Source organism: Janthinobacterium sp. MP5059B (assembly GCF_001758645.1).
GTDB classification, from domain to species: domain Bacteria; phylum Pseudomonadota; class Gammaproteobacteria; order Burkholderiales; family Burkholderiaceae_D; genus Janthinobacterium; species Janthinobacterium lividum.
Map to the genome: position 1 here is coordinate 1 of NZ_LRHX01000006.1, position 56,973 is coordinate 56,973.

At 63.1% G+C, this 56,973-nt stretch carries 51 protein-coding genes and 1 tRNA gene (1 of these 52 only partly in view); 33 read left to right on the plus strand and 19 right to left on the minus strand.

The window, feature by feature from the left end; translation table 11 throughout:
• The 4 genes from JAB1_RS04745 to JAB1_RS04760 form a co-directional block, all read right to left on the minus strand.
• On the minus strand, positions 1-793 hold a 793-nt coding region (locus JAB1_RS04745), incomplete at its 3' end, for a hypothetical protein (protein WP_217494264.1).
• A 758-nt stretch (positions 794-1,551) separates the two neighbouring features.
• Positions 1,552-2,553: a hypothetical protein gene (locus JAB1_RS04750; protein ID WP_070279019.1), complete on the minus strand. Its 1,002-nt coding sequence runs from the start codon at positions 2,551-2,553 to the stop codon at positions 1,552-1,554.
• On the minus strand, positions 2,550-3,422 hold the full coding sequence (locus tag JAB1_RS04755) for an ABC transporter ATP-binding protein (protein ID WP_070279020.1): 873 nt from the start codon (positions 3,420-3,422) through the stop codon (positions 2,550-2,552). Before JAB1_RS04755 ends, JAB1_RS04750 begins: the two co-directional genes overlap by 4 nt.
• The gene (locus tag JAB1_RS04760; protein WP_034784016.1) at positions 3,419-3,799 is read right to left on the minus strand and encodes a GntR family transcriptional regulator; all 381 of its coding nucleotides are present in this window, start codon (positions 3,797-3,799) and stop codon (positions 3,419-3,421) included. The genes JAB1_RS04755 and JAB1_RS04760 overlap by 4 nt, the downstream gene beginning before the upstream one ends.
• A 213-nt stretch (positions 3,800-4,012) precedes the next feature.
• Here JAB1_RS04760 and JAB1_RS04765 point away from each other — a divergent pair, with 213 nt between their 5' ends.
• Positions 4,013-6,274 (plus strand): hypothetical protein, encoded by a 2,262-nt coding sequence (locus JAB1_RS04765; protein WP_139144431.1) that lies wholly within the window; start codon positions 4,013-4,015, stop codon positions 6,272-6,274.
• Here JAB1_RS04765 and JAB1_RS04770 read toward each other — a convergent pair.
• From JAB1_RS04770 to JAB1_RS04785, 4 genes are all read right to left on the minus strand, one after another.
• Positions 6,271-7,020 carry a DUF72 domain-containing protein gene (locus JAB1_RS04770; RefSeq protein ID WP_070279022.1) on the minus strand — a complete coding sequence of 250 codons (750 nt, stop codon included), beginning with the start codon at positions 7,018-7,020 and terminating at the stop codon, positions 6,271-6,273. The genes JAB1_RS04765 and JAB1_RS04770 overlap by 4 nt on opposite strands.
• 69 nt (positions 7,021-7,089) lie before the next feature.
• Positions 7,090-7,845 carry a UDP-2,3-diacylglucosamine diphosphatase gene (locus JAB1_RS04775; protein WP_070279023.1) on the minus strand — a complete coding sequence of 252 codons (756 nt, stop codon included), beginning with the start codon at positions 7,843-7,845 and terminating at the stop codon, positions 7,090-7,092.
• Positions 7,846-7,931: 86 nt separating this feature from the next.
• Positions 7,932-8,423, minus strand: a complete 492-nt coding sequence (locus tag JAB1_RS04780; protein ID WP_034756945.1) for a peptidylprolyl isomerase — start codon at positions 8,421-8,423, stop codon at positions 7,932-7,934.
• A gap of 73 nt (positions 8,424-8,496) precedes the next feature.
• Positions 8,497-9,126 (minus strand): peptidylprolyl isomerase, encoded by a 630-nt coding sequence (locus JAB1_RS04785; RefSeq protein ID WP_174718096.1) that lies wholly within the window; start codon positions 9,124-9,126, stop codon positions 8,497-8,499.
• Between the two features lie 278 nt (positions 9,127-9,404).
• Between JAB1_RS04785 and cysS the strand changes: the two genes are divergently transcribed.
• From cysS to JAB1_RS04840, 11 genes are all read left to right on the plus strand, one after another.
• A complete protein-coding gene (gene cysS / locus JAB1_RS04790) occupies positions 9,405-10,802 on the plus strand; it encodes a cysteine--tRNA ligase (RefSeq protein ID WP_070279024.1) in 1,398 nt (465 codons plus the stop codon).
• Positions 10,802-11,521, plus strand: coding sequence for a DNA-3-methyladenine glycosylase (locus JAB1_RS04795; RefSeq protein WP_070279786.1), 720 nt, complete (start codon positions 10,802-10,804; stop codon positions 11,519-11,521). Before cysS ends, JAB1_RS04795 begins: the two co-directional genes overlap by 1 nt.
• 54 nt (positions 11,522-11,575) lie before the next feature.
• Complete coding sequence (locus JAB1_RS04800) at positions 11,576-12,550, plus strand: acetyl-CoA carboxylase carboxyltransferase subunit alpha (RefSeq protein WP_034784047.1); 975 nt, start codon at positions 11,576-11,578, stop codon at positions 12,548-12,550.
• Positions 12,551-12,720: 170 nt separating this feature from the next.
• Entirely contained in the window at positions 12,721-14,139 is a 1,419-nt protein-coding gene (gene tilS / locus JAB1_RS04805) for a tRNA lysidine(34) synthetase TilS (protein WP_070279025.1), read from the plus strand.
• Between the two features lie 196 nt (positions 14,140-14,335).
• The gene (locus tag JAB1_RS04810; protein ID WP_034784049.1) at positions 14,336-15,583 is read left to right on the plus strand and encodes an aspartate kinase; all 1,248 of its coding nucleotides are present in this window, start codon (positions 14,336-14,338) and stop codon (positions 15,581-15,583) included.
• Between the two features lie 110 nt (positions 15,584-15,693).
• Positions 15,694-15,786, plus strand: a tRNA-Ser gene (locus JAB1_RS04815).
• 370 nt (positions 15,787-16,156) lie between these two features.
• Complete coding sequence (locus JAB1_RS04820) at positions 16,157-18,214, plus strand: multicopper oxidase family protein (RefSeq protein WP_139144432.1); 2,058 nt, start codon at positions 16,157-16,159, stop codon at positions 18,212-18,214.
• Positions 18,215-18,290: 76 nt separating this feature from the next.
• A complete protein-coding gene (locus JAB1_RS04825) occupies positions 18,291-19,985 on the plus strand; it encodes a tyrosinase family protein (RefSeq protein WP_175445021.1) in 1,695 nt (564 codons plus the stop codon).
• Positions 19,982-20,341 carry a hypothetical protein gene (locus JAB1_RS04830; protein WP_034784052.1) on the plus strand — a complete coding sequence of 120 codons (360 nt, stop codon included), beginning with the start codon at positions 19,982-19,984 and terminating at the stop codon, positions 20,339-20,341. Before JAB1_RS04825 ends, JAB1_RS04830 begins: the two co-directional genes overlap by 4 nt.
• Before the next feature lie 47 nt (positions 20,342-20,388).
• Complete coding sequence (locus JAB1_RS04835) at positions 20,389-22,575, plus strand: LodA/GoxA family CTQ-dependent oxidase (RefSeq protein WP_070279027.1); 2,187 nt, start codon at positions 20,389-20,391, stop codon at positions 22,573-22,575.
• The gene (locus JAB1_RS04840; protein ID WP_070279028.1) at positions 22,575-23,723 is read left to right on the plus strand and encodes an FAD-dependent oxidoreductase; all 1,149 of its coding nucleotides are present in this window, start codon (positions 22,575-22,577) and stop codon (positions 23,721-23,723) included. Before JAB1_RS04835 ends, JAB1_RS04840 begins: the two co-directional genes overlap by 1 nt.
• 120 nt (positions 23,724-23,843) lie before the next feature.
• On the opposite strand, the gene JAB1_RS04845 is transcribed toward JAB1_RS04840, so the two are convergent.
• Entirely contained in the window at positions 23,844-24,674 is an 831-nt protein-coding gene (locus JAB1_RS04845; RefSeq protein WP_070279029.1) for a PoNe immunity protein domain-containing protein, read from the minus strand.
• A 247-nt stretch (positions 24,675-24,921) separates the two neighbouring features.
• Between JAB1_RS04845 and JAB1_RS04850 the strand changes: the two genes are divergently transcribed.
• The 7 genes from JAB1_RS04850 to JAB1_RS04880 all read left to right on the plus strand — a co-directional run bounded on the left by JAB1_RS04850 (position 24,922) and on the right by JAB1_RS04880 (position 30,134).
• Positions 24,922-25,527: a hypothetical protein gene (locus tag JAB1_RS04850; RefSeq protein ID WP_139144434.1), complete on the plus strand. Its 606-nt coding sequence runs from the start codon at positions 24,922-24,924 to the stop codon at positions 25,525-25,527.
• A 274-nt stretch (positions 25,528-25,801) separates the two neighbouring features.
• Complete coding sequence (locus JAB1_RS04855) at positions 25,802-26,341, plus strand: DUF2325 domain-containing protein (protein WP_175445041.1); 540 nt, start codon at positions 25,802-25,804, stop codon at positions 26,339-26,341.
• A 58-nt stretch (positions 26,342-26,399) separates the two neighbouring features.
• Positions 26,400-27,236 (plus strand): TlpA disulfide reductase family protein, encoded by an 837-nt coding sequence (locus tag JAB1_RS04860; RefSeq protein WP_070279789.1) that lies wholly within the window; start codon positions 26,400-26,402, stop codon positions 27,234-27,236.
• Positions 27,237-27,355: 119 nt separating this feature from the next.
• Positions 27,356-27,631 carry a metal/formaldehyde-sensitive transcriptional repressor gene (locus tag JAB1_RS04865; RefSeq protein ID WP_034784058.1) on the plus strand — a complete coding sequence of 92 codons (276 nt, stop codon included), beginning with the start codon at positions 27,356-27,358 and terminating at the stop codon, positions 27,629-27,631.
• Positions 27,632-27,641: 10 nt separating this feature from the next.
• Positions 27,642-28,607 (plus strand): CDF family Co(II)/Ni(II) efflux transporter DmeF, encoded by a 966-nt coding sequence (gene dmeF, locus JAB1_RS04870; RefSeq protein WP_034784059.1) that lies wholly within the window; start codon positions 27,642-27,644, stop codon positions 28,605-28,607.
• Between the two features lie 91 nt (positions 28,608-28,698).
• Positions 28,699-29,040: a zinc ribbon domain-containing protein YjdM gene (locus JAB1_RS04875; protein ID WP_034784061.1), complete on the plus strand. Its 342-nt coding sequence runs from the start codon at positions 28,699-28,701 to the stop codon at positions 29,038-29,040.
• Positions 29,041-29,108: 68 nt separating this feature from the next.
• Positions 29,109-30,134: an RNA methyltransferase gene (locus tag JAB1_RS04880; RefSeq protein ID WP_070279790.1), complete on the plus strand. Its 1,026-nt coding sequence runs from the start codon at positions 29,109-29,111 to the stop codon at positions 30,132-30,134.
• Positions 30,135-30,173: 39 nt separating this feature from the next.
• Here JAB1_RS04880 and JAB1_RS04885 read toward each other — a convergent pair whose 3' ends face one another.
• Positions 30,174-30,578: a hypothetical protein gene (locus tag JAB1_RS04885; RefSeq protein WP_070279031.1), complete on the minus strand. Its 405-nt coding sequence runs from the start codon at positions 30,576-30,578 to the stop codon at positions 30,174-30,176.
• Positions 30,579-30,864: 286 nt separating this feature from the next.
• Here JAB1_RS04885 and JAB1_RS04890 point away from each other — a divergent pair, with 286 nt between their 5' ends.
• A complete protein-coding gene (locus tag JAB1_RS04890; protein ID WP_071653295.1) occupies positions 30,865-31,542 on the plus strand; it encodes a phosphoribosylanthranilate isomerase in 678 nt (225 codons plus the stop codon).
• On the opposite strand, the gene JAB1_RS04895 is transcribed toward JAB1_RS04890, so the two are convergent.
• From JAB1_RS04895 to JAB1_RS04925, 7 genes are all read right to left on the minus strand, one after another.
• Positions 31,539-32,447: a LysR family transcriptional regulator gene (locus JAB1_RS04895; protein WP_034784063.1), complete on the minus strand. Its 909-nt coding sequence runs from the start codon at positions 32,445-32,447 to the stop codon at positions 31,539-31,541. The two genes, JAB1_RS04890 and JAB1_RS04895, sit on opposite strands and share 4 nt — an antisense overlap.
• Positions 32,448-32,645: 198 nt before the next feature.
• Positions 32,646-33,161, minus strand: coding sequence for a 4'-phosphopantetheinyl transferase superfamily protein (locus tag JAB1_RS04900; RefSeq protein WP_175445022.1), 516 nt, complete (start codon positions 33,159-33,161; stop codon positions 32,646-32,648).
• 11 nt (positions 33,162-33,172) lie between these two features.
• On the minus strand, positions 33,173-37,228 hold the full coding sequence (locus JAB1_RS04905; protein ID WP_070279032.1) for a Pls/PosA family non-ribosomal peptide synthetase: 4,056 nt from the start codon (positions 37,226-37,228) through the stop codon (positions 33,173-33,175).
• A gap of 148 nt (positions 37,229-37,376) precedes the next feature.
• On the minus strand, positions 37,377-38,084 hold the full coding sequence (locus JAB1_RS04910) for an anaerobic ribonucleoside-triphosphate reductase activating protein (protein ID WP_070279033.1): 708 nt from the start codon (positions 38,082-38,084) through the stop codon (positions 37,377-37,379).
• Positions 38,074-38,274: an anaerobic ribonucleoside-triphosphate reductase gene (gene nrdD / locus JAB1_RS04915; protein WP_070279034.1), complete on the minus strand. Its 201-nt coding sequence runs from the start codon at positions 38,272-38,274 to the stop codon at positions 38,074-38,076. The genes JAB1_RS04910 and nrdD overlap by 11 nt, the downstream gene beginning before the upstream one ends.
• On the minus strand, positions 38,271-40,019 hold the full coding sequence (locus tag JAB1_RS04920; protein WP_070279035.1) for a ribonucleoside triphosphate reductase: 1,749 nt from the start codon (positions 40,017-40,019) through the stop codon (positions 38,271-38,273). The genes nrdD and JAB1_RS04920 overlap by 4 nt, the downstream gene beginning before the upstream one ends.
• Before the next feature lie 123 nt (positions 40,020-40,142).
• Positions 40,143-40,553 (minus strand): hypothetical protein, encoded by a 411-nt coding sequence (locus JAB1_RS04925; protein WP_070279036.1) that lies wholly within the window; start codon positions 40,551-40,553, stop codon positions 40,143-40,145.
• Positions 40,554-40,718: 165 nt separating this feature from the next.
• On the opposite strand from JAB1_RS04925, the gene JAB1_RS04930 reads away from it, so the two are divergent.
• Genes JAB1_RS04930 through JAB1_RS04940 form a run of 3 tightly spaced genes read left to right on the plus strand, consistent with a single transcriptional unit; the run spans position 40,719 to position 43,207 of the window.
• A complete protein-coding gene (locus JAB1_RS04930; protein ID WP_034783049.1) occupies positions 40,719-41,753 on the plus strand; it encodes a peptidase U32 family protein in 1,035 nt (344 codons plus the stop codon).
• A 9-nt stretch (positions 41,754-41,762) separates the two neighbouring features.
• On the plus strand, positions 41,763-42,659 hold the full coding sequence (locus tag JAB1_RS04935; RefSeq protein ID WP_034783050.1) for a U32 family peptidase: 897 nt from the start codon (positions 41,763-41,765) through the stop codon (positions 42,657-42,659).
• A gap of 20 nt (positions 42,660-42,679) precedes the next feature.
• The gene (locus JAB1_RS04940) at positions 42,680-43,207 is read left to right on the plus strand and encodes an SCP2 sterol-binding domain-containing protein (RefSeq protein ID WP_070279037.1); all 528 of its coding nucleotides are present in this window, start codon (positions 42,680-42,682) and stop codon (positions 43,205-43,207) included.
• 46 nt (positions 43,208-43,253) lie between these two features.
• Here JAB1_RS04940 and JAB1_RS04945 read toward each other — a convergent pair whose 3' ends face one another.
• Positions 43,254-43,517 carry a heavy-metal-associated domain-containing protein gene (locus tag JAB1_RS04945; protein WP_070259219.1) on the minus strand — a complete coding sequence of 88 codons (264 nt, stop codon included), beginning with the start codon at positions 43,515-43,517 and terminating at the stop codon, positions 43,254-43,256.
• Positions 43,518-43,765: 248 nt separating this feature from the next.
• On the opposite strand from JAB1_RS04945, the gene JAB1_RS04950 reads away from it, so the two are divergent.
• From JAB1_RS04950 to JAB1_RS04990, 9 genes are all read left to right on the plus strand, one after another.
• A complete protein-coding gene (locus JAB1_RS04950) occupies positions 43,766-44,632 on the plus strand; it encodes a transporter substrate-binding domain-containing protein (protein ID WP_083299571.1) in 867 nt (288 codons plus the stop codon).
• Positions 44,633-44,893: 261 nt separating this feature from the next.
• Positions 44,894-46,576 carry an aspartate-alanine antiporter gene (gene aspT, locus JAB1_RS04955; RefSeq protein ID WP_070279038.1) on the plus strand — a complete coding sequence of 561 codons (1,683 nt, stop codon included), beginning with the start codon at positions 44,894-44,896 and terminating at the stop codon, positions 46,574-46,576.
• Between the two features lie 56 nt (positions 46,577-46,632).
• Positions 46,633-48,321, plus strand: coding sequence for an aspartate-alanine antiporter (gene aspT, locus JAB1_RS04960; RefSeq protein WP_070279039.1), 1,689 nt, complete (start codon positions 46,633-46,635; stop codon positions 48,319-48,321).
• 56 nt (positions 48,322-48,377) lie between these two features.
• Positions 48,378-49,988 (plus strand): bifunctional aspartate transaminase/aspartate 4-decarboxylase, encoded by a 1,611-nt coding sequence (locus JAB1_RS04965; protein ID WP_070279040.1) that lies wholly within the window; start codon positions 48,378-48,380, stop codon positions 49,986-49,988.
• A 177-nt stretch (positions 49,989-50,165) separates the two neighbouring features.
• A complete protein-coding gene (locus JAB1_RS04970; RefSeq protein ID WP_070279041.1) occupies positions 50,166-51,575 on the plus strand; it encodes a TolC family protein in 1,410 nt (469 codons plus the stop codon).
• A gap of 2 nt (positions 51,576-51,577) precedes the next feature.
• Entirely contained in the window at positions 51,578-52,552 is a 975-nt protein-coding gene (locus JAB1_RS04975) for an HlyD family secretion protein (protein WP_071653296.1), read from the plus strand.
• Positions 52,553-52,558: 6 nt separating this feature from the next.
• Positions 52,559-53,740: an ABC transporter permease gene (locus JAB1_RS04980; protein ID WP_070279043.1), complete on the plus strand. Its 1,182-nt coding sequence runs from the start codon at positions 52,559-52,561 to the stop codon at positions 53,738-53,740.
• Positions 53,737-54,885 carry an ABC transporter permease gene (locus tag JAB1_RS04985; protein WP_070279044.1) on the plus strand — a complete coding sequence of 383 codons (1,149 nt, stop codon included), beginning with the start codon at positions 53,737-53,739 and terminating at the stop codon, positions 54,883-54,885. Before JAB1_RS04980 ends, JAB1_RS04985 begins: the two co-directional genes overlap by 4 nt.
• Before the next feature lie 2 nt (positions 54,886-54,887).
• Entirely contained in the window at positions 54,888-55,406 is a 519-nt protein-coding gene (locus JAB1_RS04990) for a hypothetical protein (protein ID WP_139144435.1), read from the plus strand.
• Here the strand turns inward: JAB1_RS04990 and JAB1_RS04995 are convergent.
• Positions 55,403-56,287, minus strand: coding sequence for a LysR family transcriptional regulator (locus tag JAB1_RS04995; RefSeq protein WP_071653297.1), 885 nt, complete (start codon positions 56,285-56,287; stop codon positions 55,403-55,405). The genes JAB1_RS04990 and JAB1_RS04995 overlap by 4 nt on opposite strands.
• A 99-nt stretch (positions 56,288-56,386) precedes the next feature.
• Between JAB1_RS04995 and JAB1_RS05000 the strand changes: the two genes are divergently transcribed.
• Positions 56,387-56,973, plus strand: the 5' portion of a protein-coding gene (locus JAB1_RS05000) for an alpha/beta hydrolase (protein WP_070279046.1). Its footprint extends 271 nt past the window's final position; only the first 587 of its 858 coding nucleotides appear in the window; its start codon is at positions 56,387-56,389; the stop codon falls past the right edge of the window.

Consider the following 56,973-nt stretch of genomic DNA (forward strand, 5'->3'; position numbering starts at 1 on the left):
CGGCCAGGGCGTTGCTGGCGGCGGCCGCTGCGGCGGCGGCGGCCAGCACGGCCGCGTCGGTCACGACGGTGGTGGTGGATTGATTTCCCGTGCCGCCCTGGCCTCCGGTCGAGCCGCCCGTTCCTCCGGTGCCGCCCGTGCCGCCAGTTCCCGTGCCACCCGTGCCTGTGCCACCGGTGCCCGTGCCGCCCGTGCCCGTACCGCCAGTGCCGGTACCTCCTGTCCCCGTGCCACCCGTACCGGAGCCGCCAGCTGCGGCGCCGCCTCCGCCGCCACCGCCTGCCGCGGCGGCAACCAGGCCAAGTCCGCCGAGCGCGCCCAGCACGCCAAGTCCGCCCAATCCGCCTGCCGCGCCGGCACCCGCGCCCGCGCCAGCCGACGCCCCGGCGACATCCACGACACTGCCGCTGGGGATCCCGGCGGCGCCAGCCCCCGCGCCTGCCGCGCCACCATTGTTGTCGCTTTGCGGCGTGCCGAGATCGGCGCTGCCGTTGCCGGCCTGGCCTGCTGCGGCGCCGCTGCCACCGCCACCGGCTGCCGCGGCGGCTGCCGCTACAGCGGCGGCCGCGCCCAGGGCGCCGGCATTGCCCGTATCGGCGCTTCCCGTGACTTCGACGACATTTTCAGGCGGCATGCTTTGGCTGGCATCGGCCCCTTGCACCAGTTCATCTTCGTCATACTGCTTGCGGTCGCCGTTTTTCGGGTTGGCGACTTTTTTTGCGGGTGTCGCGACCTTGGCGCCAAGGCCTTCGGCATTGACGGGAACTTGTGCTGGATTTTGGGTGGTGGCCATTTTAAAGTCTCCGGAAGAGGTTGGATATTCGTTCAATTTTTTAAGATATTAAAAAATCAATAATGTATTTCGTTTCCTTGGTTACTCCGGCGTGGCTTGGGCCGTGGTCGAACTCTGGTGTTGCCGATGTTGATAGTGGCAAGTAAAACATAATTGGAAAAAAATCGCTGGCGTAAAAGAGCGCTTGATCCTTGATATTAAAAATACTAATTTTGCATTTGTTTTGCATGGCGCTTATTTCTCGTATTTTGCTTCGCCTGTAACTGGCTTGCTTTACGATACACACTGGCAGGATGGCATATTTACAGGATGTTCGCGCCTGTCCTCACTCTGATGGTAATTTCAATTTTGAAACTTTCAATTTCATTTTGATCATTTTCCATGACTCTATTCTGTCAAGCTTTGCGCAAGTGAATAATCACGTATTGTCACGAAACTGGGCTTTCCGGATGAATCTGCTGCCATGCGCCAGCATTTCTGCGCCTTTCATCTCAAAAATCGTCTCGCTATCGATTTGCTAGTTGTTGCTTTTTTGTCCGGTGATTATCAAATTTGATTGGTAATAAAATACGATAGGAATAATTATTTGTAATTTTTATATCTAATTAATGCTATCGAATGAATAGTCTTTATTTTTCGAGGGGATTTGTTAATAATCACTATCAGCACGATAGTGATTATTTTCGGCGGCGTAACAGGGAAAAATGAAAACGCCCCGGCGGGCGGGGCGTTTTTTACGGGGATGCGGTGGTGCGCTGTCAGCCTTCCTCGCGCCAGCTTCGCAGGCGGATGGCGGCGTAAATCAGGGCCGCGCCTGCCGCTGCGCCCAGCCAGACGGCTGGCAAGGCCAGGCTGGACCAGGAATTGCTGAACACATCGATGCGCGTCATGTGCGATCCTCCCTCTGCCAGGGCGTGCATGCGTGGCAGCAGTTCCGGTTCGAACAGATACCAGCTGCCGGGAAGAGTGCCCAGCAGGGCGCGTCCGATGACATTCATCTGTATCCAGCTGACATCGCTTTCCGTCTGCGTCAGCTTGCCGGCCCAGACTGTCAGGATAAGCAGCAGCAGCGGTACGCCGACGGCCCACAGGAAGACTTTCGACTTGGCCCAGCTCGATACCATCAGCAGCCAGCCCACCGTCGGCAAGGCCCACAGGCAATACACGGGCAGCAAGCCGAACACGCGCAGCGGTCCCAGGTAGAGGCCGGAAGAGCCCAGCAGTTCGGCAAACACGTGGATGCCGTTGACCGCCAGCACGCCGCTGAGGATCAGGATCAGGGCCAGCGACGTCAGGCTGGCGGCAGCGGCCACGATCAGCGGCGCGACCAGCAGGGCGATGGCCGCTTTCGACAGCACCGTCTGCGCATCCGAGATGGGCAGCGATTTCCAGAACAGCACGCTGCGGTCGCGGCGGTCGTCATGCAGGGCGCTCAGGCAATAGAAGAACACCAGGAAACCCAGTGCCAGGAACAGCGGCGCGGCCGCATACGTATAGTTATTGGCGACGGCGTCGATGATTTCCGTGCGGCGCGGGCCGAAGGTGCGCGTATTGAAAACGGTGCTCCAGGAAATTTCCTCGCCATTGACGATGAGCGCCGTGTGCATTTTGGTCTTTGCGACGGTCGCGGCCGCCATCAGGGCGCCCAGCACCGTCATGACGACACCGATCAGGGCAGGCGTCCACAGCAGCATGCCCTTGTGTTCCCACAACTCACGCCGGAGCAGCCATTGCATCTTGTTTACAGGGGAAATACTCATTGGTACGATCCTTTCATGGTCGCGACAAACAGGTCAGCCAGGCTGGGCGTGCGCACTTCGCCGAGTGCGGCCAGCTGGGTGCGGGCGACGCCGTCGAACAGCATCACCGACTTGCCGAACACGCTGCGTTCGCTGATCGGCTGCAGGGCGCGCGCCGGATTGACGTGCTGCGGGCCCACCATCACCTCGATGTAGCGCTCGCCCACTTCTTCCATGCTGGACGCCAGTACGATCTTGCCGTCGCGAATGAACATCAGGTCGCTGAGGATATGTTCCACTTCCTCGATCTGGTGCGTGGTGATGACGATGGTCTTGTTTTCATCGAAATAGTCTTCCAGCAAGTTCTGGTAGAACTGCTTGCGGTACAGGATGTCCAGGCCCAGGGTCGGCTCGTCGAGCACCAGCAGTTTGGCATCGATGGCCATCACGAGCGCCAGGTGCAGCTGCACCACCATGCCCTTCGACATGGCCTTGACCTTCATCTTCGGCGACAGCTTGGTGTGGGCCAGGTAGCGTTCGGCCTTGCTGCGGTCGAAACGTGGATGCACGCCAGCAACGAAATCGATGGCATCTGCGACGCGCAGCCAGCTTGGCAGGATGGCCACGTCGGCGATGAAGCACACGTCTTCCATCAGCGCATCGCGCTGCACGCGGGGATCGCGCCCCAGCACCGACAAGTCGCCATCGAAGCCCGTCAGGCCCAGGATGGCTTTCAGGGTGGTGGTCTTGCCGGAACCGTTAGGGCCGATCAAGCCGACGATGCGCCCCGGCGCGATATCGAAGCTGATGCCGTCTATGGCCACCTGCTTGCCATACTGCTTGCGCAGGCCGCGCGCGCTGATGACGCTGTCCTTGTTCAATGCATTCATGCGTTCTCTCCGTGTGCGCCGGCATCGCGGCTCGCTTGCAGCAGTTGATCGAGGTCCAGGCCCAGGCGGGTGATGTGTTCCAGCAAGGCTGGCCATTCCTCGCGCAGGAAGCGCTCGCGTTCACTAGCCAGCAATTTGTCGCGGGCGCCTTCCAAGACATACATACCGAGTCCTCTGCGTTTTTCTACCAGGGCATCGTCGACCAGTTCCTGGTAGGCGCGCGAAACCGTGATGGGATTCAATTGATAATCGGCCGCCACCTGGCGCACCGAGGGCAAGGCGTCGCCGGACTGCAGCACGCCATCGAGCATCATGCCCACCACCCTGGCCTTGAGCTGGCGGTAGATGGGGCTATTGTCGTTCCATTCCGCGCTCATGGGATGCGCTCCGATAAGGGCGGGGCGGTGCGGCGCATAAAAAGTGCTGTAGGCATCGAAGCTCCGTGATGTATTGAGTTGGTGTTGTAGTTAACTATAACAGTGAAAATTCAAATGTCAAGATACTCATGTTTTTCTATCCATAAGGAAACTATAATGTTGCGTGTTTAAAAATCTTACTTGATAACTTTTGGCGCGCATGTCGCCACAACCATGAAAGCAGAAATGATAAATTGCTTTGGAGAAGTACAGAACTTGTTCAGGCGTGCCGGCTGCGGCGCCGCACTGTTGGCGCTGTTGAGCGCCTGTGGCGGCGGTTCCGGCGGCGGCACGTCCACGCCTCCGACACCGGTGGCGCCGGTCGAAACGCCGCGCTATCTGCTGGGCGGCACGGTCAGCGGCTTGCTGCCTGGGGCCAGCGTCGTGCTGGCGAACGGCACGGAAAAGCTGACCGTCACGGCCAACGGTCCCTTCAGCTTTGCCGGCAAGCTGGCGGCGGGCACGGCGTATCAAGGCAAGGTCGACAGCGCTTCCGCTGGTCTGGGCTGCAGCATCGCGCAAGGCGCGGCGACCATGGGCAGCGCGGATGTCAGCACCCTGGCCGTGCGTTGCCTGCCCATCTTGTTGGCGGGCGTGCAGGAACAGATCCAGCGTGTCGATGGCATGGTGCGGGATGGCGCGGGCAATTATTACATCGCCGATGCGTCCGCACACGTGATCCACAAGCTCGCCCCTGACGGTCGTCTCAGTATCCATGCTGGCATACCCGGCAAGTCTGGTGCCGCTGACGGGCCTGCCGCCAGCGCGACTTTTTACTTGGGGGGCAGTCTCGCGCTGCTGGCGATCGATGGCAAGGGGAACTTGTATGTGGCCGATAACTGCAATGGACTGGTGCGAAAAATTACGCCCGACGGGGTGGTCAGTACCTTGGCTGGGCAGCGACGCGCCAATTGCAGCGCGACACAGGCCGGGCCGGACGGCATACCCGGGTATGTTGATGGGACGGGGGGGCAAGCCCAGTTTGGATTGATCACCAGCATGGCAATGGACCGAAATGGAGATTTGCTGCTCGTCGATGACGGGCCGGCTCAGATTCGCCGAGTGACGCCAGACGGCGTGGTCAGTTCCATCAATAAAATGATTGGCGAGTCGGTGGGCCATATGGCAGTTGATGCCAACGGTGTCATTTACTTGAGTAATGGTAGAGGCAACAAGGTCTATCGCCTTGCCAATGGCGTGGCGACCTCGGTCGCGGGAAGTCCAATAACGTCAGGCTATGACGGCAAGGGTACTGATGCCAGTTTCACGCGCGTGCGGGGCATGGTGTTCGAGCGCAGCGGCAATTTGTTGCTGGCCGACCGCGAATCTATCCGCCGCATGACGCCCGATGGTGAAGTGACGACAGTGGTAGGGCGGCACGTGCCTGACGCGACGGGAAAATATGTCGAGTGGAAAAACTTAACGCACATATTGCTCGAAGATTCAGGCAGTATGCTGGTCTATGATTTCACCCTGCAGCGCTTGAGCCGGGTAGATGCCGCGAACAGGATTTCGACTGTGCCTGCCATGCCGGGTGATGCCGGGCAGGTGGACGGCGTGGGCGCTGTGGCCCGCGTGGGTACTCTTAAGGCATCGGCCATGTGCAGCGACCCCAGCGGGAATACTTATCTGCTCGATGCAGCCAACAAGGTGCTGCGCCGGCTGGCGCCAACTGGCAAGCTCGAGGTCTATGCGGGGATTGCCGGTCGCGCCGGCAGCGATGACGGCCCGCGGCTCAGCGCGACCATGCAGAACCCTGCGGCGATCGCTTGCGGCGCGGATGGGGCCGTGTATTTTGCGGACAGGGCGCCGAATTCCTATGCGCTTAATTTGCGCAAGATCACTGGTGATGGGATCATGTCCACCATCGAGCAATTGCCGCATACCAGCGTCAGCGTTCAGCAGTATGCCTTGGCGGTTGACAAGGATGGCTATGTCACGTGGACGGTATCTGGCGGCAATGGGATTCATCGTCGTCCGCCCGGTGGCGTATTTTCCTTGTTTGTGTCCTTTGAGGCGCTCTTGAGTGACATTGCTGATAGTAATCCCGGCTTGCCAAGCATTTTTCCTTACAGCATGGTATTTGATAGCAAGGGGGATATGTATTTTGATGACTACTATCATCAAGTAATATTCAAGGTAAATCGTTCCGGCGCCGTGAGCGTGTTTGCCGGCACCTTGTACTCGATTAAAAATGCCGATGGTGCGCCTGGCGTGGGCAGCCTGTCATTTTCCGGCTTTCCCAGTTTGATCATTGATCAGGCCGACAACCTGTATGTGAGCGGCCAGGATGGCGTACGCAAGATCGATACGACCGGGGTCATTTCCTCACCGCAAATGGCATGGGGAAATCCCATCGTGGAGGTCCTGGCTTTTGGCAACGGAACCTTGTATGGTTATACCGCCCGCGCCATCATCCAGATGCCGTTGCCTTAAATGGAGCGATGCGCAGACGTGGCTGGCGCATCCGTCAGCCGCGCTTGCAAATCCAGCGCATTGAACAGGGCGGCCCCGGCCGCCGTATTGTCGAAGATGCACCAGCTGTCCGCATGCGCTGGTGTGTGCAATTCAGCGGCCAGCGCCGTGAGGTAGTCGGCCCGGTAGTCGGAATAATATATTTTCGGGCTGCCGTGCAGGCGCAGGTAGGCCACGCTGGTCGTCGGTATGTGCGGCCCCGGCTGTCCCGCAGGCGGATCGGCGCGCACGCGCGTGATGCGCTGCATCGTTAACAGCTCGGTTGCGCCTGCCTCGAACCAGCTGGGATGGCGCGCTTCGCACGCGAGCATGCCGTCGAAGCGCTGGCGCAGGGCATGGAAAAATGCGGCGGCCACGTCCGCCTCGAAACGCAGGCTGGGCGGCAGCTGCACCAGCACGCAGCCCAGTTTATTCCCCAGTTGCATGACTTCTCCCGCAAAGCGTTCCAGTTCGGCTGCACAGTCGCGCAAGCGCCGCTCGTGCGTGATGCTGCGTGGCAATTTCACGCTGAAACGGAAATGGGCGGGCACGCTGTCGGCCCAGCGCGCGTAAGTGGCGCTCTGGTGCGGTCGGTAGAACGAGCTGTTGATTTCCACGCAGGGCAAGACCTGGGCATAGCGCTGCAAATGGCTGCCATCGAGGGGGAAGTGGCTGGCGGCGGCGCTGGACAGGCTCCAGCCGGCCGTGCCGATGTAAACAGTGTGCATGGCGCCATTACAGCAGGGCCAGGCGGGCGCGGCTATCGGACAAACGCCCGTGCGGCAGTCGGCGCAAGCCTAGTCGATGATGTCGCCGTTCAGGTCGTGGCGCGTGATGTTGCCGCGCGCATCGATGGCGATCCAGCCGCCGCGCGGCTGTTGCGGCGGCGTCACGTCGCATTCCCAGTCGGGCAAGACATAGCGCAAGGTAGCGTCGACTTTATGCAGGGCAGGGCGGTGCGTGTGGCCGTGGATCATGACGGTGCTCGCGTGTTCGGCAAATACTTGCGCGACAGCATCGGGCGTGACATCCATGATGTCCATGGATTTTTCGCCATTATGCTCGCGACTGCTCTGACGCAAACCGTCGATGATGGCCTTGCGCTGCGCCAGCGGCATGGAGAGGAACTGTTTTTGCCAGGCGGGCTGGCGTACCATGGCGCGAAACTCCATGTATTGGACGTCTTTCGTGCATTCGGCGTCGCCGTGCAGCAAGACGATGCGCTGGCCGGCAATCGTGGCCACGTGCGGTTCGCTGAGCAGGGTGGCGCCGGCGGCGGCGGCAAAGCCGGAGCCGACGAGGAAGTCGCGGTTGCCGGCGATCCAGTAGACATGCACGCCCGCATCGCTGACGGCGCGGATGGCGGCCGTCATGCGCGCATTGAACGGGTCTTCCAGATCATCGTCGCCGGCCCAGTATTCGAACAGGTCGCCTAATAGATACAGCGCCTGCGCATATTGCGCATGGTGTTCCAGGAAAGAAAGAAACGCCGCACTGGTGCGCGGGTGCGAGCTCTGCAGATGCAGGTCGGAAATAAAGAGTGCGGCAGGCATTGTCATCGTTCAACGCTCCCAAAAAGTGAAGTGCATGGAGAGGCGCAAACGCTGCAATGCCTGTTATTCATGATGCCCGAGCCTGATTAAGCGGCTTCGACCTTTTCGATGATGACATCGGTGACTGGCACATCGGCGAACATGCCGGCGCGCGAGGTTTTTACAGCGCGGATGGCGTCGACGACTTCCTTGCCTTCGGTGACTTTACCGAATACGGCGTAGCCCCAGCCGTCTTGGCCTGGATAGTCGAGGAAGCTGTTGTTCTTGATGTTGATGAAGAACTGGGCCGATGCCGAATGCGGATCCGACGTGCGGGCCATGGCCAGCGTGTAGGTATCGTTTTTCAGGCCGTTCTTGGCTTCGTTTTCCACGGTGGTGTCGGCAGGCTTTTGTTTCATGCCTGGCTCGAAACCGCCACCCTGGATCATGAAGCCGTCAATGACGCGGTGGAAAATCGTGTTGTCGTAGTGACCGGCTTTCATGTAGGCCAGGAAGTTGGCAACCGTTTTCGGCGCTTTCTCGGCGTCCAGTTCAGCGGTGATCTTGCCCAGATTGGTGGTGATGATGACGGAGGTCATGATAATCCTTAATAAATTGGATGAATAATTGATTCAGTGGCGCCAGCCAGGCCGGCGCCGCAAAAACGCTATTTTACAGTTTTGCGGGCGCGGACTTGAGTAAAGTCGCCGATTCGATCACCACGGGGGTGACCGGCACGTTCTGGTGCGGGCCCTTGTCGGCCACCGGCACGGCCTTGATCTTGTCGACCACGTCCATACCGCTGACGACTTTGCCGAACACCGTGTAGCCGAAGCCGTCGCGGCCAGGGTAGTCGAGCGCGCCATTGTCGTTGACGTTGATGAAGAATTGCGCGGTGGCCGAATGCGGGTCGCCCGTGCGCGCCATAGCGATGCTGTAGGTGACGTTTTGCAAGCCGTTTTGCGCTTCATTCTTGATCGGCGCCTTGGTGGCTTTCTGTTTCATGTTCTTGTCGAAGCCGCCGCCCTGTATCATGAAGCCGTCGATGACGCGGTGAAACACGGTGCCCTTGTAATAACCGCTGTTGACGTACTGCAGGAAGTTGGCCACGCTTTTCGGTGCTTTTTCCTGGTCCAGTTCCAGCACGATCTCGCCCATGCTGGTTTTCAGGGCCACGTGCGGCGTTGGGTCGAGAGCGGTCGCCGGAGCGGCTGCCACGACGGCGCTGCCCAGGGTCAGGCCGGCAAACAGGGTGCAAAAGCGGGCCAGGAAAGACAGGCGTTTCGATTTGATTTCTTGCATGAAGGCGTCCTTGATCGTTATTTTTCTTTAAACTTGCGTTGTTGCCAAAAGAAGTGAGTTTCGGTTGAACATCGTAAAAACCTGATTCATATCGGGCCAGTATGGTTTTTATCAATGTTATACTTGACCGCTAACGCCCTAATTCTAACAAACAAGAACAACAATATAGCGGGTCGTACAGTCTCGGCGCACACGGCAGTTCAGTGGCGCGGCACCCCTGGTGTCCGCGCCTGTCTGTCGTTTTGCCAGGCTGGCGGCCGCTCCACTTGCAAAGCACGATGAGCAATCTAAAGATTTACAACACCCTGGCTCGCGAAAAGCAGGTATTCGTCCCGATGGAAGCAGGCAAGGTACGCATGTACGTTTGCGGCATGACCATCTACGATTATTGCCATATCGGCCATGCGCGCATGATGATGGCGTTCGATGTCATCTACCGGTGGCTGAAGGCGTCCGGTTTCGATGTCACCTATGTGCGCAACATTACGGACATCGACGACAAGATCATCCGCCGCGCCGTGGAAAACGGCGAGACGATTTCCCAGCTGACGACGCGTTTCACCCAGTACATGGATGAAGACACGGCCGCGCTGGGCATCCTGACGCCCGACCACACGCCGCGTGCCACCGAATACGTGCCGCAGATGCTGCGCCTGATCGAACAGCTGGAAGCCAAGGATCTGGCTTACCAGGGCGCGGATGGCGACGTCAATTACGCCGTGCGCAACTTCCCCCACTACGGCAAGCTGTCGGGCAAGTCGCTCGACGACCTGCGCGCGGGCGAGCGCGTCGACGTGAACACGGGCAAGCGCGATCCGCTCGACTTCGTGCTGTGGAAGTCGTCGAAGGAATCCGAGCCGGAAGAAGTGAAATGGGATTCGAAGTGGGGCAAGGGCCGTCCGGGCTGGCATATCGAGTGCTCGGCCATGTCCTGCGCCTTGCTCGGTGAACAGTTCGATATCCATGGCGGCGGCGCGGATTTGCAATTCCCGCACCACGAAAACGAGATCGCCCAATCCGAAGGCGCGTTCGGCCATACCAGCGTGAATTACTGGATACATAACGGTTTCGTGCGCCTGGATAATGAAAAAATGTCCAAGTCGCTCGGCAACTTCTTCACCATCCGCGAAGTGCTGCAAAAGTTCGATGCCGAAGTGATCCGCTTCTTCATCCTGCGCGCGCACTACCGCAGCCCCCTGAATTACTCGGACGTGCATCTCGATGACGCGCGTCTGTCCCTGACCCGCTTGTACACGGCGCTGGCCGACGTGGCGGTGGAAGAGGGCGCCATCGACTGGAGCGAATCGCATGCCGTGCGCGTGCGCGAAGCCATGGACGACGATTTCAACACGCCGCTGGCCGTGGCCGCCCTGTTCGACCTGGCAACGGAAGTTAACAAGAGCAAGTCGCCAGCGCTGGCGCGTCAATTGAAGGGCCTGGCAGGCGTATTTGGCTTGCTCGAGCGTACGCCGCAGCAATTCCTGCAGGCGACCGTCGGCGCTGCCGCCGGTGGGCAGGACGAGGCGGCCGGCATCGAAGCGGCCATCGCGGCGCGCAGTGCGGCGAAAAAGGCGCGCGACTTTGCCCAGTCCGACAAGATCCGTGCCGAGCTGCTGGCGGCGGGCATCATTCTTGAAGACAAGCCTGACGGCTCGACCAACTGGCGCCGCGCATGATGCCAACGTCCAGGGAAAACGGGGAAGCGCCCAAGGTGACGGAATTGGCGCAAGTGATCCAGGTGCCGCACTACTGGGAAGAGGCGAAGATCGAGCTGATGAAGCGCGACCGCATCATGAAAAAGCTTATCCCGCAATTTGGCGACCTGCACCTGGTCGGCCATAGCGACCCGTTTACCACCCTGGCCCGTTCGCTGGTGGGGCAGCAGATCACGCCCAAGGCAGCGGATGCCGCCTGGAAAAAGCTGTTGCTGGCTTGCCCGAAATGCACGCCCTCGCAAGTGTTGAAGGCGGGCGCCGAGCAGCTGTCCGCCTGCGGCTTGTCCAAACGCAAGACCGAATACATCCTCGACCTGGCCGACCATTTCAAGGCCAAACGCGTGCACGCGAGCCAGTGGGACCAGATGGATGACGAAGCCGTCATCGCCGAACTGGTACAGATCCGCGGCATCGGCCGCTGGACAGCCGAGATGTTTCTGATATTTAATCTGCTCCGGCCGAATGTCTTGCCGCTCGACGACCCCGGTTTGATCCAGGGCATCAGCGTCAATTATTTCTCCGGCGAACCAGTTTCCCGCAGCGATGCGCGCGAGGTTTCCGCCAATTGGGAACCGTGGCGCACCGTGGCGACGTGGTATTTGTGGCGCAGTCTCGACCCTGCAGCCGCCCCTGCCGCATCCGATACAGCCCCCGGCGCACCAGCCGGTACGGTAAAATAAACATAGATGACGCCGCGCGCCCTGGCGCCGTGGCCGGTAAAACCTGGAGGTACAATGACTAAAACGACTTTCCTCAATTTTGAACAGCCGATCGCGGAACTCGATTCCAAGATCGAAGAGTTGCGCTTTGTGCAAGACGATTCGGCCGTCGACATCTCGGAAGAGATCGACCGCCTGGCCAAGAAGAGCCAGCAGCTGACCAAAGATATCTACGCCAAGCTGACGCCTTGGCAAGTGGCGCAGATCGCGCGCCACCCGCAGCGCCCCTACACCATGGATTACGTGAATGAAATCTTTACTGATTTCCACGAATTGCATGGCGACCGCAGCTACGCGGACGATCTGTCCGTCGTCGGCGGCTTGGCCCGCTTCAACGGCCAGCCGTGCATGGTCATCGGCCACCAGAAGGGCCGCGACACGAAAGAGCGCGCCATGCGCAATTTCGGCATGCCGAAACCGGAAGGCTACCGCAAGGCCATGCGCCTGATGAAAGTGGCGGAAAAGTTCAACTTGCCCATCTTCACCTTCGTCGACACGCCGGGCGCCTTCCCCGGCATCGACGCGGAAGAGCGCGGCCAGTCGGAAGCCATCGGCCACAACCTGTACGTGATGGCGGAACTCAAAGTGCCGCTGATCGCCACCATCATCGGTGAAGGCGGTTCCGGCGGTGCGCTGGCCATCGCCGTGGGCGATGCCGTGCTGATGCTGCAATACTCGACCTACGCCGTGATTTCGCCGGAAGGCTGTGCCTCGATCCTGTGGAAGAGCGCCGAGCGCGCCTCCGACGCGGCCGAAGCGCTGGGCCTGACGGCGCACCGCCTGAAAGCCATGGGCCTGATCGACAAGATCATCAACGAACCGCTGGGCGGCGCCCACCGCGATCCGAAACAGATGGCCACCTTGCTGAAACGCGCACTGGCCGACACCCTGCGCCAGTTCCAGGGCATGAAAACCAAGGACTTGCTGGCCGCGCGCCATGAAAAACTGCTGAGCTACGGCAAGTTCAAGGAAACCACGCCGAGCGAGTAATCCATCGCCGGTCGGCGTAGGTCGGCGTAGGTCGGCTTAGCGCAGCGTAAGCCGACAAGACGTAAGCCGACAAGACGTAAGCCGACAAGATAGTAAAACACCAGGGACAGTCCGCTAAACGACACCATCCGTTTAGCCGCCTGTCCCTCTTTGCATTCCCGGAGTCCACATTGAAAAAGCAACAAACCGCCACCGTCGCCGATATCTTTGCCAGCGCGCTGGAAACCTGCGGACCGCAAGCCGGCGAGACGGTCGGCATCGCCCTGAGCGGCGGCCTCGATTCTTCGGCCCTGCTGCACTTGGCGCATGCCTGGGCGCAAGAGCATGGCGTGGCCTTGCACGCGTTTCACGTACACCACGGCCTGAGCCCGAATGCGGATGCCTGGCTGGCCCACTGCGGGCAATTGTGCGCCGGCATGGGCATCGCTTTCGAAGCGCGCAAGGTCACCTTGGAAAAGAATGCGAAAACGGGCACGGAAGAGGCGGCCCGCAAGCGCCGGTATGCGGCCCTGGGCCAGTTGTGCGCCACGCACGGCGTGCGCCTGCTGCTGACGGCCCACCACCAGGATGACCAGGCTGAAACCGTGCTGCTGCAATTGCTGCGCGGCTCCGGCACGGCGGGCTTGTCCGGCATGGATGGCGCCAACAGCGCGCCCGAGCTGCTGGGCAACCCGGACCTGGTGATGGCGCGCCCGCTGCTGCCCGTGTCGCGCAGGCAGCTCGAGGCCTATGTGGCGAAACACGCGATTGCGCACATCCACGACGAGTCGAACGACGACCCCCGCTTTGCCCGCAATGCCTTGCGACACCAGGTGATGCCTGTGCTAGCGCAGGCCTTTCCCGGCTTCCAAGAACGTTTTGCGCGCAGCGCCCAGCACGCGCAATCGGCGCAGCGCCTGTTGACGGAACTGGCGACGCAGGACTTGGCCGCCTGCCTCGATGGCGACTGCATCGAACTGGCGAAATTGCGCGCGCTGAGCGCTGACCGCTGCTACAACCTGCTGCGCCACTGGTTCGGCACGCGCGGCTTGCGCATGCCGTCGACGGCGTGGCTGGCGGAAATGCTGGCGCAGCTGCTGGAAGCGCGGCCCGATGCGCAATTGCTGGTCACACACCCCGAGTGCCACGTGCGGCGCCATCGCGACCGTCTGTACCTGACGCCGAAGCTCGATGATCTGGCCGGCATGCGCGACAAGAGCGATGCGGGCATTCCCGGCCTGGAAAAAGCCAGCCAGGAGTTTACCTGGAAAGGCGAGGCCAGCCTGGCCTTTCCCGCGTATGGCGGCGTGCTGCATTTCGATGCGGTGGAAGAGGGCGGGCAAGGTATCGATATTGCCTGGTTGCAAGCGCAGACCTTGACCATCGATTTCCGCCAGGGCGGCGAGCGCCTGAAACTGGCCTTGAACCGTCCCACCAAGAGCTTGAAATACCATTATCAGGCGTTTGACGTGCCCGCCTGGGAGCGCGAACGCCTGCCCCTTGTCTGTGCGGCGCAACAATTGCTGTACGCGGCTGGTATTGGCCTCGATTGCCATTGCCTGAGCCTGCTGGATCGTCCCCGCGTCGCCTTGCGCTGGCTCTCCTGCTGAGCGTAAGGGCAGCCGCCACGGCCACTCCCGGGGTAGCCGGCAAGCGGCTGTTCAAGCCAGCTGGACTGCATGGATTGGTTATTTCCATATGCGCAATCGGTATGAGCTAATGCGCTTTTTAGCTTGTTATTTTGCATTGCGGCATGTAGAGTAAAGCCCTCCTTTTTTATTCTTCTTGAGCGGAAACTTCACTCTTATGGCTTTAATCGTCCACAAATATGGCGGTACGTCGATGGGCTCGACTGACCGTATCAAGAATGTCGCCAAGCGCGTTGCCAAGTGGCACGACGCTGGGCATCAAATCGTGGTGGTGCCATCCGCCATGTCGGGCGAAACCAACCGCCTGATTGGACTGGCCAAGGAAATCATGGATCAACCCGATCCCCGTGAACTTGACATGATCGCCTCGACAGGCGAACAAGTGTCCGTCGGCCTATTGTCGATGGCACTGCTGGCGATCGGCAAACAAGCCGTATCCTATGCTGGCTGGCAAGTCGCGATCAAGACCGATTCCGCCTTTACCAAGGCACGCATCCAGTCGATCGATGACGAAAAAGTCAAACGCGACCTCGATGCGGGCAAGATTGTCATCATTACCGGTTTCCAGGGCGTCGACGAACACGACAACATCGCGACCCTGGGCCGCGGCGGTTCCGACACCTCGGCCGTGGCGATCGCCGCCGCCATGAAGGCGGCCGAATGCCTGATCTTCACGGACGTCGACGGCGTCTACACGACCGACCCGCGCGTGGTCTCCGAGGCGCGCCGCCTGAAGACCATCACCTTTGAAGAAATGCTGGAACTGGCTTCGCTGGGTTCCAAAGTGCTGCAAACGCGTTCGGTGGAATTTGCCGGCAACTACCGCGTTCCCACGCGCGTGCTGTCGTCGCTGACCGACCCGATGTTGCCGCTGGAAATAGAAGCCAATTCAGGCACCCTGATTTCGTTTGAGGAAGATACAAACATGGAACAAGCAGTCATCTCCGGCATCGCCTTCAACCGCGATGAAGCCAAAATCACCGTGCTCGGCGTGCCCGACCGCCCAGGCGTGGCGTACCACATCCTGGGACCGGTGGCGGACGCGAACATCGAAGTCGACATGATCATACAGAATCAGTCGGTCGACGGTAAAACGGACTTCACCTTCACCGTCTCGCGCGGCGAATACGCGCGCGCGCTGGCCGTGCTGGAAGCGAACCGCGAATCGCTGGGCGCGGCCAGCATCACGGGCGACGCGAAAGTGTCGAAACTGTCCGTCGTCGGCGTGGGCATGCGCAGCCATGTTGGCGTCGCATCGCAAATGTTCCGCACCTTGTCGGAAGAGGGCATCAACATCATGATGATCTCCACTTCCGAGATCAAGATCTCCGTGCTGATCGATGAAAAGTACATGGAACTGGCCGTGCGCGCGCTGCATAAAGCGTTCGAGCTGGAAAAAGCTTAAATATCCAAAAATATTGCCCCACGCCCTTGACCAAAGGGGGGGCAATCGATATTATGACGTTCGTCGCTGCAGCGCAGTTAGCTACAGAGACATAGTTGAGTAATCAGCTAGGAGACGTGGCCGAGTGGCCGAAGGCACATCCCTGCTAAGGATGCATACGGCTTATACCTGTATCGTGGGTTCGAATCCCACCGTCTCCGCCAGAATCAAATAAAAAAGCCTCCCCTGCGGGAGGCTTTTTTATTTGTCTGGACGGAACGGTGGAATTCGAAGGGCTGGGCCGTGCCGGCCCAGCCCTCTCCGAATCGCCCAACCACCGCGCTCCGCGCGGGCCGTTGGCCGCGCAGCGGCCAACGCCGTCCCCTCACCTCAGGCTCTGGCGGCAAGCGCCCCCTCTGCATCAGCTCCCATCAGTACCCCCATTCCTACCCCCGTCCCCCCTCCGCAATAAAAACAACAAGTGACTTAGTGTGAGTATTGACTCTTTGTCATTATGGATAATGGCAATGTTACTAATAAAAAATACGCATGCCCAGCCATGCTTCCATTGCCGAGTCCAATCAAGGAGTTGTCATGTCCAATCGCCTTCCCCGCAGCTGCCTGTCGCTGTGCCTGGCCGCCATGCCGTTCGCCTGCGGTGCCGCCTTCGCCGCGGAAACCACGGTGAATATGAATCTCGACCTGAACCTGAAGTCCGTGCCCAAACTCGAACTGCGCCTGCTGCAGGAGCCGCCGAAACTGAAGGCGCGCGCCAGGCCCGCCAACCGCGCGGCGAGCAAGCGCGACGAGTACGAGAAAGCGTACGACCTGTACATCCGCTACGCCAACGGCAGCATCTATAACCCGACCACGGCCAAGCATGACAAGGTGCGCCTGCGCTCCTACCAGCAGACGAGCGGCCTGGCGCTCGATGGACGCGACGAGAATGCCGCCACCTTCATGGCGCCCACCGTCTTGATGGCGCCGGGGCAGACCGTGCGCTTCAGGTTGTACAACCAGTTGCCGGCGCTGCCGGCCGAGCAGTGCGCGACGGACGATATCAATGCGCCGCGTCCGCCTGGCTGCTTCAACGACACCAATCTGCACTCGCATGGCCTGTGGGTCTCGCCTTCGGGTAATAGCGACAATGTGCTGATATCGATCAAGCCTGGAGTGGATTTCGAGTACGAATACAATATTCCCATCGACCATCCGGCTGGCACGTTCTGGTATCACCCGCACCAGCATGGCGCGACGGCGATGCAGGTCGCCAGCGGCATGGCCGGCGCGCTGGTGGTCGAAGGCGACCGCTATCCGACCGACAAGGCAAATGGCGACCTCGACGTCGTGCTGAAGCAATTCCAGCCCGACGATGGCAGCGGCAGCGCCGGTGAAGTGATGCTGCTGCAGCAAATTCCCTATGACTGCCCCAGCAACAGCCTGACGCCGCTGAAGCCGTGCGACAAGGAGGCGGTGGGCATGCTCGAGGATTTCAAGCAGGTCAAGGATCCCGATGCCTGGCTGATGTCGGGCCGCTATACCTCCGTCAACGGCAAGGTGCAGCCGGTGATGAAGATGAACACGCAGCGCCTGTACCGCTGGCGTCTGATCGATACGGGCTTCCAGGCTTCCGTGGTGCTGCGCATCCGCCGTGCCAATGATCCGCAAAAGCTGTTGCAGGCGCTCGGCGTGGCCAACCAGGACAAGGACGTGATGGAATTGTGCGATGGCGAGGACGTCACGCAATTCGAAGTGGCCAGCGACGGCCTGACGCACGACAGGATCATCCCCAAGACCCTCAATTACCTGCAGCCGGGCTACCGCAGCGACATCCTGTTTTCGCTGCCGAAGGCCGGCGCGTATTGCGTGTATGCGGAAACGAACCTCAATAACATGACGACGATGCATGACGTGAACAACACGCGCCTGATCAGCGTGATCACGGCCAAGACCAGCGCCAAGGCTGCCGCGCGCGCCAGGGCGGGCGAGTCGCCGCGCGATTTCCTGCTGGCCGAGTTGCGCAATGCCGTCAAGCGCCTGCCCGTTGCGCAGTTGCCCGACAGCGTCAAGGGCACCATCCTCGGCGATCTGGAGAATGGTCTCAAGCTTGCCAAGTTCGTCCCGCATGCGGGCTTCAGCGCAGAAGCAAAGGACGCGATGCGCGGCAAGAAGAAGGAGTATGCGACCTTCAATATTGCCAAGTTGGACGGCAAGACCCGCTTCATGGTGGAAGGCAAGCCGGAAGACTCGCCGGTACCCGAGCTGAAGAATGTCTATGATCCGCACCGCGTCGACCACACGCTGGTGCTGGGCACCGAGCAGATCTGGGAGCTGGCGTCAAAGAATGGCAGCCACCCCTTCCATATTCACGTCAACCCCTTCCAGATCATCGGCATCACCCGCACCGACGGCGGCGCGATCGATGCGCAATACAAGGATCTGCTCGGCACGTGGAAAGACACCTTGCTGGTGATCCCCAACCACAAGATCGAGATCGCCACGCGTTACCAGCGCTACATCGGCGAATACGTGCTGCATTGCCACATCCTCGAGCATGAAGACCAGGGCATGATGCAGAACGTCAAGGTGGTTCTGCCGGATGGCAAGGGCGGCGGCGAGATGGGCGGACACGGACACGGACACGGACACTGACCGTTCCTGGCGGGAGCGCGCCCGGCGCGCTTCCGCCCCTCCCAACCTGCTTCTGGAGCAACTGCCCATGTTACGCATGAAAACTTCACTCCTTTCCATCCTGGCCGGCCTGCTGTGCGCAGGCGTCTGCACCGGGGCGCAAGCGCAGGCGGCCGTATCTTGCCGCCCGGAACTGCTGGCCCAGGCGGAGCCGGGCGGCGCGCGCGTCGTGCGCTACCGCAAGAATATCGATGAACTGACCCCGGCCGAGCTTGACACCTTCAAGCATGCGGTGAGCGAAATGAAACGCAAGAGCCAGGAAAACGTGTACGACCGGCGCGGCTTCCTGTGGCAGGCGTGGGTGCATAACTGCACTTCCGTCGACGTCTTCAATGACCGCCAGGCGGCCTTGCCAGGCGACAGGCTGAAGCAGTTGCTGGGCGATCCCACGCGCAACAGCTGCGACATTGCCTATTTTCTCGACAAGGTGGCGACCGAGGACAATGCCCACGAGGAATTCCCCGGCGAGTGCGAACACCAGAAAAACACCTTCCTGCAATGGCACCGGGCGCAGCTGTATTTCTATGAGCAAGCCTTGCAGGCGGCTGACCCGAACGGCGAGCGGGGGCCCAGCACGCGCAATGTCGCGCTGCCGTACTGGAACTTCACCCGCAAGCCTTCCGGCGTGCGCTACCCGAAAGCCTTCGAGGACGTCGATTCGCCGCTGTACGACGCCACGCGCAAGAGGGAGGGGCTCGACAGCTCGCTGGCCACGGCTTCGCCCAACTTGCTGGCCTACCAGATCTACTACATGGATTGGGCCGATTTCGGCGGCGACGAATACGGCAGCCTGGGCGGCGGCAACCTGGAAACGAAGATCCATAATCACATGCACGCCACCTATATGGGCGGCAACATGGGCGACAACGTCACGGCCGGCCTCGATCCGCTGTTTTATGCTTTCCATAATTTCCTCGACTACAGTTTCGAGAAGTGGCTCGACGAGCATGGCGATGCCGGCATACGCGGCAGCGGGCGCACGGCGTTCATGCGCAGCGAGCAGGACGCCAGCCTGCCCCGGCCCGTCGGCTGGAGCGCAGGCAGCGGCGATGCCCAGCGCGGTGACTCGGGCGACTACACGGCCAACATGGGCCAGGCGAACCTGTACTTCGACACGATCCGGCAGGGCTATGGCTTCCAGCCGCGCTATGGCGGCGAGTTTGCCCGCAAGAAGGATATCCAGGCCCTGATCGACCGGCACCAGCAGGCGGGGTTTGTATTCGGCGACAACCAGAAAAGCCTGTTCGCCGCCTTGCTCAGCGACGATGCGGCCGATGGCGCGGTTGCCAGGCCAGACCTGACCGTCACGGGGGCCTACAAGATCCCGGCGCGGCGGGTCGCCAGCGACAAGCGGGCCAACATGGTGCTGGACCGCGCCCATGCGGATGAAGACTACAGTTTTCAGGCCGATATCTACCTGTATCCGGCCAACGTGGCCGCGCGCATCGGCGACAAGTCGTTCCGCGACCGCTACCTGGTGACCAGCACCAGCCACTGGGCCTTGTCCGGCCATCACCAGCATGACAAGTATGTCATCGAAACGGATATCACCGGCATCGTCGACAGCCTGGTTCCCAAAAAGCGCAGGCAGGCCTGGCGCATCACGGCGGCCATCACCACCAATGACAAGGGCCGCGGCCTGATACGGCAAGGCGATTTTTCCACGCCCGTGATCCAGCTTGTCGACCGGCGCAAACCTGCCGAACCCACGTATGAGGAGAGCAAGCCATGAGCGAACAAACCAGCTTCAAGCGCGATGTGCAGGGCCTGTTTTCCCGCTATGTGGCCGACATGAACAAGGTCAAGCTGTCGAACCCGGATTCGACGGGCGTGCAGCGGCTGTATCTGAACGACTATGCGAGCGTGAAGGCGTTTGCGTGGCAGATCCAGGTGGCCATCCACGGTTACGACTATGACAGCCGCAAGGAAAAATGGCTGGTGGAGGCCGGGCATCGCCTGCGTGCGCCGGGAGGGCGGGAAGGCGAGTATGTCAAGTCCGCGCCGCACCCGATGCCGCCCGACGGCCCGATGCCGCAGGAAGGCATCGATATCTTCGACCAGTGGGTCAGGGACGGCATGCAGCCGTGATGCGTTGGCCAACCGGCACAGACACCCTTGATGATCAGGAGTTCAGCATGGCATACACAGGTTTGAGAATTCACCCGGTCATCGGCATCGCCCGCGTCGGCAACAGCGAAGAATACTATCTGGGCCCGGAAAGCCCGGCCGGCATGCCGCTCGATGGCCAGGATGGCACGGGCGGCTTGCCGATCCGGCCCGGCACGGAAAACACGGTAATCGCCAGCACCGAATTGCGCGACGCGAGCGGAAAACTCAAGCGGCAGGCGGCCCGCTTCCGCATTTACCAGTATGCGTTCGACGCGGCGGACGGCGTGGAATCCTATCCGCTGGGCAGGCGGGGCGCGGCGGCCGAAGTGGCCATCGGCAGCATGGTCGATGGCAAGATCGTCAAGGACATCATCTGGACCGTCCATCTGGCCAACAAGAAAGCCAATAGCTGGGAGGGCGGGGACGGCGTGGCGCCCTTCCAAAACAATGGCGCGCCAGCCCTGCGCAATCCGGCCTTTGGCGAGCCGGGCTCGCCGCACTTCGGCACGCCGGCCGACCCGCTGCGCCTGAAGCTGCTGGTCATCGACCCCGGACCGCGCAGCGTGCAGGCTTCGCGCCAGGGCGTGCAGCAGTTCGACACATCGACGCTGCCGTCGTGCGCGGAGGCGGCCAGCGGCGCCGTGCGCAACCTGCCCGACTATCCCGTGTCGTTCCCGCGCGGCGGGCAGCCTGGCGCGCCGGCGCAGGGCCCTGGCGCCATCATCGCGTCGCTGGGCGCCATCACGACGGAAAAGAATGGCAGATTGCTGGTGCTGGGCGGCTATGGCAAGGCATGCGGCTTCGACGCGCAAGGCAATTACTCGGCCGCCGCCGTCCTGCACGACAATGTCAACAACGACAACTGGTTCGATGACGTGGCCGATGGCCCCGTCACGGCCATGCTGCTCTTCGCCGACGGCACGGCGCGCAGCGTCGAGGGCAGCGCCTGGGTGATATCGAGCGACCCGTCGTATGCGCCGCAAACGGCGAACGTCGTATCGCTGTGGGACGACCTGTATTGCACCTGGCTGGAAAAAATGGCGCTGCGGCCCGCCGTGTATGCGGATGGCAGCTACCAGACGGGCTACCGGAGCAACTTCAGCACCGATGTCCAGCCCATCCTGCGCGCGGCCTCGCTGCAGCGCTGGACGACCAGCTTGCCGCCCAGGGCGATCAAGGAGCACGACTTGCTGGGCAAGATGAAGGCGGCAGGCCTGACCTACCCGATCATGAATTTCATCCGCCATCCCGACCAGACGGGCGCGCCGTCGCTGAAGCCGCAAATGCCGCTGTCGCTGGGCGATGCGGGCAGCAGCCTGCTGACCCTGACCCGTGCCCAGTATTTTTTCATGGATCAATGGGCGCATGGCCAGTATGTGGCCGACAGCGGCGATTTCCTGCTGGGCGCGGGCGAAGCGCTCGACCGTACTGTCCTGTTCAACTGCCTGGGCGGCCGCTACAGCCCCGGCATCGAGATGGGTTTTATCGTGCGCGACCCCGGCCTGTACCGGCAGGCGTGGCGGCGCCATGATGGCGGCGGCCCGTTCCGCATCAATGCACAGCATCTCGATTACCCGGCCGCCGTCAGGGACCAGCCTTTCCTCGGCGCAGGCTATATGCCGCTGCGCGGCGGCGAAGTGCAGCCCGGCGACGTGTCGAAGTTCATGGCCTTGCCGTGGCATACCGATTACAACTCGTGCGCCACGCATCTGCCGGATCCGAATCCCGGCGGCACGGTGCGCAATAACCAGCAGGCGATCGATGCGGCCACGGCGATCAAGGGCAATGGCTACAATACCTTGCTGTACTCCTCCTGGCCGGCGCAGCGGCCCGTGGCCGTGTACACGTACGACGACGTCGTCGCCAACGGCGGCGAATTGGCGACGCCGCGCTATTCCGTGCGCGGCAAGGGCACGCGGGCCGATGAAGTGCCATCGACCACCCCGGAGAATGCGGAAATCGACCGGCCCGCCATGCATGTGGGCCGCTACCAGGACCGCGCGCAGTTCCTGCTGAACTGGCACCGCATCGGCGTGGTCGTGCAAAGCACGGCGATTGCGCGCAAGGCGGGCGAGAAGGCCATCTGCAAGGATTACTACCTGGAAGTCGAGAGCCTGTTCGACAGCGATGAAAGCAACCTGGTCGAGTATTGGCGCAACACGGCCATCGACAAGGTGTACCGGCCGAAGCCGCAGCCGAAACCGAAGCCCTGATGGCGGTGTTTGCAGACAGTCCCGGCGCGGTAGCGCCATCGCGGCAGCGCTACCGGGTCGCCATCATCGGCGGCGGCCCGGCCGGCTGCGCCTGCGCGCTGGCGCTGGCGCAGCATGGCGTGCACGACGTGCTCGTGATCGAGGCGGGCGACTACGCGCAATTTCGCATCGGCGAGAGCATTCCGCCCGAAGCCAACCGCCTGTTTCAGGCGCTGGGCATTGCGCAGGAATTTTTCGCCGAAGCGCATGCGCCTTGCCATGGCAGCTGTTCCTGGTGGGGCAGCGACAAGCGCGGCTACAACGACGCGCTGCTGCATCCGCTGGGACACGGCTGGCACCTGGAGCGGTCCCGCTTCAATGGCTTCCTGGCGCGGCAGGCGCGCCTGCGCGGGGCGGAAGTGCTGCTGCGCGCCAGCCTGGCCGCGTCGGCCCCGGCGCAAGGCGGCGGCTTTGCCCTGGAATTGATGCTGGGCGATCCGGCGCACCCGCGCCCGGCTACCATCCATGCCGACCTGGTGGTCGACGCCAGCGGCACGCGCGCCGTCTTCGCGCGCCAGCGCGGCAGCCGCAAGGTGGAAACGCTGCCGCTGGTCTGCCTGGCCATGCGCTTCGCGGCGCCCGATGGCCCCCGTTCCGGCCTGACGCACCTGGAAGCCGTCGAACATGGCTGGTGGTATGGCGCCCACCTGCCCGACGCCACCTTGCTGCTGGCGTTCTACAGCGATGCGGCCACCGTCAAGGCGCGGCGCCTGCAGCTTGCCGGACACTGGCTGGCATGGCTGGCGGCCGCGCCCAACACGGCCGCGCTGGCCCGCGGCGCGGTGCCGCTGGCAGGCGGCGTGCAGAGTTTTCCCGCGCCGTCCTATTGCCTCGACCAACTGCATGGCGACGGCTGGCTGGCCATCGGCGACGCCGCTTCGGCCTACGATCCCGTCACCTCGCAAGGCATCGTCAAGGCGCTGGCCAACGGCATGGCGGCCGCCGGGGCCATCGCTGGCCACGCCACCCTGGGCGCGGTGGCGCACACGGTAGCGCAGCGCCATGCGCAGTACCTGGCGCAGCGCCAGCAGTATTACGGCTGGGAGCAGCGCTGGCCCACTGCGCCATTCTGGCGCCGCTTGCATGCCGGCGCGCAGGTGGCGGCCTGAACAACCGTCATGGCGCGCGGGCCGCTGCAGCGGAAAACGTTTCCAGACAGGTTTCGCCAGTGACAGGATCGACGATGGCATACATGCCTGGAAAGGGATGGGTGACGGCGGCGATGGCTGTCATGCTTTGGCGCCGATTCCCTGTATCCGGCAGAATGCCGCCAGGTCGGCCGGGTAGAAGGGCGCGTCGCGATAGCTGCTGTCGTCGATGCCGAGCACGCAGGTGATGGCGGCCGCTTCCCACGACCAGTAGCCCCAGAACGACGTATCGCGCTGGTGGCTGTCGTAATAGGGCTCGCGGCGGCTGGCGTCATACCATTGCCGCAGGTACTCCTGCATCAGCGCGGGACGCGCATCTTTTTCTGCCGCGAATATCTTGAGTGTGTTGATGTAGGGCCCGTGGCGCGTGCATGCGGGCCAGGCGCTATCCCTGCCGGCGACGAAGCAGGCCAGCAGCCGTTCCAGCAAGCCATCCTTTTCATGGTTGTTGAAATCGATGACCGGCGCCAGCTTGGGCAGCAAACTGCCCCAGCCGAGCAGAATGCCGAGGCAGACCATGCGGTTGACTTGTTCATACGCGTCGCCGGGCAGGGCGAAGTGGGGAAATCCCTGTTCGGCCTCGCAGGCCTGAGCGTCAAATATCATGTCATACCGGGCAAAGGCCAGCCAGTAGCCGAGTATCGTGGGATACGACGCGCGCAACTCGTCGAGCGGGTGGCCGGCGCTGTAGGCGAGGGCGAGCTGGTCGATCCCATCCCAGGCCCGCTGGCGCGTAGCCGTCATGAAGTTTTCTGGTGGAATATTTCGCAGCACTTCTTCCGGTTGTTGCAAGCCGGCTTCCACCATGTCGTAGCCCTCGTCCTGGCTTTCCTTGCTTTCAAGATAGATGGCATATGACAGCCGCGGTTCCCTGCGCCTGGCCAGAAAATCCTGTTCGTCCAGCGTTTGCATTCTTGTTCCTTGTTCCAGGCCGGGCATCCGCATCTGGAGCGCATCCGGATACAAATGGTATGGTGAAGGTACGGTAGCTCAATAACTTGTTTGCAAGATTACACCTTAGAAAGAGTGATCGAACAAGCGTGATTCAATTGAATCGTGTACCAGAAAGAAATATGCAAAATAGCTACTATGAGCGACAAGATGGCGCGCCCTGGGTATTGTTTGGCTGCCATCGTCTTCCACATGAACCGGAGCAAGCATGAGTATGATGAAATGCGCGGCCGCCGCGGCCCTGTGTGCCGCCCTGTCGCCCGCCATGGCGGCATCCGCGCCGGCCGCACCCCCGTTTCTTGACGTGCTCGTCTATCAGTACGCCAATTGCGTCAAACCTTCCTACCATCAGGCTGACCTGCTGGTGCAGGACGGGACGGGGCGCTACCAGATCGACGTCAAGGGCGAGACGTACACGGTCGAGCTGCAGCAACGCATGGGCTTTTCGCTGCAGGCGGGCATTGACGGTCCCGTGGCGGCCGTCGTCAAGCTGGACCGTCCACCCAACGGGCAGTTCGAGGAGCAGGCGCGCTGGCGCGAACGCTGGCTGCGCGATGTGGCTGAGCGCAGCGGCGTGGCGCTGGACGAGCGGACGCTTGCGGGCGGCGCGCGCCTGCTGACCGTCAACAAGGGCGAGATCAAGGGTCATTATGTAGGGCAGTCCCTGCTGATCGATCCGGCACGCTTGTTGTTCATCGATATGGCGTGGCCGAACACGCTGGGAATCTATCGTGGCCCTGACGGCCTGCGGCAGGTGCGGCAGGTGCAGGACGACGTATGGCAGCGCCTGCTGTCTTGTCCACCAGCTGCGTGACGCTGGCGGCCACCCGATACCCCTACTGCGCGCACGCGCATAGACAAATAATAATGATTCTCATTTATAATGCGGCTCAATGGGGTGGCGATGGGCCGGCGCCATGGCGCCATGCATGGTGAGGGAGGGCATGATGGGCAGTATGTACGGCAATGAGGATTTGATCGCGCATGAGCATCGCGTGCTGATGGGCGAGTATGGGCGGGCGCAGGCCCGCTGCAGTGCGCAGCTGGCCGCGCAGGCAGCGCGCATCGCGCAGCTGGAATCGGAATTGATGCGCGCGCGGGCGCAGGTGGTGATCCGCGATACGAAGCTGGCGCTGGCGCGCGACGAATTGGCCGAACTGGCGGCCGCGGCACCGGGCCTGCCCACGCGGGCACGGCTGGCGCGCAAGGTCGAGTGGCTCGGTGAGCGCGTGCAGGACCTGATGCGCGAATTGCTGCGCCTGCAGTGGGTGCCGTCGCCCGCCTTGCAGGCCGACGTGCGCGAAAAGGCCGTGCTGTATGTGGGCCACTATTCAAGTCTGGAGCCGGGCAAGGATGCGGGTGGCGCCAACGCGGCGCAACTAGCCATCGAGCAGGCCGGCGGCCGCTTCCTGCATCACGCGGGCGGCGACGATGGCGCCGACGATGCGGCGGCGCTGGAAGCGGGCCTGGTGGCGGCCGACCTGGTGATTTGCCAGACGGGCTGCGTCAGCCACGACGCCTACTGGCGCGTGCATGACCACTGCAAGCGCACGGGCAAGCAGTGCGTGCTGGTCGACCAGCCGCAAGCCATGCATTTCGTGCGCAAGGAAGCGTTGGCCGCTTCTTAACGCCCGCTTAATCCGCATGGGCCACAATGGCCGTCCCTCGACGTTCCTGAAAGCGCCCATGCTGTCCCTGCAAATCGGTCCCCTGACCCTGCCCACGGGGCTCGTCCTGCTGTTCGTTTGCCTGGGCGTCGCCTACGGCGTGGCGGGCTGGCTGCGGCGCTATCGCCAGTTGCCGGATGCCGGCCCCCTCGTTTCCGACATGCTGATTGCAGGCTTGCTGGCGGCGCGGCTGGCATTCGTCTTGCGCTGGCATGAGCAGTACTTCAGCTCCCCCTTGGCGGCGCCCTGGTCCATCATCAATATCCGCGATGGCGGTTTCATGGCGCCGGCCGGCATCGCGGCTGCCCTGGCCATCGCCGCGTGGCGCTGCCGGCGTCCCGCCATGGCGGCCATGCGCCGTCCCCTGGCCATCAGCGTCGCGTCCGGCGCGCTGGCCTGGGGCGTGCTGAGTGCAGGGATCTCGCTGGCCTACGACAAGCCGGTAGCCTTGCCGGCCGTGGCGCTGCGGGCTATCGGTGGCGCGCCGGTGACCCTGGCGGCGCTGGCCGGCGGCAAGCCCATGGTGGTCAACCTGTGGGCCAGCTGGTGTCCGCCATGCCGGCGCGAGATGCCCGTGCTGGCTGCCGCGCAGCAGGCGCGCGCCGATATCGTCTTCGTGTATGCGAACCAGCGCGAGGATGCGGCGGCGGCCAGCGCTTTCCTGGACAGGAGCGGTGTAACTCTGCGCAATGTGGTGCTCGACAGCGAGGCGGCGCTGGGCAAGGCGGCCGGCTCCTCGGCCCTGCCCACCACCCTGTTTTATGATGCGCAGGGGCGACTGGTCGATACGCACCTGGGCGAATTATCCGATGCCTCGCTGGCCAGCAAGTTGCAGAAGATCGCGCCGGCGCCATAGCGCCTGTTCCTGTCTGATATGCCGCCCATCCGCGAGGATGCGCGGCTTTTTTACGCCTTGCCGCACGTCGTGCGCTTTCTGATAGTATACCCCCCTATAGTATTTATCGAGGTGAAATCATGGGACACACGGCGCACAACAAGACCAAGTTGCTTAATCGCGTCAAGCGCATCCGCGGCCAGGTGGAGGGCCTGGAGCGGGGCCTGGAAGAGGGGCGCGACTGCGGCGAAGTGCTGCAGCTGATCGCCGCCGTGCGCGGCGCCGTGAACGGCCTGATGGCCGAAGTGATCGAAGAGCACTTGCGCGAGCATGTGGCCAGTCCCGATATCTCCGGCGACGAACGGGCCAGGGGCGCCGACGACATCGCGGGCATCCTGCGCACCTACCTCAAATAAGGAGAATGCCATGAAAGCGCAATCCCTTGGCGAAGACCTCTCCGCCTGGCAGCACGAACACGTTTTTGACAGCAGCAATGGCAGGGCCGAACGCCGCGCGCGCATCGTCATGTGGATCACCCTGGCCACCATGGCACTGGAAATCGTCGCTGGCTGGTGGTACAACTCCATGGCCCTGCTGGCCGATGGCTGGCATATGAGTTCGCACGCGCTGGCCATCGGCCTGGCCGCGTTTGCGTATGCGGCCGCGCGCCGCTATGCGCGCGACCCGCGCTTTGCCTTCGGCACGTGGAAGATCGAAGTACTGGCCGGCTACACCAGCGCCATCCTGCTGCTGGGCGTGGCCGTGCTGATGGTGGCCGCTTCCGTCGAACGCCTGTTCTCGCCGCAGCCCATCCACTATCCGCAGGCGATGGCCGTGGCGGCCTTCGGCCTGGTGGTCAACCTCGTGTGCGCGCTGATCCTCGGCGGGCACCATGACCATGACCATCACCATGGTCACGGCCACGACGAGCATGACCATCACGGCCACCACCATGGCGAAGACCTGAACATGAAGGCCGCCTACATCCACGTGCTGGCCGATGCCGCCACGTCCGTGCTGGCCATCCTTGCGCTGGGCGGCGCGTGGGCTTACGGCTGGAGCTGGCTCGATCCCGTGATGGGCGTCGCGGGCGCCGTGCTGGTGGCGCTGTGGGCGAAAAAACTGATGCAGGAGACGGGCAAGGTCTTGCTGGACCGCGAAATGGACCATCCGGTGGTGGCCGAAATCCGCGAGGCGGTGGAAGTGGAAAGCGCCGACGACACGCCGCGCATCGTCGACCTGCACGTGTGGCGAGTCGGCAAGCAGCTGTATTCGTGCGCCTTGTCCGTCGTCAGCCGCGATCCCGCGCTGACAGGCGCCGAGCTGCGCGCGCGCATCGGCATCCACGAGGAAATTGTCCACAGCACCATCGAGATTATTCGCCGTCCTTGACAATGATGGCGAAAAAAGCGCGCTGATGCGGGGCGTAGGCACTATACTGTCGGCTTTTACAGCACGCGCTGTTCACCAGACAGAGAATAAAATGAGCACATTACCACCATGCCCGCAATGCAAGTCCGAATTCACGTACGAAGATGGCAGCCAGTTGATCTGCCCTGAATGCGCGCATGAATGGTCGGCCACGGCTGGCGAAGCGGCGGAAGAGGGCGCTCGCGTGTACCGCGATGCGGCCGGCAATATCCTGCAGGACGGCGACACGGTCAGCGTCATCAAGGACTTGAAACTGAAGGGCGGCGGCGGTGTCGTCAAGATGGGTACCAAGGTCAAGAACATCCGCCTGGTCGACAGCGACCACGATATCGACTGCAAGATCGACGGCTTCGGTTCCATGAGCCTGAAAACCGAGTTCGTGAAAAAAGTCTAAGCTCCTCCTTGCCATCCGCGGCGCGCCTCGCATTCCTGCCGGCGCGCCGTTTTTTTATTTCAGACGCCATGCAAATCGACCATCTCCGCCAGCGCCTGCGCGCCCTGGGTGCCAAGCCCCTGCATGAACAGCGCGTGCTGCGCGACTGGATACAGGGGCAGCCGCACGACCAGGGCCGGCGCCGCGCCGAGGATTTTTTGCCGCTGCCCGTGCGCGAGGCCTTGCCCGCGCTCGATCTCGAGCTGCAGGGCATGCTGAAATTGCTCAGCACCCATCCGGGCGCCGACGGTTCGGCGCGCCTGCTGGTGGGACTGCACGATGGCCAGACGGTGGAAAGCGTGCTGCTGCCGCGCGATGGCTTGTGCGTGTCCAGCCAGGTCGGTTGCGCCGTCGGCTGCCAGTTCTGCATGACGGGCCGCGATGGCTTGATACGGCAAGTGAGCAGCGGAGAAATTGTCGCGCAGGTGGTGCTGGCGCGCACCCTGCGCCCCGTGAAAAAAGTCGTCTTCATGGGCATGGGCGAGCCGGCGCATAACCTGAACAATGTGATGGAAGCGATCGAGCTGCTGGGCACCGAGGGCAATATCGGCCACAAGAACCTCGTGTTTTCCACCGTGGGCGACCCGCGGGCCTTCGAGCGCCTGCCGCAAGGTCGCGTCAAGCCGGCGCTGGCCCTGTCCCTGCACACCAGCAAGCCGGAGCTGCGCGAACAGTTGCTGCCGCGCGCGCCCAGGCTGTCGCCGCGCGAACTGGTGGACTTCGGCGAGTCGTATGCGCGCCTGACCGGCTACCCGGTGCAGTACCAGTGGACACTGATGGAAGGGATCAACGATGGCCAGGACGAGATGGATGGCATCGTCGCGCTCCTGCAGGGGAAATATGCGGTGCTGAACATGATCCCGTATAACACCATCGACGACTTGCCGTTCAAGCGCCCCAGCTGGGAAAAGGCGCGCGCCATTGCCGCCGGCCTGCACGCGCGCGGCGTGCTGACCAAATTGCGCGATTCGGCCGGGCAGGACGTGGAGGGCGGCTGCGGACAGTTAAGGGCGCGTGAAGCGAAGGGCAAGGTCATTCCCATCCGCACGGCGTAGGTCGGATTAGCGGAGCGTAATCCGACATTCGCACTCGGCTCACACCCCACCCAGCAAATCGTTTTCATTCAAGATCGCAAACGCGATCTCGGGATGCGCGGCCAGGCAGCGGCGCACGGCGGCCGGAATGGCAGCGCGCGTCTTGCGGCACAGGCCGGGCCGCTCCAGCAGGCGGATCTGGAAGCCGCGCACGGTGCGCACTTCGCCGCTGCCCGGTGCAATCTGCAAGTCCACGCCCAGGTTGCTCTTCAAGCGCTCTTGCAGTTTCTTTAGCTGCGTATAGCTGTCGATCTGCTCGATGTGCGCCAGCAGGCGCTTTTCTTCCGTCAGGTTCAGGCGCAGGATGGCAAGGTCCGCCTGCGCATCGTCGAGCAGGCGCTCGCGTTCGCAATCGCACAACTGCGGCGGGCACTCCTTGCGGACTTCAAAGTCGACGATACGCATGCTGGTGTTCCAGTGACGTTCCAATGGCGATGCCGGATAAAGCAAGTATCGTCCGCCGCCTGGCGCATGTCAATCAGCGCGGGCTGACGATCAGGCGCCAGAGGATCGGCCCCTGCCCGCTGCTGCGCTGGTGGTGGTTTTTCGGCGGCATGGCGTGGCCTTCCGTCGAGACGAGGTGGGCGCGCCCCATTCCGGCACACAATCGTGCGCGGCCTTGACCGCGTGCCTTGGCGTGTGCGCCGCCCTGTGTTGTAATGTTGATCATCCGGACTGAACACGCAAGGCCATGAGAACCCGCATCAAGATCTGCTGCATCGCTTCCATCGACGAAGCGCAACTGGCCATTGCCGCCGGCGCCGACGCGCTGGGCCTGGTGGCGGCCATGCCATCCGGCCCCGGCCCGATTCCCGACGCGCGCATCGCGCAGATCGCCGCCTGGACGCCGCCGCCCGTGGCCACGTTCCTGCTGACTTCCGAGACGACGGCGCAAGCCATCGCCGAACACGTGCGCGCCACGCAGCCGTCCACCGTGCAGATCGTCAGCCATATCGACCCCGGCGAAGTGGCGCAGCTGGCGCGCTTGCTGCCGCACGTGCGGCGCGTGCAGGTGATCCACGTGGAGGGGCCCGAGGCTTTGGCGCTGATCCCCGCCTATGCGCCCCACGTCCATGCGTTTTTGCTCGACTCCGGCCGTCCCGGCGCGCAGGTCCCGGAACTGGGCGGCACGGGCCGCACGCATGACTGGAGCATCAGCGCGCGCTTCGTGCGCGCCAGTCCCCGTCCCGTCTTCCTGGCCGGCGGGCTGGACGACACCAACGTAGCCGACGCGCTGCGCCAGGTACGCCCCTACGGCATCGACCTGTGCTCGCGCGTGCGCACGGACGGCAAGCTCGATGTCATGAAGCTGGCCTTGCTGATGGCGGCCGTGCGCGACGTGGATGCGGCGCTGTATGCGGAGGGTTAATCCGCCGCTGCCAGCGCATTCATCTCGCGCACGAACGCCTCCGTAAACGCGGCCACCATGCCGCTGGCCGCGCGCGGCGAGATCAGGCCGACGACGGAATGCGATTCCTCGTCCGGCAGCGCAATAAAACGCACGCCGGGCGGCGCCACCAGGCGCATGCTGTCAGGGACGATGGCGATGCCCATATTGGCTTCGATCAGGTTCAGCTGCGATGTCTTGCGCGACAGGGCGCGCGCCGCCTTGGGGAAAAAGCCCTGCGCCAGGCACAGGCCCGCCACCAGGTAGCTCAGGCCTCCGCGGTCCTTGTGCGGGATCGAGACGAAGGCTTCGTCGCGCAATGCCGCGATGGTCGTGCGCTCCAGCGCGGCCAATGGCGACGTCGCTGACACGGCCACCACCAGCTTTTCTGTAAACAGCTCGCGCACGACGATGTTGGCATGCTTGCGCAGGGTGGGCAGGCGCACCAGGCCCAGGTCGGCGCGGCCTTCCTCGATGTCGGCGGCCTGGTTTTCCGACGACCCTTTTGATACATCGAGCGAAACGCCGGGAAACTGCGCCAGCAGGCGGTTCAGTACGGCGCCGATGGCTGGCGTGAGGGTGACGGAGCTCGAATGCAGCAGGCGGACGATGCCTTGCGCCCCTTGTCCCACGTGGCGCGTCTGGCGCACGGTTTCGTCGATGTCTTCGAGGATGCGTTTGGCCCGCTCATAAAAGACCTGTCCCGCGGGCGTCAGTTCGATATGGCGCGCGTCGCGCGTGAGCAGCAGGGCCTGTACTTCACCTTCCAGCTCCTTGATTTGCCGGCTCAGGGCCGACTGCGCGATGTACAGCTTTTCCGCCGCGCGCGAGTAGCTGCCCGCATCGACGACTTCGACAAAATAGCGGAACTGTCTGATGGAAATCAATCGTATGCCTTTTCGAGATCGGGGACTGCCTGATTTGATATTAGCCTGGCCCCGGTGTTCGCGTTACAGTGGGCTGGTCTGCTGTCACTGCAAAGGAAAGACCATGCTGGAATTGATCGGGGTGCTGGGATTGCTCGTCAGTATTATCGTAAAACTGATTTTCGTCCAGATCGGCGGAGCTGGCAAAGGGAAGGAAGATTAATATGCCAGGGTCGCCACATGCGGCGCCGGCAACGCAAAGGCGTGCAAGCGGCAAGCCGGTGCTACCCCGTTCCACTCCGTCAGTGGCAGGCCCGCACGCTTGAGCGCCGCCTCGCGCGCCGTCCACGCCTGCGCCAGGGTTAACGGGCGCTGATCGGTGGAGCAGGCGCTCAGTTCACCAGCCACCTGCGGCCCCAGATAGTCGCGCGCCAGCTCAAACCAGTCGGGAATCTCCTGCACCCGCATCACGTCGATGCCGACAGGGCCATGCAGGCCGATGGCGGCCAGCGAGATTCCCTCGTCATGGCTGAACGACAGGCTGGCCGTGCTTCCGGCCAGCAGCAAGCGGGGAGGGGTGCCCGGCGTTGATACCACCGAAATCGCCCCGATACTGACATCCAGCCAGCGGGCCGCCGCCTCGCGCACGGCGGCGCGGATGCGCCACCGGGCTTCGGCGCGCGGCAGCACGGCGGCGATGCCGATCACCAGCACGCCGTCTCTTGAGAAGAGCACCTTATCATCCATCAGCTGCGCAGCGGCGCCGCCGGGCAACCGGCCCAGTTGCTGCCGGCGGGGATGTGTTCTCCCTTCATCACCAGGGTCAAGGGGCCCAGGCGCGCGTTGTCGCCCACCTTGGCGCTGTACAGCACGGAGCTGCGCGGGCCCATGTAGACGCGCTGGCCGATCTCCACATGGTCGATCTTCATCACGCGGTCTTCGAACAAATGCGTTTGCGGGCAGGTCAGCGCGTTCAATTCGCTGTAATCGCCGATGTGCACGCAGTCGAATTCCGTGATGTCGGTCGTATCCATGTAGACGCCGCGGCCGATCTTGCAGCCGAACAGGCGGAAGGCCAGCGGCAGCCACGGCGTGCCGCGCAGGTAGCGCATGAAGTTGGGTACGGCGATGCCTTCGTACAGGTTGGTCACGCCTTCCGAAATCCACACGAATGGCGTCCACATGGGCGCCGCGTGCTTGCGGTAGCGTCCCAGCAGCAGCCACTTGAACAGCACGACCACCAGGAAATTGCCGATGCCGTAGGCCAGGCCGGCAATCGCCAGGTCGCTCACCACTTCGCCCCAGCGTCCCGCACCCGCGATCGGCATCACGTCCAGCACCAGGGTGTAGCCGACGGCGATCACCACCGCGTGCGGCGCGACGATGCGGAAGGCCTCGATCAGGCTGCGGCCCAGGCGGCGCAACAGCGATGGCTTGAACGTCAGGTGCTCGGCGAAGCCGCTGACCTGTTCGCGCGCGGGCAAATGCATGGGCGGGGAGCCCAGCCAGGTGTCGCCGCTGTGCATCTGCTCATTGCGCGGCGCATGCGTGTGCACGCCGATCAGCACGTGTTCGGGCAGCGTGGTGCCGTCCGGGATGTAGCTGCCGTTGCCGACGAAGCTGCGGTGCGAGACGACGGTGGGGCGCATGGTCATCCAGCCGCCGTCGATCTGCTCGTCGCCCAACATGACGGCGTCGGCGATGAAGGTGTCGTCGCCCAGGGTCAGCATGTCGGGCACCACGCCCAGCGCCGTGGAAATCTCCGCGCCCTTGCCCACCTTGGCGCCCAGCAGGCGGTACCAGTATGGCGCGTACACGGTGGCGTAGATGCCGTGCAGGACGTTCAGGCTCGATTCCTGGATATGGCTGACCAGCCACTTGGCGCAATAGATATTGCTGTGCACGGGCGAGCTGCCCGGCTTCAAGCGGGGCAGCGCACCCCAGCGGATGGCGGCCGACAGCAGGGCCGTGAGCACGATCAGCACGGCGCTGGCGGGGAAGGCCAGCAGGAAGTAGCGGGCCAGCTGGGTCGTCACGTCGCGGCCCTGCAGCCACGGCATCATTTCGCGCTCGTCGAACCAGTCGATCAGCACGAAGCTGGGGAAGACGGGCATGAAGAACAGCACGGCGATCAAGACCATGCCGAAGCAGAAGAACACGGTTTCGCCTGTCAGGCGCAGGCGCGAGACGGCGGGGCGCGGCGGCTGGCTGGCCACGTCAAACGCGCCTATGTCGCGCGCGGGGGAACCCGTGTACACGCGTCCGGCGGGTACCGCCGCGCCATCGGCCAGCGCCGACTGGCCCTCCAGGTGGCCGAACGCGCCCACAGTGGTATTGCCTTCCATGATCGCGTAAGAGCTGATGCAGGCATCGTCGTCGATGCGGATCTGGCCCAGCAACAGGCGGCCCCGCTCGACCCTGGCGTTTTCAAAGTTGACGGCATTGCCCACGCTGACGTTGTCGCCGATGACCAGCAGGTCGGGCGCGCGCAGGGTCATCGAGCCGATGACCACTTCCTTGCCCACTTTCGCGCCGAGCGCGCGCAGCCACCAGCTATTCAGGGACGAGCCGCTGAGCAGATAGGCGGGTGCCGATTCGACCAGGCGGTCGGCCAGCCACCAGCGGTAATACGTGACGCCCCACAGCGGATAGCTGCCCGGTTTCAAACGCCCGGCGATCAGCCACTTGCCGGCAATCGCAATGGCAAATTCGGCCAGGGTCGCCAGCAGGAACACGCCGATCGAGGCGGCGATGGCGCGCGGCACGGTATCTCCCGTGTCGCCCGTGAAGAAGTGGTAGGTGAAGAAGGGCGCCATCCACTGCGCCATGCGCAGGGTGACAAGGCCAGGCACGGCTGCCGCCTGCGCGGCGCCGCAGATCCAGCGCTTCAGGGTGGACGGCGGCGTCCACTCCGCCTCCGGCGTGGCCAGCGCGGGCGTCTCGCTCAAGACGGCGGCGATCTTGCCGATCTGCCGGTTCTGGTAAATGTCGCGCACCGTCATGTGGGCATAATCGGGATTGGCGCGCAGGGCGGACGCCAGGCGCGCGGCCAGGAAGGAGTGCCCACCGAGGTCGGTGAAAAAGTCCAGCTGGCGCAAAATCGCCTGGCCCGGGAACAGCTTGGCCAGGGCCGCGAACAGGGCCACTTCGGCCGGTGTTTCCGGCACGTCCGATTCGCCTGCCTCGCCTGCCGGCGGCGCGGCCAATGGCATGGCCTTCAAGGCCTTCCTGTCGATTTTTCCCGAGGTCAGGCGCGGCATCAGCGGCAGCAATTCAAAACGGCCCGGCACCATGTAGGGCGGCAAATGCAGGTTCAGGGCCGCGCGCAGGGTCTTTGCCGCCAGGGCGTCCTCGGGCGCCTCCTCGCTGCCGACGATGTAGGCCACCAGCTGGTCGATGCCGTCATCCTTGCGCAGCAACACGGCCACCGTGCCCACGCCCGCCTGCTGCGCCAGCACGGCTTCGATCTCGCCCAGCTCCACGCGGAAGCCGCGAATTTTCACCTGGTCGTCGGCGCGGCCCAGGCACAGCACCTGGCCGTCGGCATCGATGCGGGCCAGGTCGCCCGTGCGGTACAGGCGCGCGTCATCCTCGCTGGCCGCCCATGGATTGGGCAGGAATTTTTCCACCGTCAGGTCGGGCCGGCCCAGGTAGCCCTCGGCCAGGCCGGGGCCGATGATGCACAGCTCCCCTGTCTCGCCGCGCGGCAGCAGGGCCAGGGGACGGTTTTCTCCCGGCTCGGCCACCTGCAGCACCAGCAAGCCGTAGTTGGGCAGCGGCGTGCCGATGGTCACCGGTTCGCCGGGCCGCAACCGCGCCAGGCTGCACGAGACGGTCGCCTCCGTGGGACCATAGGTGTTGAACATAGCGCGGCCCGGGCGCGACCAGCGCTCGACCAGGGACTCAGGGCACATCTCGCCGCCCAGGTTGATCAGGCGCAGGCTCGGCACTTCCTCGGCGAACAGGGCCAGCAAGGTCGGCACGGCATGCAGCACGGTGACGTGGTTGGTCGCCAAGGCGCGGGGCAAGGCTTCCGGGTCGCCCGAGATATCCTTGGGGCCCAGCCACAGGGTGGCACCCACCAGGTAGGCGATCCAGATTTCCTCGAACGACATGTCGAAGGCGACGGAAAAGCCCTGGTAGACGGTGTCGTCTTGCGTCACTTCCAGCACGGCGTTTTCGCTGCGCAGGAAGTGGCAGATGCTGCGTTGATTGATCAGGATACCCTTCGGTTTGCCCGTGGAGCCGGACGTGTAGATCACGTACGCCGGGTGTTCGGGCAGTACGGCGCCGCGCGCGGGCAGCACTTCGCCCGGTGCGGCGGGCGCCAGCAGGCTTTCCGCCGTCCACACGGGACGCTTGACGCCGGCGTCCAGCAGGCGCGGCGCGAATTGCGCGCAGCTGACGACGCCGGCACCGCTGGCGTCATCGAGGCACACTTGCAGGCGCTCGACGGGCGTGTCTTCATCGACGGGCAGCCAGGCGGCGCCCGCCTTGGCGATGGCCGCCTGCATCAGCAGCAGATGGGCGCCGCGCGGCAGCCACAGGCCCACGATGTCGCCCGGCTTGACGCCGGCCGCCACCAGGCGCGACGCCGCCAGGCCCGCCTGCGCATCGAGTTCCGCATACGTGATGCGGCGCGCGCCATCGATCAGGGCGATTTGCTGCGGGCAGCGGCGTGCCGTCGCTTCCAGCAGGTCGGCCAGCACTTCCTCGCGCAGCAGATCCGGTCGCGGCGGGCCGTACAGGATGTCGGCGTGGGTGGAAGGAGTGCCTGGGCTGACTGCGGTGAAATCGTTCATGGATGACGCTTATCTGTAATGCGGAGTGAAGAATCTGATGGGCTGCGCATGGCGCGCGGCACAGTTGATACATTACAGCACGCAAGACATTTCAGCGTTGCAGAACGGGGAATTTTGTAGAGCTTTCAGCAATTATGTGGCGGCAGGATCAACCGCCATGATTACGGAATGTAAATCGCGGAAACATGGCGCCGATTTGCGCCAAGGTATGCGCCGCCGGATAGCCGTGCAGGGGGCGGCCGGACAGCGCCGCGTCCGCGCAGCCTTCGGCGCGGAATTGCTGCAGCACGTAGTTGTCGACGCCTTTCGCGGCCAGGGTGGTGGCCAGGGACAGCAACTGTTCGTCCGGCAGCAGGTCCGGGTGGGTGGTGGTGCGGCATTCGTAGGCGACGCCGCTGGCGAGGATGGCGTCCAGGCAGGCGCGCGCCGGGTCGCCGCTGCCGGCCACGCGGGTCACATGACGATAGTCGGCAAACGGCGCCTTGATGTCGAAGCCGACCCAGTCGACCAGGGGCAGCACTTCCTGCAGGCGCTGCGGATAGATGCAGGCCGTGTGCAGGCCGATGCCGAACCCCAGTTCCCTGACGTCTTGCATGGCCCGCCCCAGCGCCGGGTCCATGCACGCTTCGCCGCCGCTGAAGACGACGGCGTCGACCAGGCCGATGCGCCGGCGCAGCCAGGTCAACACGTCTCGCCAGGGCATGGCGCCTTCCGGCGTGCGCGCCTGCAGGTGAGGATTGTGGCAATAGCCGCAACGCCAGGGGCAGCCCTGCACGAACACCACGGCCGCCAGCTTGCCAGGATAGTCGGTGGCGGAAAAGGGCGTCAGGCCGCCCACTTTCAAATCAACCGCCATGGCAGGCGGGCAGGCCAACCCGGGCGCTCGCTTCCGTAAAGTACTGGCGCTCGTGGAATTCGCCCTGTTTGCCGATGTTGAACGAGGCGACGGGGCGGTGATAGCCCATCACGCGGGTCCAGATTTCGCAGCGCTGGCGTTCGGTGTCGAGCAGGGTGATGGCGGGAGTGAAGTCGGGACGTGCGTTCATGGCGTTTCCTTGAGTGGGTGAGCGAGATCGGACTGCTTGCGCGCGATCAGTTCCGCGTCGCAGGTGGGGCAGAATTCATGTTTGCCGGCCAGGTAGCCGTGGCGCGGGCAGATGGAAAACGTGGGCGTGACCGTGATGTAGGGCAGCGAGAAGCGGCTCAGGGCGCGTTTCACCAGCTCGCGGCAGGCATTCGCGTCCGACAGCGCTTCCGTCATGTACAGGTGCAGTACCGTGCCGCCCGTGTACTTGCGCTGCAGCGCGTCCTGCAATTCCAGCGCCTCGAACGGGTCGTCCGTATGGCCGACGGGCAGCTGCGACGAATTCGTGTAGTACGGGTTGTCGACCGTGCCCGCCTGCAGGATGGCGGGATAGCGCTTGCGGTCTTCGCGGGCGAAGCGGTAGGTCGTGCCTTCGGCCGGCGTCGCTTCCAGGTTGTACATATGGCCCGTCTCTTCCTGGAATTGCACCATGCGGGCGCGCACGTGGTCGAGCAGGCGCACGGCCAGCGCATGGCCCTCGGGACTCGTGATGTCATGGGCGTCGCCGCTGAAATTGCGGATCATTTCGTTGATGCCGTTCACGCCCAGGGTGGAGAAGTGGTTGCGCAGGGTGCCAAGGTAGCGCTTCGTGTAGGGGAACAGGCCTTGCTGCATCAGTTCCTCGATGGTGCGGCGCTTGATTTCCAGGCTCGTCTTGCCCAGTTCCAGCAGGCGGTCCAGGTCCGCCATCAGGGCTGGCTCGTCGCCGCGCCATCGGTGGCCCAGGCGCGCGCAGTTGATCGTCACCACGCCCAGGGAACCCGTCTGCTCGGCGGAACCGAACAGGCCGTTGCCCCGTTTCAGCAGTTCGCGCAAGTCCAGCTGTAAGCGGCAGCACATGGAGCGGATCATGTTCGGCTTGAGTTCCGAATTGATGAAGTTCTGGAAGTAGGGCAGGCCGTAGCGGGCCGTCATCTCGAACAGGCGTTCCGCGTTTTCGCTATGCCAGTCGAAATCCTCGGTGATGTTATAGGTGGGGATGGGGAAGGTGAAGACTCTGCCCTTGGCATCGCCCGCCATCATGATCTCGATGTAGGCGCGGTTGATCATGTCCATCTCCACCTGCAGCTCGCCATAGCTGAAGTCCATCTCCTGGCCGGCGATGACGGGAATCTGCTCGCGCAGGTCGTCCGGGCAGACCCAGTCGAAGGTGAGGTTGGTAAACGGCGTCTGCGTGCCCCAGCGCGATGGCACGTTGAGGTTGAAGATCAGCTCCTGCATGTACTGGCGCACGTCTTCGTAGCGCAGGCTGTCCTTGCGGATGTAGGGCGCCATGTAGGTGTCGAAGGAGCTGAACGCCTGCGCGCCGGCCCACTCGTTTTGCAGGGTGCCGAGAAAATTGACGATCTGGCCGATGGCGCTCGACATGTGCTTGGGCGGACCGGATTCGATCTTGCCCGGTACGCCATTCAAGCCTTCGTGCAGCAGGGTGCGCAGCGACCAGCCGGCGCAATAGCCGGCCAGCATGTCGAGGTCGTGGATGTGCAGCGCCGCTTCGCGGTGCGCCGCGCCCACTTCCGGCGGATACACCTGGTCCAGCCAGTAGTTGGCGATGACCTTGCCCGACACGTTGAGTATCAGGCCGCCCAGCGAGTAGCCCTGGTTGGCGTTGGCGTTGACGCGCCAGTCGCGCCGCTCCAGGTATTCATTGATGGACGCGGCGACATCGACCTGGCCGCGTGTGGGGGAAACTGCATTTGTCGTCATGAAACCTCCAATAAACACAACATGCGGTGTTTTTATGGAGATTAATCACTAAATATAGTGGCGTCAAAGGGCGCGTGCAGTTGCGTGACGAATCCTTGATGCAGGTGAAAAAAGCGTCCCCGTTTACTTTTTCGCGCGGCCCTGGCGCAGGATGAAGCAGCTCAGGCCAAAGTACGCGGCGGCGCAGACGGCGATGCTGATGGCGGAGGCGGGCAGCACGTGCGTCCAGATTTCCAGCGGCGAGAAGGTGCTCCAGCTGGCGACGCGGATATCGAAGGTGACGTAGTTCGCCAGCAGCCAGTAGACGGCCAGCAGGCCCGTGCTGATGGCGATCTGGCGCGGCACCGGCATGGCGCGGCGCGCGAAGACGGCTTGCAGGAACAGCAGCAGCACGCCCGGATACGCGCCCAGTATCTCGGGCGACAGGATGGAGAGCTTTTCTTCGACATAGCCGTCGGCGGGCGCGGCCCACTGCACTTGCAGCACGGTGAGGAACAGGGTGAGCAGGAAGATCAGCAGCGGTTTGCGGGGCATGGCGGGCAATCGAAGAGGGAGAAAAGTGGGGCATTTTACAGCCAGGTCAAGCAAGTTGAACGCGCGCCAGCCATGCATGCATTCCTTCACCTGCGTCAAGGACTGGGCAGCATGGGCGGGGCTATAGTCTGCACCCTGAGCCGATACAGGACTGTGAATATCATGATGCTTGAATCAACCACCGCCACCCGCGTGGCCGGACCGCTGGAACTGGTCTGCCCCGCCGGCAGCCTGCCCGCCTTGAAAGCAGCCGTCGACAATGGCGCCGACACCGTTTACCTGGGCTTTCGCGACGCCACCAATGCGCGCAATTTCGCCGGCCTCAATTTCGACGAGAAGGCCATCGCCGAGGGCGTGCGCTACGCCCACCAATATGGGCGCAAGGTGCTGCTGGCGCTGAATACCTATCCACAGCCGCACAACTGGGCCGTGTGGCGCAGCGCCATCGACCGCGCCGCGCAGGCCGGCATCGACGCCATGATCGTGGCCGATCCGGGCCTGATGGCGTATGCGAGCGAGCATCACCCGCAGCTGCGCCTGCACCTGTCCGTGCAGGGCTCGGCCACCAACTACGAAGCCATCAATTTTTACCATGAGCACTTCGGCATCGCCCGCGCCGTGCTGCCGCGCGTGCTGTCGATGGCGCAGGTGGAGCAACTGATCGCCAAGACGGAAGTCGAGATCGAGGTCTTCGGCTTCGGCTCCCTGTGCGTGATGGTCGAAGGGCGCTGCGCGCTGTCGTCGTATGCGACGGGCGAGGCTCCGAATACTCATGGCGTGTGCTCGCCGGCGAAATCCGTGCGTTGGCTGGAAACGCCGAACGGCCTCGAATCGCGCCTGAACGGCGTGCTGATCGACCGCTATGCGCCCGGCGAAAACGCCAGCTATCCCACCCTGTGCAAGGGCCGTTTCGAAGTCAATGACGAAGAGTATTACGCCATCGAGGAGCCGGCCAGCCTGAATACCCTGGCGCTGCTGCCGCAACTGATCGCCATGGGCGTGCGGGCCGTGAAGATCGAAGGACGCCAGCGCAGCCCCGCCTACGTGGCGCAGGTGACGCGCGTGTGGCGCGAGGCGATCGACGCCTGCCGCGAAGGCAATGCGCGCTACGCCGTCAAGCCGGGCTGGATGGCGGCCATGGACAAGCTGGCCGAAGGCCAGCAGCACACATTAGGTGCTTACCACAGATCTTGGAAATAGAGGATGAACATGCTGAAGCTTTCACTGGGCCCCTTGCTGTACTACTGGCCGCGCGCCACCGTCTTCGAGTTTTACCAGCAGATCGCCGGCACCGCCGTCGATATCGTGTACTTGGGCGAAACCGTCTGCTCGCGCCGGCATGAGGTGCGCCTGGCCGACTGGCTCGATATCGCCGACATGCTGGCCGCCGCCGGCAAGGAAGTGGTGCTGTCGACGCAGGCGCTGATCGAGGCGGGCGCCGAACTGGCGACCCTGCGCCGCATCACGGGCAATGGCCGCTACGGCGTCGAGGCCAACGACATGGGCGCCGTGCACTGCATGGAAAAGGGTACGTCCTTCGTCGCCGGTCCCCATTTGAACCTGTTCAATGGCCCCAGCCTGCAATTGCTGGCGCGCCTGGGTGCGCGGCGCTGGGTGATGCCGCTGGAAATGGGGCAGACGGCGCTGGCCGAGATGCAGCGCCAGAAGCCGGAAGGGCTGGAGACGGAAGTCTTCGCCTACGGCCGCATGCCGCTGGCGTTTTCCGCGCGCTGCTTCACGGCGCGCAACCGCAACCTGCCGAAGGACGATTGCGGCTACAGCTGCCTGGAAGAGCCGGACGGCCTGCTGCTGCGCACGCGCGACGAAGTGCCATTCCTGGTACTGAATGGCACGCAGACGCAGTCGGCGCTGGTCTACAACCTGGTGCGAGAACTCGACGCCATGCGCGACATGGGCGTGGCGGTGGCGCGCATCAGCCCGCAAGCCATGCATACGGAACAAGTCATCGCCATCTTCGACCGCGCCCGCCGTGGCCAGGTCAGCGGCATCGGCGCTCAGGCCCAGCTGGCGGCCTGCCAGCCGGCCGGCGCCTGCGACGGCTACTGGCATGGCCAGCCCGGCATGGAACAGCACGCCGCACATTGAACGCATCGAAAGGAAGCACCATGCAAGATCAACTGGAAAGATTGCCGATCCCGGCCAAGCCTCCCATGAGCAAGCCCGCCGTGTCGTACCGCTTGCCGGAACCGCTGGCCGAATTGCTGTCCAAGCTGCCCCCGTATCCCGCCTCCTGGCTGTTCGTGCAAGGCTTGAACCGCCTGCTGGCGCCGCAATTGCCCGACGACGTGCGGCGCAGCCTGGAAGGGCGCAGCCTGCGCTTGCGGCTGCTGGACGCGGGCATTGCCTTCGATTTCGAGTGGCAGGGCACGGTGTTCGTGGCCGAGCGCTATGTCGACGTGCCGGACCTGTGCATCGCGGCCAGCGTGCATGATTTGATGCTGCTGGCGCGGCGCCACGAAGATCCGGACACCCTGTTCTTCAGCCGCCGTTTGAGCCTGGAAGGCGATACGGAACTGGGCTTGCTGTTCAAGAATACGCTCGACGCCATCGAGTTGCCGCCGTTCGACTTGCAGGCGCTGGGACCGCGCCGCGTGCTGGCGCATCTGCGCGACCGGGGCGCGCGCGAAGGCTGAGCGGGAAAAGGGAGGGCAGGCGGGGAGGGCAGGCGCTCAGTGGCGCTCAGTGGCGGCAGTGGCCGCAAGCGCCGCTGCACGATGCCAGCTGTTCTTCATCCGTCGCTTCGCCCATGAAGCCGGCGTCGTTGACGGCGGCCAGCAGGCGTTCCTGCGTGGCCAGACGTTCGTCGAACTGCACCGTGGCGCCGTGCCGCGCCAGCGAGACGCACACGGTGCTCACGCCCGTGACGGCTTCGAGCGCGCCCGTCAGCCTGTCGGCGCAGCCTTCGTGATCCATCCCGATAATATTCAAGCGCGCTGTCTGCATGTGTTCCTCTTGTTTTTCAAATAAAAAAACAGCGTAGGCGAGGGGCACGCATGCCGTCCAGAGCAGCACGCAAGATTTATTTCCTATTTGCGGTTTTGTTGATCTGGATTAACTCCAGCCTCTCTGCTGCAGTCTGAAACTGCTGTTGTTTTGTACACAGTTGCCGTATTCCAGTCGACAAGCGTGCTCTGCTGCGCGATACTGTCATTCTGATAAGAACGCTATGAATGCGCTGGAAAGGAGGGGCCATGCGGCGCCGCCCCCTGCTCAAGCTTGCCGCCCTGTGGCCGTTGGGCGCGGCCATCGGCGCGGTGCCGCCGCTGCCGCTCGTGTATCCGCGCCATCAGGCGCTCGATGATCCGCAGCAAGGCTATGTGACGGCCTTGCTGCAGCAGGCGCTGGCCCGTTCGGGCCAGGCCTATGCCTTGCGCCGTTCCGCACTGCGCATGGTGCAGACGCGCGCGATGCAGGAAATCGCCATGGCGTCCGGCAGCGTCGATGTCGTCTGGGCGATGACGAGCCGCGCGCGCGAAACGCAATTGTTGCCAGTGCGCATCCCCATCGACCGCGGCCTCATCGGCTGGAGAGTGGCATTGATCCAGGCGCGCCGGCCGCAACTGCTGCGCGATGTGCGCAGCATTGCCGCCCTGGCGCGATTGTCTGCCGGGCAGATGCGCGACTGGCCCGACTCCGCTATCCTGCAGGCGAATGGCTTGCGCCTCGATACGTCGAGCACCTATGAAGGCCTGTTCCAGCAACTGGCGGCGGGGCGCATCGATTACTTTCCCCGTTCCGTGATCGAGGCGCAAAGCGAGCTGGCCAGCCACGCGCAATTGCCGCTGGCGCTGGACACTCACCTGGTCATCCGCTACCCGGCCGCGCTGTACTTTTTTGTCGGCAAGCACCGGCCGGAACTGGCGCGCCACATTGAAACGGGACTGGAAAGCATGCTTGCCGACGGCAGTTTCGCGCAGCTGTTCCAGCGCCATTTTGGCCGCCTCGCGCAGGGCCTGAATCTGTCCCGGCGCCACGTGCTGGAGCTGGCCAATTCCGACTTACCGGAAGAGACACCGCTGGCGCGCAAGGCACTTTGGTATCGTCCAAGACATTACTAATAGTTTTGTTGATCGATGTCAAACAAGTGCTTCAATCGTGCGCAGGATGTTTGATGAAAAGCAAAGCAAGTTCAACAGAACACCTGTTGACACTTGTAAAATTTTCACCGAACATAATTCCTCGTAACAACATTTCTCCGGCGCAAGCGTTTATCGCAAGTGCCGTGCAGGATCCGTGCGCCCGTTCAACAGCCAGCTGCCGTCAGCCGCCGAACGCTCTGTTCTCTTGTAACCATCCGTTATCTTTTCGAAGGTTTTTCCATGCTCGATTCGATCACGTCCATATTGCACCAGGTGCCGGAACTAGCCCTGTTCCTGGCGCTGGGGCTAGGCTACGCGGTAGGGCAGATACGCTTCGGCCCGATCCAGCTGGGCGGCGTGTGCGGCACCCTGATCGCCGCGCTGCTGATCGGCCAGCTGGGCATCACCCTGGACGCCAGCGTCAAGAACGTCTTCTTCATGCTGTTCATCTTTGCCCTCGGCTATGCGGGCGGTCCCCAGTTCTTTGCCAACCTGAATGCCAAGGGTTTGCGATTGGGGCTGCTGTGCCTGATCGAAGTGGTGGTGGTGCTGGCGCTGGTGCTGCTGGCCACGCGTTTCCTGGGCCTGGACCAGGGTACGGCGGCCGGCATGATGGCGGGCGCGGCCACGGAATCGGCCGTCGTCGGCACGGCCACGGACGCCATCTCGAAACTGGCGCTGCCGGCCGCTCGCATCGCCGAGCTGCAGGCCAACGTCGTCACCGCCTATTCCATCACGTATATCTTCGGCCTGATCGCCATCGTCATCGTCACCAGCCAGATATTTCCGCTGTTGTTGCGCGTCAACCTGCGCGAGGAAGCCGATAAATTGTGGGAAAAGATGGGCGGCGCGCAGACCGATGGCGACGGCGTGCAGGCGACGCCGGAAATGGTGGGCCGCGCCTACCGCATCAGCCGTGGCGCGGGACGCCGTCTCGATGCCTTGCAGCATATTTTTGCGGGCCGCGCCAGCATCACGCGCGTGCGCCGGCACGGCAAGGTATTGCCCTTGGAACCGGAACTGCGCCTGCGCAACAACGACGAAGTGCTGGTGATCGGCCACCGTCCCGCGCTGGTGGCGGCCGAAGCCATCCTGGGCGAGGAATTTGCCGACACGACGGGCTTGAACATGGCTGTCTCGGCCGTCGAAGTGCTCCTGCAGCAAGCATCGCTGGTCGGCCAGCCCTTGCGCCAGCTGGCCTTGCCGTCCGGCGTGCACGTGGCGGCCGTCGTTCGTGGCGAACACAGCATGCCGCCGCTGCCTGATCTTTCCTTGCAGCGCGACGACGTGCTGCGCCTGTACGGCACGACGGAAGGGCGCGAGCTGAACACGGCGCTGGCCGCCATCGGCAAGCGCGTGCCCACGGGCGACCGCAGCAATATCGTCTACGCCAGCATCGGCATCGTGCTGGGCGTGTATATCGGCGGCTTCTCCGCCAAGCTGGGCGGCATCCCGTTTTCGCTGGGCACGGGCGGCGGCGCCTTGCTGACGGGCCTCGTGTTCGGCTGGTACCAGGCGCGCAAGCCGGGCATGCAGGGCATCCCGCCCAGCGCGCTCGACATGATGAAGGATATCGGCCTGGCCACCTTCATCGCCTGCGTGGGTCTGGCGTCGGGGCCGCAGGCGATCGATCTGATCCGCCAGTACGGGCTGTCGTTGCCGCTGATGGGTGTATTGATCGCCGTCATCCCCGCCTCGCTGTCCTTGCTGGTGGGGCACTTTTTCCTCAAGCTGGAAGCGCCCGTGCTGCTGGGCGCCATCGCCGGCCAGCAGTGCAGTACGCCGGCTTTGTCCGCCGTGCAGAACGCGGCCGGCAATTCCACGCCCTTGCTGGGTTACACGATTACGTATGCCATCTCGAACGTGGTGCTGCCCCTGCTGGGGCCGCTCATCGTGGCCTTGGCCGGCTCCGTCCACGCATGAGCAGCCGGCAAGGGCACACGCAGTAAAGAATTCCTTCAACACGAAAGGCGGTCCGCATGGAATGGTTGCATGAGTTATTCAAGAAGTCGCCCGAAATTGCCTTGTTTCTCTCCCTGGCAGTGGGTTACTACATCGGCAAGATCAAGTTCGGCTCGTTCCAGCTGGGCGGGGTAGCCGGTTCACTGCTGGTGGCGGTACTCGTCAGCCAGGTGGGCGTCGCCATCGATCCCGGCGTCAAGTCGGTGCTGTTTGCCCTGTTCATCTACGCGGTTGGCTATGAAAGCGGGCCGCAATTCTTCAATTCGCTGGGGCGCCAGTCCGTGCGCGAAATCATCCTGGCCGTCGTGCTGGCCGTGACGGCGCTGCTGACGGTGGTCATCCTGGCCAAGGTGTTTGGCCTGGACAAGGGCCTGGCAGCGGGCGTGGCGGCGGGCGGCTTGACGCAGTCGGCCATCATCGGCACGGCCGGCGACGCGATCACCAAGCTGGGCCTGGCGGCCGACGAGGTGGCCCGCTTGCAGGGCAACGTGGCCGTCGGCTATGCCGTGACGTATGTGTTCGGCTCGTTTGGCGCCATCATTGTCTGCGTCAACATCTTGCCAAAGCTCATGGGTCGCACCATCCGCGAAGATGCGATCAAGGCGGAAACGGCGCTGCAAGCGGGTGTGCAAGTGCTGGGGCCGGGCCAGACGCCGGCCGCGCCTGACTTGATCGGCCGCATCTACGACGTGGGCCCCGGTGCCGGCCGCTCCGTGGCGGACATCGAAAGCGCCAATCCGAACACGGCCATCACCATCGAGCGCGTGAAACGCAATGGCCAGATCATCGACGTCAGCCCGGACCTGGTGCTGGCGGCCGACGATATCGTGCTGCTGGTGGGCCGCCGCGAAGCCATGCTCAGCGTCTCTTCCCAGCTGGGCAAGGAATTGCTTGCCGTCGAAGGCATGGAACTGGTGATGCAGCGCCGCGACATGGTGCTGACCAACAAGGCTTATCACAACAAGACGGTGGGCGAAATCCGCAGCGCCACGGCGCCTGGCGTGCGCCACGGCATCTTTGTCGTGCAGCTGAGCCGCATGGGCAAGATTCTCCCCATGCAGGCGGAAACCGTCGTGCAGACGGGCGACGTGGTGACCATCTATGGCGCCGAGCAGGACGTCAAGCGCGTGGCCGCCGAAGTGGGTTATATGATCGTGCCGAGCGCCAAGACGGACTTCGTCTACATGGGCGCCGGCCTCGTCGTCGGCCTGCTCGTAGGCTTGCTGGTGGCGCGCATCGGTTCGATTCCGCTGACCCTGGGCAGCGGTGGAGGCGTGCTGCTGTCGGGCCTGGTATTCGGCTGGTTCCGCGCCAAGCGCCAGACGTTTGGCTACATGCCCAGCGGCGCCGTGCAAATCCTGAAAGACCTGGGCCTGGCCGGCTTCGTTGCCGTCGTCGGCCTCACGTCCGGCCTGCAAGCCGTGCAAACCGTGCGCGAACACGGCCTGACCCTGTTTGGCGTGGGTGTGGTGGTGACCATCCTGCCGATGATCTTGACCATGCTGATCGGCCGCTACATCTTGCGTTATGACAACGTGGCCGTGTTCGCGGGCGCCTTGTCCGGCTCGCGCAGCGCCAATCCCGCGTTCGGCGAAGTGCTGAATGCGGCGCAAAACTCGATTCCCACCGTACCGTTTGCCATCACGTATGCCTTGGCCAACGTTTTCCTGACCCTGCTGGGGCCGCTGATTGTGGCCTTCGTCTGAGTCTGCATGTATGTGCAAGAACCCTGAACATTGTCAGTCTATAAGGAGTAGCAAAAATGGATTTCAGTAACCCAAGCAAACTCGCCCTGTTGAGCCCATTTGAATTGAAGGATGCGTTGATCCAGACGGCCAAGCAAAGCAACCGCCTGATGCTCAATGCGGGCCGCGGCAACCCGAATTTCCTGGCGACTACGCCACGCCATGGCTTCTTCCAGTTCGGCCAGTTCGCCATGACGGAAGCGGAGCGTTCCTATGTGTACATGGATGACGTGGGCGGTTTCCCCACGCGCGACGGCATCGAGTCGCGCTTCGAAATCTTCGTGCGCCAGCATGCTGAGACGCCGGGCGTGCACTTCATCGAGGCAGCCGTGTCGTATGTGCGCGACCAGCTGGGCTTGAGCGCGGGCGACTTCATCTACGAGATGTGCGAAGCCATCCTCGGCTGCAACTATCCCGTGCCGGACCGCATGCTGCGCCTGTCCGAGAAAATCGTCGGCCAGTATATTCACCGCGAAATGATCGGCGACCATCCATTCGTCGGCAACTTCGACATGTACGCCGTCGAAGGCGGCACGGCCGCCATGACGTATCTGTTCGCCAGCCTGAAATCGAACCACATCATCCAGGAAGGCGACACGATCGCCCTGGGCATGCCGATCTTCACGCCCTACATCGAAATTCCCCAGCTGAACGATTACAAGCTGAATACCGTGCATATCGATGCGCCGCAATCGAACAATTGGCAATTCACCAAGAAGGAGCTGGACAAGCTGCTCGATCCGAAGGTGAAGGCTTTCTTCCTCGTCAATCCGAGCAATCCGCCTTCCGTCAAGATCGATGACGAAACCCTGGAATACATCGCCAAGATCATCAAGAAGCGCCCGGACCTGATCATTTTGACCGATGACGTGTACGGCACCTTTGCCGACAATTTCGTCTCGCTGTTCGCCATTTGCCCGTTCAACACCATCCTCGTGTATTCGTTCTCGAAATACTTCGGCGCGACGGGCTGGCGCATGGGCGTGGTGGCCACGCATGAAAACAATGTGCTTGACGCCAAGATTGCCAAGTTGCCGGAAACCATCAAGAAGCAGCTTGATGCCCGCTATCACTCCATCACGACGGAGCCGCGCGAGCTGAAATTCATCGACCGCCTGGTGGCTGACAGCCGCACGGTGGCGCTGAACCACACGGCCGGCCTGTCCACGCCCGTGCAGGCGCAGATGACCTTGTTCTCCCTGTTCTCGCTGATGGATGAAGAGCAAAAGTACAAGCAGTCGATGAAACGCATCGTGCTGCGCCGCAAGGAAGCGCTGTACCGCGAGCTGGGCTTGCCGATGGTGCACGACGCCAATTCCGTGCGCTACTACCATCTGCTGGACATGGAATCGCTGGCCGCGCAGATGCATGGCGTGGAGTTTTCGCAGTGGCTGCTGAAAAAGCTCAAACCGAACGAAGCCCTGTTCCGCCTGGCCGAGGAAACGGGCGTCATCCTGTTGCCGGGCCGCGGCTTCGGCACCACGCACCCGTCCGGCCGCGTGTCGCTGGCCAACCTGAACGAATACGACTACGCCAACATCGGCCGCGCCATCCGCAACATGGCGTCCGAGTTCTTTGCCGTATTTGAAAAGGAAAAGGAGAAGGGTAGCAAGAAGGCGAAGAAGTAATTCGCCGGGTAGCTGCTTGAGCTCAACGGGCGCCCCGCAAGAGGCGCCCGTTTTTATGTGTCGGCTTCGGTAACCAATAGTGCAGGCTGGAATAGACATCCGTAGATATAATTGCTATTGTGAAAGTATAAACATGGCAACCCCGTGCTTTCCCCTCATTCATTGACTGGACGCTACATGGGCAGATTGCAAGGACACTTATCATTATTGCTGGCGGGCGCGCTGGGCGCGGCCATGCCCGCCCTGGCGGAACCGCTGACATTCAACGAGGCGCTGCAGCAAGCGGCCAAGGCTTCGGGCGCCGTGCAGGGCGCCGCGCTCGACGTGCGCGCCAAAACACTGAAGGCGGAGGCGCTGTCGAATATCGACGGCCCTTCCGTGGACTTGACGGCGTTTCGCGGCCGTTTGTCGACGGACTTGAATATCGATACGAGCGGTTTGTCCGGCGTGGTGGGCGGCATCGAATCCGTGCTGCCGCCGATTCCCGGCTTGCCCACGCCACACATTCCCAATTCCCTTAACCGCGAAGTGGTGACGGACCTGACCTCATTCGGCTTGCTGGGCATGTGGCCTATCTATACGGGCGGGCGCCTGGATGCCGTCAAGGGCCTCGCTTCCAGCCTGACCCTGGCCGCGCAAGCGGAGCGCACGGAAGCGGAAGAGCAGCTGGCCACCCTGGTGGCGCAGCGCTATTTCCAGCTGCTGCTGGCCAAGCGGGTGGTGGCCGTGCGGGCCGAAGTGACGGCCGGCGTGACGCAGCACCAGCGCGACGCGGCCAAGCTGGAAAAGGGCGGCCTGATTTCGCGCGCGGAACGCCTGCGCGCCGACGTGGCCCTGGACAGCGCCCGCAGCGAGGAAGCGCAGGCGCGCAGCGACGAGGAAATCGCCCAGGTGGCGCTCGACCGCTTGCTTGCCGTCAACACGCAAGTGCTTCCCAGCACGCCGCTGTTCGTCAATAGCTTGCCGGTGGGTACTTTGCAATCGTTCATCAGCACGGGCATGCGCGAGAATGCGAACTGGAAAAAGATCGACAGCAAGCGCGTGCAGGCGGAACAAGCCTTGAAACTGCACGGCAAGGAATACGCGCCCACCGTCTTCGCCATCGGTAACTACAATTTGAATCGCGGCAATGAAAAACTCGTACGTTCGAACTGGGCCATCGGCCTGGTCGTGTCCGTGCCGCTCGTGCACCGCATCAATACGGGCAAGATGATTGCCGCCGCCAAGCTCGACCAGGAGCGGGTGGAAGTGGTGGCGCGCCAGGCCGAGCGCGACATTCCCACCCTGATCGAAAAGAACTGGCGCGCGCTGGAAAACGCCCGCATCCAGTATCTGTCCACGGCCTCGTCGGTGGAGCTGGCGCGCGAAAATATCCGCTTGCAAACGGTGGCCTTCCAGCAAGGGCAAGTGACGTCGCTGGAAGTGGTCGATGCGCGCCTGAACCTGGCCAAGGTCGAGACTCAGCGCGCGCAGACGGCCTATAACTATGTGATGGGGCTGGCGCAATTGCTGGAAGCGACGGGCGAGACGCAGCGCCTGGGCAGCCTGGCGGCAGCGGCCGATATCCAATTACCTGTGGACAAATAATAATGAGTACCTCCAAAAAACCCTTGGCCATAGTCGCCGCCGTCATCGTTCTGGCCTTCGTGGGCTGGGGCTTGTACCAGGCATTCCAGCCGCAACGCCTGCCTTTGCAGGGACAGATGGATGCGCAGGAAGTCAATGTCTCGTCGAAAGTGCCGGGCAGGGTGGGCGAGTTGTACGTCAAGCTGGGCCAGACGGTGCCGAAAGGTGAGCTGCTGTTCCAGCTGACGAGTCCGGAAGTGGATGCGAAGATCGCGCAAGCGACGGCCGCCACGCAAGCGGCCGACGCCGTGGCGAAAAAAGCGGAAGCGGGGGCGCGACCGGAGGAAATCGCCGCCGCCAAGGCGAACTGGGAGCGGGCGCAAACGGGGGCCACCATCGCCAAAACCACGTACACCCGCGTCAACAATATGTTCGAGCAAGGTGTGATCGCCCAGCAGAAACGCGACGAGGCGCAAGCCCAATGGCGCGCGGCCGACCAGCTGGCGCAAGCGGCCCGCGCGCAATATGATATGGCGCAAAAGGGTGCCCGTCCCGAAGACAAGACGGCTGCCGCCGCCCAGGCGCGCCAGGTGGGCGCCGTGCTGACGGAAGCGCAGATCGCCCTGGCCGAGACGAAGATCGCCGCGCCCGTGGCGGGCCAGGTCAGCAAGATCCAGATACAGCCGGGTGAATTGGCGCCACAGGGCTTTCCCGTAATCACCCTGGTGAACCTCGACGACGCCTGGGCCGTGCTGCAAGTGCGCGAAGATGAAATGGCGGCGTTTGGCATGGGCAGCACGCATACGGCGAATGTGCCGGCGCTGAAACAGCAACTGAGTTTCAAGGTCAGTTCCGTGGCCGTGTTGCCGGACTTCGCCACGTGGCGCGCGGCCCGTCCGGGCGGCACGGATTTGCGCACGTTTGAAATCCGCTTGCGTCCCGCCATCAAGGTCGAGGGCTTGCGCCCGGGCATGTCGGTCGTGTTCCCACCGCTCTGATAAGCGATGAACGAAGCGGATAAAGAGCCGGTTTCAGCGCTGGCACGCGAGTGGCGGCGCTTGCGCGGCGACTTCTGGGATATCGGCATGCTCAGCTGGATTCCGGTGGTGCTGTGCGGCATGTTGTGGCTGGTATTTTCCGCCGGCATCGCGCGCGACTTGCCCATCGTCGTCATCGATAACGACAATTCCACCCTGTCGCGCCAGCTCACGCGCTGGCTCGACGCCTCGCCCGGCATCGAGGTGGCGGCGAAAGTGGCGTCCAGCGATGAAGCCCTGCATCGCTTGCGCGAACGCACGGCGTTTGGCTATCTGCTGATCCCGAACGATTTCGAGCAGAAACTGCTGGGCGGACGCCAGGCTACCGTGCAATGGCTGTACAACGCGCAGTTTTCTTCGCACGCGGGCGCCTTGCTGCGCGACGTGCGCACGGTCAGCACGACCTTGTCGGCCGGCATCGAGATGACGGCGCGGATAAAGAAAGGCATGTCGGGCGTGCAGGCGGCGGCCCAGTTCGAACCGATACGCACGACCTTGAACAGTTTATACAACGAAAACACCAGCTATGAAGCATTTTTGACCCTGGCCCTGATGCCGGCCATGCTGCAGATTTTCATCGTCGTTGCCGTCGTCACCAGTATCGGCCGTGAGTTGCGCGACGGCACGGTGCCGCAATGGCTGGCCTCGGCCGATGGCAGCTGGCTGCGCGCCATCGGTGCCAAGCTGCTGTTTCCCTTGCTTGCTTATTTTGTGCTGGCGCTGCTGTACTTGCTGTTCTTCAGCCTGGCGCGGGGCTGGGCCGTGGCGGGCAGCTTGCCGGCCTTGCTGCTGAGCATGCTGCTGCTGGTGCTGGCCTACTGTGGCCTGGCCACCTTGCTGATCGCCGCCACCTTGTCCCTGCGTTTGGCGCTGTCCGGTGCCGCCTTCATCACGGCGCCAGCCTTTGCGTTTGCGGGCCAGGCCTTTCCCCTGATGGCCATGCCGGCGCCAGCCCGCGCCTGGGCGGAAGCCTTGCCGCTCACGCATTATCTGCAGCTGCAAACGAAATACTGGCTGGCCGGCGCGCCGTGGCGCTATGGCGTGCAGGAAATGCTGATACTGGCCGGCTTTGCCATCTGCTGCGGCGCCGTGGGCATATTCCTGCTGGCGCGCCGCGCGAATGCGCCTGCCGCCTGGGGACGCACATGATCTGGCCAGCCTTTCTCGCCACCTGGCGCGCCATGCTGACGGACAAGGGCGCGCTGACCCTGCTGTTCATCGGCGGCATCATTTACTCGTTCTTCTATCCGCTGCCGTACTCGACGGAAATCGTCCAGCGCGTGCCCGTGGCCGTCGTCGACCAGGACCGCAGCGCCATGTCGCGCCAGCTGACGCGCTTTGCCATGGCCCATCCGTCGCTGCACGTGGTCGCCGTCACGCCGGACTTGCCCGTCGCACAAGATTTGCTGTGGCGCGACCAGGTCATGGGCGTATTGATCATTCCCGACGGCTTGCAGACGGACGTGCTGGCCGGCCGCACCGCCCACGCGCAAGTGGCGGGCAATGGCTTGTATCTGATGCTGAACAAGGTGGCCCTGAACGGGCTGGCGGAAGTGGTGGGCACGGTGTCGGCCGGTATTGAGCTCAAGCGTTTGGGCGCGGGCACGCCATCCGCCATCCAGGCCAACCAGCAGCGCTCGCCCATCGCCTTCGACGCCGTGCCCCTGTTTAACGTCAAGGAAGGCTATGGCGCGTATGTGGTGCCCGGCGTGGCGACCTTGATCGTGCAGCAGACCTTGCTGATCGGCATGACCATGCTGTTCGGCACCTGGTACCAGCGCAAGGCCTTCCCCGTAGCCGGCAAGCGCACGGCGGGTGGGTATATGGGCATGCTGCTGGCGTTCGCCTGCGTGGCCTTCTTGAACTGCTGCTATTTCTTCGGCTTTGTCTTCTGGTTCCAGGATTACCCCCGTGGCGGCAACTTTGGCGGCATGCTCTTGCTGCTGGTGCTGTTTTCCCTGGCGGAAGCGGCCTTCGGCATGCTGCTGGGCATGCTGTTCCGCACGCGCGAACGGGGTACGCAGCTGATGATCGCCACCTCGATGCCGGTGCTGTTCCTCGCGGGCCTGACCTGGCCCGTGTCGTCCATGCCCGTCGTGCTGCAATGGCTGCGCTGGCTGCTGCCATCGACGGCCGGCATCCAGGGCTTTGTCGCGCTCAACCAGATGGGCGCCTCGCTGTATGAAATCCGCCATGAAGTGGCGGGCTTGCTGGCCTTGCTGCTGGCTTGCGTGGCGCTGGGCTGGTGGCGCTGGCGCGCCGAGGCGCCAGCACCCGTCATCAAACAAGGATGAGCATGAAATCAGAGCAAGCGCTGGAGCCCCCACTGGCTGTGGCTGAAGAAAGGTATGCCACGATTTTGGCATCGATACTGGCTTATACGCAGTTCTGTGATACACATGGCGACGACGACAACGCCGAATACGACAGACTCGCGGATCAATTGCAGGCACTAAGCGGAAAGGATATTTCCCGCTTCAATTTGCGCGAGTGGTGGGAAGAGGAGGGCGCGGAAGTGCTGGCGTTCAGGATCGCCTTGCCCGATCCAGTGAAACTCGACGGCGTCAGCAGGACGGACATCGCGCACATCGTTGCCAGGTTAGGCAGCTTCGAGCTGCCCGAAAAAGACGCCAGCGAACCACGCTTCCAGCAGATATTCAGCGCTTTTCTTGATGACTACTACCACGCCTGGCTGAAGCTGCACTGCAAGACCTACAACTACCAGAAAATATTCGGTGTGCACAAGGACAAGGACGGAAAGCGCTGGTGGCTGAGCGACGACGAGAAGGTTGATCTGCTCTGGCCGCATCGCTAGCGACGGGATCCATCGTGCCTCCTGTTCTGCAATGCTGCCAGCAGCAGCTGGCAAAAACCGTCACGCACGGGGTCGGGCAGGTTGTCATTGGCCCGCAGCAGGCTGGCGACACGGGGTAGCGGCGCCAGCCGTTCCAGTGCCGCATGCCGGTGCACGCCCTGGCCCAGGTTGCGTTCATTGACCACCGCCATGCCCAGGCCGGCGGCGATCGCGGTCAGCACGCCCGCCACCGACGGGCATTCCAGGCCCACGCTCCAGGCCATGCCGGCCTGGCCCAGCTTTTCCTCGGCCAGCCGGCGGTAAAAGCAGTGCGGCCCATAGGTGATCAGCTTGACGGTCTCGCCCGGCAAAGTCTGCTCTGCCGTGGCAGCGCACCAATGCAGTGTTTCTGTCCATAACAGCGTGTCGGCCGGCGCCGCCATGCCGGCAAAATCCTGATGCAAAATCACATCGAACACGCCGTCGGCAAAGCGTTCGCGCAAAACCTGGCTTTGCTCCACCACCAGTTGCACGTCCACCTTGGGGTGGTGATGCGAGAACTGCGACAGCACCGCGCACACGTCCGTCAATGAAATCTGCTCCGTCACGCCGATGCGCAGCCGGCCATGCATCGCGGATGGCGAAAAATGGGCGACGGCGTCATCGTGGGCATCGAGTATGTTGACGGCATGCCGCAGCAGCACGGCTCCCTGGTCGGTCGTGCCAAACAGCCCGCCGCTGCGCGCCAGCAGCTGGCAATCGAGCTGCTGTTCCAGTCGCTTGATTTTCCAGCTGACGGCCGACTGGCTCAGATGGAGCAGACTGGCGGCCTGGCTCATGCTGCCGGTTTGTACCACTGCCCTGAACACACGCAGGGCATCGACGGATAGGCGCAAATTCATGGGTCATGACAAAAGTTGGATTGAAGGTCAAAAGAATGTCACTGGCGTCATGTCCAGTCAAGCCTTAGCCTGCAGGTTCCGCAAACAAAAGGACATCTGATGACGAGTCAAGAACCGCTGTTGAATGGCCACGCCCTGATCCACGGCCACCGTATCGCCACCGGCATCCATGGCGCAGGCACGCCGCTGGTGCTGGTGCATGGCACGCCGGCGCACAGCATGATCTGGCGCGAACTGGTACCGCTGTTCGTCGACGCCGGTTGCCAGGTGCACCTGTATGACTTGCTGGGCTTTGGACGGTCGGAGCGGCCAGTCGATGCCGATACCTCGGTAGCGGCGCAGGTGACCTTGCTGGCAGCTTTGCTCGACCACTGGCAACTGCCGACCACCCATTTGTTCGGCCACGATATCGGCGGCGCCATTGCGCTGCGCCTGGCGTTCGACCACGCGTCGCGCCTGCGCAGCTTGAGCATCGCCGACGCGCCCAGCTACGATTCCTGGCCGTCGCCCACCTGGAAGCATCTGCGCGATGATTTCGCCCGGCGTGCCTTGACGCCGGCCAGCGAGCATCGCGACACGATGGCGCGCCAGCTGGGCATGGCCGTTTTTCACAAGGGCAGGATGCAGGGCGAGCTTCTGCGGTGCTACCTGGAGCCGCTGTGCGGCGTGGTGGGCCAGCCCTCGTT

Excerpts from the sequence above, each read along its gene's own strand:
- JAB1_RS04750 (WP_070279019.1), bottom strand. The coding sequence starts at position 2,553 with ATGAGTATTTCCCCTGTAAACAAGATGCAATGGCTGCTCCGGCGTGAG.
- JAB1_RS04755 (WP_070279020.1), bottom strand. The coding sequence starts at position 3,422 with ATGAATGCATTGAACAAGGACAGCGTCATCAGCGCGCGCGGCCTGCGC.
- JAB1_RS04760 (WP_034784016.1), bottom strand. The coding sequence starts at position 3,799 with ATGAGCGCGGAATGGAACGACAATAGCCCCATCTACCGCCAGCTCAAG.
- JAB1_RS04765 (WP_139144431.1), top strand. The coding sequence starts at position 4,013 with ATGAAAGCAGAAATGATAAATTGCTTTGGAGAAGTACAGAACTTGTTC.
- JAB1_RS04770 (WP_070279022.1), bottom strand. The coding sequence starts at position 7,020 with ATGCACACTGTTTACATCGGCACGGCCGGCTGGAGCCTGTCCAGCGCC.
- JAB1_RS04775 (WP_070279023.1), bottom strand. The coding sequence starts at position 7,845 with ATGCCTGCCGCACTCTTTATTTCCGACCTGCATCTGCAGAGCTCGCAC.
- JAB1_RS04780 (WP_034756945.1), bottom strand. The coding sequence starts at position 8,423 with ATGACCTCCGTCATCATCACCACCAATCTGGGCAAGATCACCGCTGAA.
- JAB1_RS04785 (WP_174718096.1), bottom strand. The coding sequence starts at position 9,126 with ATGCAAGAAATCAAATCGAAACGCCTGTCTTTCCTGGCCCGCTTTTGC.
- cysS (WP_070279024.1), top strand. The coding sequence starts at position 9,405 with ATGAGCAATCTAAAGATTTACAACACCCTGGCTCGCGAAAAGCAGGTA.
- JAB1_RS04795 (WP_070279786.1), top strand. The coding sequence starts at position 10,802 with ATGCCAACGTCCAGGGAAAACGGGGAAGCGCCCAAGGTGACGGAATTG.
- JAB1_RS04800 (WP_034784047.1), top strand. The coding sequence starts at position 11,576 with ATGACTAAAACGACTTTCCTCAATTTTGAACAGCCGATCGCGGAACTC.
- JAB1_RS04810 (WP_034784049.1), top strand. The coding sequence starts at position 14,336 with ATGGCTTTAATCGTCCACAAATATGGCGGTACGTCGATGGGCTCGACT.
- JAB1_RS04820 (WP_139144432.1), top strand. The coding sequence starts at position 16,157 with ATGTCCAATCGCCTTCCCCGCAGCTGCCTGTCGCTGTGCCTGGCCGCC.
- JAB1_RS04825 (WP_175445021.1), top strand. The coding sequence starts at position 18,291 with ATGAAAACTTCACTCCTTTCCATCCTGGCCGGCCTGCTGTGCGCAGGC.
- JAB1_RS04830 (WP_034784052.1), top strand. The coding sequence starts at position 19,982 with ATGAGCGAACAAACCAGCTTCAAGCGCGATGTGCAGGGCCTGTTTTCC.
- JAB1_RS04835 (WP_070279027.1), top strand. The coding sequence starts at position 20,389 with ATGGCATACACAGGTTTGAGAATTCACCCGGTCATCGGCATCGCCCGC.
- JAB1_RS04840 (WP_070279028.1), top strand. The coding sequence starts at position 22,575 with ATGGCGGTGTTTGCAGACAGTCCCGGCGCGGTAGCGCCATCGCGGCAG.
- JAB1_RS04845 (WP_070279029.1), bottom strand. The coding sequence starts at position 24,674 with ATGCAAACGCTGGACGAACAGGATTTTCTGGCCAGGCGCAGGGAACCG.
- JAB1_RS04850 (WP_139144434.1), top strand. The coding sequence starts at position 24,922 with ATGAGTATGATGAAATGCGCGGCCGCCGCGGCCCTGTGTGCCGCCCTG.
- JAB1_RS04855 (WP_175445041.1), top strand. The coding sequence starts at position 25,802 with ATGCGCGCGCGGGCGCAGGTGGTGATCCGCGATACGAAGCTGGCGCTG.
- JAB1_RS04860 (WP_070279789.1), top strand. The coding sequence starts at position 26,400 with ATGCTGTCCCTGCAAATCGGTCCCCTGACCCTGCCCACGGGGCTCGTC.
- JAB1_RS04865 (WP_034784058.1), top strand. The coding sequence starts at position 27,356 with ATGGGACACACGGCGCACAACAAGACCAAGTTGCTTAATCGCGTCAAG.
- dmeF (WP_034784059.1), top strand. The coding sequence starts at position 27,642 with ATGAAAGCGCAATCCCTTGGCGAAGACCTCTCCGCCTGGCAGCACGAA.
- JAB1_RS04875 (WP_034784061.1), top strand. The coding sequence starts at position 28,699 with ATGAGCACATTACCACCATGCCCGCAATGCAAGTCCGAATTCACGTAC.
- JAB1_RS04880 (WP_070279790.1), top strand. The coding sequence starts at position 29,109 with ATGCAAATCGACCATCTCCGCCAGCGCCTGCGCGCCCTGGGTGCCAAG.
- JAB1_RS04885 (WP_070279031.1), bottom strand. The coding sequence starts at position 30,578 with ATGCGTATCGTCGACTTTGAAGTCCGCAAGGAGTGCCCGCCGCAGTTG.
- JAB1_RS04890 (WP_071653295.1), top strand. The coding sequence starts at position 30,865 with ATGAGAACCCGCATCAAGATCTGCTGCATCGCTTCCATCGACGAAGCG.
- JAB1_RS04905 (WP_070279032.1), bottom strand. The coding sequence starts at position 37,228 with ATGAACGATTTCACCGCAGTCAGCCCAGGCACTCCTTCCACCCACGCC.
- JAB1_RS04910 (WP_070279033.1), bottom strand. The coding sequence starts at position 38,084 with ATGGCGGTTGATTTGAAAGTGGGCGGCCTGACGCCCTTTTCCGCCACC.
- nrdD (WP_070279034.1), bottom strand. The coding sequence starts at position 38,274 with ATGAACGCACGTCCCGACTTCACTCCCGCCATCACCCTGCTCGACACC.
- JAB1_RS04920 (WP_070279035.1), bottom strand. The coding sequence starts at position 40,019 with ATGACGACAAATGCAGTTTCCCCCACACGCGGCCAGGTCGATGTCGCC.
- JAB1_RS04925 (WP_070279036.1), bottom strand. The coding sequence starts at position 40,553 with ATGCCCCGCAAACCGCTGCTGATCTTCCTGCTCACCCTGTTCCTCACC.
- JAB1_RS04930 (WP_034783049.1), top strand. The coding sequence starts at position 40,719 with ATGCTTGAATCAACCACCGCCACCCGCGTGGCCGGACCGCTGGAACTG.
- JAB1_RS04935 (WP_034783050.1), top strand. The coding sequence starts at position 41,763 with ATGCTGAAGCTTTCACTGGGCCCCTTGCTGTACTACTGGCCGCGCGCC.
- JAB1_RS04940 (WP_070279037.1), top strand. The coding sequence starts at position 42,680 with ATGCAAGATCAACTGGAAAGATTGCCGATCCCGGCCAAGCCTCCCATG.
- JAB1_RS04945 (WP_070259219.1), bottom strand. The coding sequence starts at position 43,517 with ATGCAGACAGCGCGCTTGAATATTATCGGGATGGATCACGAAGGCTGC.
- JAB1_RS04950 (WP_083299571.1), top strand. The coding sequence starts at position 43,766 with ATGCGGCGCCGCCCCCTGCTCAAGCTTGCCGCCCTGTGGCCGTTGGGC.
- aspT (WP_070279038.1), top strand. The coding sequence starts at position 44,894 with ATGCTCGATTCGATCACGTCCATATTGCACCAGGTGCCGGAACTAGCC.
- aspT (WP_070279039.1), top strand. The coding sequence starts at position 46,633 with ATGGAATGGTTGCATGAGTTATTCAAGAAGTCGCCCGAAATTGCCTTG.
- JAB1_RS04965 (WP_070279040.1), top strand. The coding sequence starts at position 48,378 with ATGGATTTCAGTAACCCAAGCAAACTCGCCCTGTTGAGCCCATTTGAA.
- JAB1_RS04970 (WP_070279041.1), top strand. The coding sequence starts at position 50,166 with ATGGGCAGATTGCAAGGACACTTATCATTATTGCTGGCGGGCGCGCTG.
- JAB1_RS04975 (WP_071653296.1), top strand. The coding sequence starts at position 51,578 with ATGAGTACCTCCAAAAAACCCTTGGCCATAGTCGCCGCCGTCATCGTT.
- JAB1_RS04980 (WP_070279043.1), top strand. The coding sequence starts at position 52,559 with ATGAACGAAGCGGATAAAGAGCCGGTTTCAGCGCTGGCACGCGAGTGG.
- JAB1_RS04985 (WP_070279044.1), top strand. The coding sequence starts at position 53,737 with ATGATCTGGCCAGCCTTTCTCGCCACCTGGCGCGCCATGCTGACGGAC.
- JAB1_RS04990 (WP_139144435.1), top strand. The coding sequence starts at position 54,888 with ATGAAATCAGAGCAAGCGCTGGAGCCCCCACTGGCTGTGGCTGAAGAA.
- JAB1_RS04995 (WP_071653297.1), bottom strand. The coding sequence starts at position 56,287 with ATGAATTTGCGCCTATCCGTCGATGCCCTGCGTGTGTTCAGGGCAGTG.